Raw genomic sequence first — 53755 nt, 5'->3', positions numbered from 1 at the left:
GCAGGAAGGCGGCATGAGATATGCCCTCGCCCTCCTCCTGCCCTCCCTTCTCGCCGCACAGGGTCTGGCGCAAGATATCGACAGCTCCGACCCGACGCTGATCTCCTTCGGAGAACAGGTCTATGCGGATGCCTGCAGGACCTGTCACGGCGCGGAGGCCCTGGGCGGCAATGGCCCCGACATTCAGGGCGCCCTCCCCGGTGATGTCAAAACGGCCATCAGAGGCACCGATCAGATGCCGCCGGTCGAGCTGTCCGCCGGCGCACCGGAAGCGGTCGCGGCCTATCTCATGTCCCTCAACCCGAAGGTGGCCGACATCAGGCTGCGGCTGGAAGCGGCCAAGCGGAATTAAGCAAACGGACTTAGAACAGCCCGCGCCGGACCAGATTGGCCCCCGCCACCAACAGCACGAAAAGCGTGGCGCGTTTGAACTTCTGTTGATCGAGCCGGTCCTGCACCCAATGGCCGAGCGTCATGCCAAGCAGAGCCGGGATCAACAGCGAGGCGGAGAGCGGCAGGGTCCTGGCATTCAGAACCCCAGAATGCAGATGCGCGAAAAAGAGCATCAGCGCGCCGGAGCCGAAAATCACCCCGGTGATCTTGATCTGCAGCTTTTTCGGCGTGTCCACCGCGGTCAGATAGGCCACGGTCAAAGGCCCCCAGATCCCCGCAATGCCGCCGATCACCCCGGAGAGCGCGCCGAGACCGAGATCGTAGAAGCTGCGATGATGATCGGGGATATGCAGCGCCCGACCAAACAGCAGGTAGCTCGCCAGAAAGATGACGATCACGCCCAGCGACAGGAAGACCACCGATTGCGGCAGGATCACCACCAGCTGCGCCGAGAGCAGGATGAGCACCAGAAGCGCACCGATATAGAGCCGATAGGTCCTGGCCGCCTCGACCGCCTCGGAGATCCCGCCCCGCGTCGCCTGCCAGACATTCGAGACCACGGTCGAGAGGATCAGCCCGGCCAGCGCCAGCTCCGGCGACAGAAACGACCCGAGCCCGGAGAGCATGATCATCGGCATGGCGAAACCGGTGGCGCCTTTGACGAAGCCCGCCAGGAGCGCGATCAACAGCGCTGCCAGCATCTGTGGCAGGCTCAGAAGCGAAAAGAAGGTGATATCGGTCATGGTGTCCCTGATAGGCCGCGAGGCGGCAGAGGTATAGCGGAAAGCCGCGCCAAGATGGCGCCAGCGCGCAGCTTTGAGAAGTCCAGCCTGGGGCAGAGCCCCTGTGCCCCGGTGCACAGTCCGCGCGTCAAATTGGTCATTGCGACATTTTCGATCAGACAGAAACTATCAGACAAAATATTATTGCGCTGCGACTGCGAAGGGATTAGACAGGTCCAGAACCTGAGGAGGAGAGATTCCCATGGCCCTAGATCAACAGGAGATGACCATGTCGAACCCCATTTTGCCCGATCTTCTGGCCCTGACCGGTGCCGCCGTGGCCCCCGCCGAGGCGCTGCTCGACCGTGCACGTGCGGCATTGAAAGCCGAATTCCTCGATGGCGATCGCATTTCCGGCAAGAAGCTCGAAGCCAATCAGACCGCAGCCCACGGGCTGGCCTGGCTCGCCACCTATGTCGAGAGCCTGCGGCAGATGCAGAAATGGGCCGAGGCGCTCTCGACCGAGGGCAAATTCGGCGAAATGGAACAACTGATCCTCCAGATTGCTTTCGGCGAATATCTGAACCAGATCTACGGCGGCATCCCGATGAATCAGGGCGAAATCTGTCGCCTGTCCGACCTCGGTCTCGGCATCGTCCAGCCGAGCCACAAGGAGGTGGTCAAGCTGATGCTCGAGGCCAATTCGGTCTCCGCCCGCTCGCGCCTCGTCACCCTGATGCGTGACAACCACGGCCATGCCACATTCGGCGCCTCCGGTCTCGATGACGAGCTCGAGATGGTGCGCGAGCAGTTCCGCCGCTTTGCCGATGAAAAGGTCGCGCCGTTCTGCCACGACTGGCACCTGAAGGACGAGTTCATCCCGATGGAAATCATCGAGGAGCTGGCCGAACTGGGCGTGTTCGGCCTCACGATCCCCGAGGAATACGGTGGCTTCGGCTTCCCGAAAGCCGCCATGGTCGTCGTGTCCGAAGAGCTGTCGCGCGGCTATATCGGTGTCGGCTCGCTGGGCACCCGCTCCGAGATCGCGGCCGAGCTCATTTTGGGTGGCGGCACCGAGGAACAAAAGGAACAGTGGCTGCCGAAACTCTCCTCGGCCGAGATCCTGCCCACCGCCGTCTTCACCGAACCCAATACCGGCTCCGACCTCGGCAGCCTGCGCACCCGCGCGGTGAAAGAGGGCGAGACCTATACGGTGACCGGCAACAAGACCTGGATCACCCACGCCGCGCGCACCCATGTGATGACGCTTCTGGCCCGCACCGATCCGGACACCACGGATTACAAGGGCCTGTCGATGTTCCTGGCCGAAAAGACGCCGGGCGATGACGCCAACCCCTTCCCCACCCCGGGCATGACCGGTGGCGAGATCGAGGTGTTGGGGTATCGCGGCATGAAGGAATACGAATTGGGTTTCGACGGGTTCAAGGTCGACGCCAAGAACCTTCTCGGCGGGGTCGAAGGTCAGGGCTTCAAGCAGCTGATGCAGACTTTCGAGAGCGCCCGCATCCAGACCGCCGCCCGCGCCATCGGCGTGGCACAGAATGCGCTGGAAGTCGGCATGCAATATGCCGAGGAACGCAAGCAATTCGGCAAGTCGCTGATCGAATTCCCGCGCGTCTCCGGCAAGCTGGCGATGATGGCGGTGGAGATCATGGTGGCGCGTCAGCTCACCTATTACTCTGCCTGGGAAAAGGACCACGGCCAGCGCTGTGACCTTGAGGCCGGCATGGCGAAGCTTCTGGGCGCCCGTGTCGCTTGGGCCGCCGCCGACAATGCGCTGCAGATCCATGGCGGCAATGGTTTTGCCCTTGAGTATCAGATCTCCCGCATCCTCTGCGATGCCCGCATTCTGAACATTTTCGAAGGCGCCGGCGAGATTCAGGCGCAGGTGATCGCGCGCCGCCTGCTCGGCTGATCCAGCCCCCGCAGCAACGCGTTAGAAAGGCGGTGCCTCCTGCGCCGCCTTTTTTGCCAGCCGGTCGAGGAACCGGTTGCGCGCCGCCGGCAAAGGCCGGTCAGACAGTTCCGCGATAATCTTGGCAAGAAAATGCCCGGTGGTCGTCAGCCCCTGACCGATCTCGGTGAAATCCAGCGAGGATTGCCCCAGGAGACATTGCGGCAGCGGCAACAGCCGGTCCGCCCAGTCCCCGGCGCCCTGACGCGACACGGCGCGGCCGGTCTTGGGCGACACATAGATCAGATCGTCGGGTGAGCCGGTGACGGCGCAGCTTGAGAGATCGAGACCAAAGCCCAGTTCCTCCAGAAGCGAGACCTCCCAATGCAGATAGGCCAGAGGCCACATCGGGTCCGTCCCGACACGGTCGAACAGCGCGAGGCTCTCGGCATAGAGATACGCGTGCGCCTCACGTTCCGGCAGCAGGAAGGCGAGCATCGCCGTCATCGCCGTCATGCCGGACAGCGCCAAAGGATCGCTCAGCACATGGGCGCGGCTTTTCAGCGGTTCGAAGGTGAAACTGCCGAGGTGATCCTCGAGTCGGGCTTTCCAGGTCACCGCCACCTGCCCGCCGGGCTGGAGATGCGGCGACATTTTCCGCGAGATGCCGCCGCGCACCACGCCGGCATGACGCCCATGGTCTTCGGTGAAGACCTCGACAATCACCGAGGTCTCGCCATGTTTGCGGAGCGACAGCACCACCCCTTCATCGCGCCACTCGATCATGCGCCTGCTTCTTTTGCTTCAAATCCTTGAGTGAGACTGGCCCGGCCAAGGCGCAAGGTCAATCGCGCGTCACGCGCGGATCATTCGTTGAGCCCCGGCTCATCGAGAAGCGTGCGGCCCAGACGGTCCTCGACCTCGATGATCCAGAGATCCGGGTCAAAGCTGCGCTGTTTCGCCAAAGAGGCATCGACGTCGCGCTCCTCCCCCTCGGCCAGAACCGCCCAGTCCCGGCGATCTTCCATCAGGTTGAATTCACGCTGAAACACCTTGGCCTGCCCGTCGAGCGTGTTGAGCTTCACCAGCACAGCGCCCGCCGTGGCATCGCCCTTCTTGACGACAAAGGCCGGGATATCGTTGAGCCTGAGCCGCGTCAGATAAGCAGAAGTCCATATTTCAGCCGTCAGCCGCATTTTCACACCCTCACCCGAGGCAACCCGGGCAAAATCGTTGCTTTATCGGCCCGTAGCCCTTCTTCTGAAGCCATAAACCGCACAGGAAACCGATTTCAAGAACTGCAGCCCAAGGAGCGCACCATGGCCGAACAGAAATATAAACCGAACCCGCTTTTTCTCGTGCTCATGCTTGTCGGAGCCGCATTGGTCGTCGCCCCGACGCTCATTGGAATGCCGGCCCGGCCCGCAATGCTCCTGACCTTCCTCGGCTTCGCGCTTTTGCTCCTGAACTTCATCCTGAACATGGCGGCACTGGTCCGGTTCAAAAAAAGCGCAAAAGAGCGAATGAGCCCCGGTGGGGCTCAGTTGCCATCCTTGAAATCGAGCCCCATCTCGCCGTAGCGCTCGGCCTCTTCGAGCCAGTTCGGACGCACTTTCACCTGCAGGAACAGATGCACCTTGCGGCCGAGGAATTCGGAGAGCTCCTCGCGCGCGGCGCGCGAAATCCGTTTGATCGTCTCGCCCCGATGGCCCAGGAGGATGCCCTTGTGCCCGTCGCGGGCGACATAGACCACCTGATCGATCTTGGCGGAACCGTCCTTACGCTCTTCCCAGTTCTCGGTCTCGACGGTGAGCTGGTAAGGCAATTCCTGATGCAGGTTCAGGGTGAGTTTCTCACGCGTGATCTCGGCGGCGATCATCCGCATCGGCAGATCGGCAATCTGGTCTTCCGGGTAGAGCCACGGGCCTTCCGGCAGTTCCTTGGCCAGCCATTTGCGCAGATCGTTCACGCCCTTGCCCTTTTCGGCCGAGATCATGAAGGTCTCGACGAAGTCACGGCGTTCGTTCATGTCCTTGGTGATCGCGAGAAGTTTCTCCACATCCACCATGTCGATCTTGTTGATCGCCAGCGCGACTTTCTGATTGGGGTTCGAATGCTCATCGAGCGCGGCCAAAATGGCCTCGACCCCTTCGGTCACGCCGCGGTGTGCCTCGATCAGCAAGACGACGATATCGGCATCCGCAGCCCCGCCCCAGGCGGCGCTGACCATCGCGCGATCCAGCCGGCGTTTCGGTTTGAAAATGCCGGGCGTGTCGACAAAGACGATCTGGCTGTCGCCCTCGATCGCGACGCCGCGAATGCGGGCGCGGGTGGTCTGCACCTTATGGGTGACGATCGATACTTTCGCCCCGACCATGCGGTTCAACAGCGTCGATTTCCCGGCATTGGGTTCGCCGATCAGGGCGACAAAGCCGGCGCGTGTGGTTTCCGTCTCAGCCATTCTTTTTGGCCTCCAATTTCGCCTCGAGTCGCTTCAAGAGCGCCTTGGCAGCGGCCTGTTCGGCCTGTCGTTTCGAATTGGCCTCAGCCTGCTCCGCCTCACCGCTCTCGAGCGTCACTTCGATGGTGAAGACCGGCGCGTGATCCGGGCCCTTGCGGGACAGTTCCGCATATTTCGGGGGCTTTTGTCCACGGGCCTGCGCCCATTCCTGCAACGCGGTCTTGGGATCGCGGGCATCCTCTTCGACCTGATCGACGCGCTTGCCCCAGAGCTTGCGCACCACTTTTTTCGCCACATCGAACCCGGCATCGCGATAGATCGCGGCGATCACCGCTTCCATCGCATCGCCCAGAAGCGCCTCTTTGCGGCGCCCCCCCGACATCATCTCGGAACGGCCGAGTTTCAGCACCGCGCCCAGATCAATCTGACGCGCCACATCGGCGCAGGCTTCCTTGCGCACCAATGCGTTGAACCGCGGCGCGAGCTGGCCTTCGGAAGCGGTCTTGTCGGCCTCGAACAGAGCCTCGGCCATGGTCAGGCCCAAAACCCGGTCGCCCAGGAATTCGAGCCGCTGGTTGTCGGGCCGGGTGGGCGAGGAAATCGAGCTGTGGGTGAGCGCGCGCACCAGAAGTTCCGGCTGAGAAAACTCATGCCCGAGACGTTTCTGAAACGCCTGGAGATCGGCGGAAATCTTCACTGCAGCGCCTTGAAGAAACGGTCTTTGCGCCAGGTCCAGAAATAGACCAGGCGGGTGCCGGCGGCGGAGAAAATCACCCGGCTGACCTTGCCGACGAGATATTCCTCGGGCACGTAGCCGACACCGCCGGCTTCCTGCGGGATGCGGCTGTCGGCGGAGTTGTCGCGGTTGTCGCCCATGAAGAAGTAATTGCCCTCGGGCACGGTATAGACCGGGGTATTGTCCACCCCGGTGGTGCGGATGTTGAGGATCGAGTGCTGATGCCCACCCGGCAGGGTCTCGATATATTTCTCCTTCACGCAATCACCGCCCTCGCCCGGGGTGTTGGTACAGGAAGGATGCCGTCCCGCGGCGCCCTGTTTCTCGAAGGTTTCGATAAACGCCCCGTCGTCGGTCTGTTTCGCTTCTTCGCCATTGATAAAGACCACACCATTCTTGACCTGCACCCGATCCCCCGGCAGGCCGATCAGGCGCTTGACGAAAGTGCGGTGCTGGGTCGGGTGTTCGAAGACCACGATATCGCCGCGTTCCGGCTCGGAGCCAAGGATGCGCCCCGAGATCGGGCAGAGGAAATTGAGCACCTTCGGGCAGGACCATTGCGAATAGCCGTAGCTCATCTTGTTGACGAAGAGGAAATCACCGATCAACAGCGTATCCTTCATCGAGGAAGACGGGATGAAGAAGGGCTGGAAAAAGAAGGTGCGGAACACCCCGGCAATCAACAAGGCATAGACCACGGTTTTCACGGTCTCGGTCAGGCTGTCCTTGGTACTGCTCATCATCTGTTCCTTTGGGGAGTGGCAATTGCTCACGCGGGATATGAAAGCCGCGGCAATGGCTGTCAAGGCAAAGCCCCGTGAAGCCGGGGTTTTGCGGCTATTTCACACGTTTAACCGGCATATTCAGGCGGCAGGGGCCGTGCCTCGATCACCACGAAGGCCTGTGCCCAGGGATGATCGTCGGTCAGCGTCACATGGATGATCGCCTCATGACCCGCCGGTGTCATCTCGTCGAGCCGCTCCCTGGCCCAGCCCGTGACCTCCATCACCGGCTGCCCCGTGCGCATGTTCCTGACCGCCATGTCCTTCCAGGAGATGCCCATGGCAAGCCCGGTGCCCAGCGCCTTGGAACAGGCCTCCTTGGCGGCCCAGCGTTTGGCATAGGTGCCGGCAACATCGCGGCGACGCTCGGCCTTGGCCTGTTCCACCTCGGTGAAGACGCGATTCTTGAACCGCTCGCCAAAGCGCTCGATCGTGCCGGAAATCCGGTCGATATTGGCGAGATCCGTGCCGATGCCAAGGATCATGCGACCACCTTTGCCGTCAGAACCTTGAGCGCAGCATAGCCAAAGAGCGCGGCGAAAGCGGCTTCGAAAACCCGGTGTGCATTGAGATAGCCCCGCGCGATGATGCGGGTCGAAAAGGCCAGCGCCATCAGGCACATCACGGCAAAGGAGACTGCGAGGCAGGAGGCGCCGACCTGCAAGAGCGCGATCGGTTCGGAGCCGGGCGGGATGATCACCGCGTAGAGCGAACCCCAGAACAGAATGGCTTTCGGATTGGTCAGGTGAATGGTGAAGCCCCGGAGCCAGGAGAGACGCAAAGGCTCCTGCACGGCGCGCACCCGGGCCTCACCTTTCGAGAGCGCCACCCGCGCCGATTTCAGCGCCAGAAACAACAGGTAAGCAGCGCCGGCATAGCGCAGCGCGGTGATCAGCCAGACATGGGCGAGCATGGCGGCACTCAGCCCCAGCCCGGCCACCACGGCCCAGATCAGCGACCCAACCCAGACACCAATGGCGAGCGCCAACCCGTTGCCACGTCCGCCGCCCATCGCGGCGCCGACGATGGCCAGAACCGCCGGACCGGGTGAGCCGACGGCAATCGCCCAACCGACCAGAATCGGCCAGAGATCGTGAAACGGGATCACCGGGAGCCCCCGGCCTCGGCCCTGGCCTCGTCCATCAGGCGCCGCATTTCCTGAATGGCGGGCGCGATGCCGCGGAAGATCGCCTCGCCGATGAGGAAATGGCCGATGTTCAGCTCGACAATCTCCGGCAGGGCGGCGATCGGTTTCACCGTGTCATAGGTCAGCCCGTGGCCGGCGTGGACCTCGAGCCCGAGCCCCGCGGCAAAGCTGGCCATCTCGGTCAGACGTTTGAGCTCCTCGTCGCGCTCGGCGAATTTGCCCTCGGCATGCAGGTCGCAATAGGCGCCGGTGTGCAGCTCGACCACGGCGGCACCGATCCGGTGCGCCGCCTCGATCTGCGGCTGATCGGCGGCGATGAAGATCGACACGCGCGAGCCGGCCTCGCGCAAAGGCGCGATGAAATGCGCCAGACGGTTTTCCTCGCGCGCCACTTCAAGCCCACCCTCGGTGGTGCGTTCCTCGCGCTTTTCCGGCACCAGACAGATCGCATGCGGCTTGTGGCGCAGCGCGATTTTCTGCATCTCGTCGGTCGCGGCCATTTCCAGATTGAGCGGCACCGACAGGTTCGCCACCAGCGCCTCGATATCCGCGTCGGTGATATGACGACGATCTTCACGCAGATGCGCGGTGATGCCGTCGGCACCCGCCTCCTCGGCCAGTTTCGCCGCCCTGACCGGGTCCGGATAGGCCGAGCCACGGGCGTTTCGCACGGTGGCAACATGGTCGATATTCATGCCGAGGCGCAGCGGGGGCAAAATGCTCATGATCGGATTCCTGATGGTTCAATAGGCCAGGTCGTTGGACCGGACCATAGCGCTATGGGCGTGAAAGAAAACCGACAATCGCTGATGGGACCGATCAAGCCCTGTGCGACAGAGCGCGATAGCCGCGACCAGCGGGGTCCGCCGTCATTCGTGGGTCGGCGAGGGCTTCACGGCGGATTTTTTCTGCGCCGCCTTTTTGCGACGCAGCTCTTCGAGCTTGGCCTTGAGCTTGCCGCGACGGCGGTGCTGATAGGCGGCAACCATCGGCAGGATCAGATAATAGGCCGCAAGCCCGGCCATGATCCCCGGAATGATACCACCGACGGCATAGGGCAGGAAAACCTCGTGAAAGAACCGGATGAGCCCGTCCCAATTGGCGTCGCGGTCGGTGAACAGCGCAAAGAAATTCGACCAGAGATCGTCCGCCGCATCGAAGAATTTGCCGACAAAACTGCGGTCGTGATGATGATCGAACTCTGTGCCGAGGATGAAATGCCCACTGGTCATCGAGATCACCCCGATCGGCACATAGGTCAGCGGATTGCCGACAAAGGTTGCTAGAAGCGCCGCGATGACATTGCCGCGCATCAGCTTGGCCAGCAGAAAGGCGAGGAGGAAATGCAAGCCGAAGAGCGGCGTGAAGACGACGAACACCCCGGCAAAGACGCCCCGGGCGATCTTGTGTGGCGTGTCGGGAAGACGGTGCAACCGGTGCCGCAGGTAGCGCACGGCGCGCGACCAGCCGCCCCTGGGCCAGAACACCTGGGCCAGCCATTCCAGCGGCTTAAGTTTTTCCCGGCGTTTGAATACCACGTGACCCCTGTGCCCCTTCGGCCCGGCCGTTTAAGGCCGCATGTCCAGATTTCTGTATCGGCGTACCCGTGCCACTTCACTTTCCGCTTCCAGCGCCAGCATCACCGCATGGAGATGTTCGACATCCCTGAGATCGACATCTACGATCAAACGGTAAAAATCCGGCGTACGATCGATAAAATTCAGATCGGCGATATTGGCTTTCTGCTCACCGATCAGCGTGCAGATCCGGCCAAGCACCCCGGTGTCATTCGAAATCGTGATATCGAGCGACACGGTGTGATCGGCAGCATGAGGCCCGGCGTGCCATTGCAGATCGACCCAGCGGTTGCTCTCGCCCTCGACCTCTTCGAGCGCCGGACAATCGATGGCATGGATCACCACGCCCTTGCCGCGATAGGTGATGCCGACGATGCGCTCGCCCGGCACCGGCTGACAGCATTGCGCGCGATTATAGCTCTCGCCCTCGGAGAGGCCAAGCACCGCGCGATTGGCATCGATCGTATCGCTCTCGCGCACCAGTTCGGGATAGACGGTCCGCACCACATCGGAGGCGGTCAATTCGGCAGAGCCGAGCCGGGCCAGAAGCTCTTCTGTTCCCGCGAGAGACAGTTGTTTCGCCGCGGTGGCCAGCGCCTTTTCCGAGGCTTTCTTGCCGACATGTTCAAAGGCGACCCGCGCCAGTTCGCGGCCGAGTTTGACGAAGCGCTCGCGATCCTCTTCGCGCAGAGATTTGCGGATCGCCGCCTTGGCACGGCCGGTCACCACGATATCGAGCCAGGTCGCCTGCGGCCGCTGGCCCTCGGCGGTGAGAATCTCAACCGCCTGGCCGTTCTTCAGCCGGGTCCAGAGCGGCACACGGATACCGTCCACCTTGGCACCGACACAGCTGTCACCGATCCGCGTGTGGATCGCATAGGCATAGTCCAGCGGCGTCGCACCTTTCGGCAGGCTGACCACCTCGCCCTTGGGGGTGAAGGTAAAGACCTTGTCGGAATACATCTCGAGCTTCACATGCTCGAGGAATTCCGAATGATCCTCGGCGGTCTCGAACCGTTCACTGAGCTGCGCCAGCCATTTCGCCGGATCGACGGCAAAGGGGTTCTGCGCCCGCACGCCATCGCGATAGGACCAATGCGCCGCCACGCCGCTTTCGGCCACCTCGTGCATTTGCCGGGTGCGGATCTGTACCTCGACGCGCTTGCCGTCACGCCCCGACACGGTGGTGTGGATCGAACGGTAGCCGTTGGATTTCGGCTGCGAGATGTAATCCTTGAAGCGGGTCGGCACGGCGCGCCAACGCTGATGGATCACGCCCAAGACGCGGTAGCAATCCATCTCGGAGCGGGTGATCACCCGGAAACCGTAAATGTCGGAGAGACGGGAGAAGCTCTGTTGCTTCTCCTCCATCTTGCGCCAGATCGAATAGGGTTTCTTGGCCCGGCCGAAAACATCAGCGTCGATCCCCTCCTTGTCGAGCTCGGCACGAATGTCATTGGTGATCTTGTGGATCACATCGCCGGTCTCGCGCTGCAACAGGATAAACCGCCGGATGATCGAATTGCGTGCCTCCGGGTTGATCACCCGGAACGACAGATCTTCCAATTCCTCGCGCATCCATTGCATGCCCATGCGCCCCGCCAGAGGCGCAAAGATATCCATGGTCTCGCGGGCTTTCTGGAGCTGTTTTTCGGGCCGCATCGATTTGATCGTGCGCATATTGTGCAGACGGTCGGCGAGTTTCACCAGAATCACCCGCAGATCGCGCGACATCGCCATGAACAGTTTGCGGAAGTTCTCCGCCTGTTTGGTCTCGGTCGAGGAGAGCTGCAGATTGGTGAGCTTGGTCACCCCGTCCACCAGCTCGGCCACTTCTTCGCCGAACCGCCGCGAGACCTCGGAGTAGGAGGCGCGGGTGTCCTCGATCGTGTCGTGCAAAAGCGCGGTGATGATGGTGGCATCATCGAGCGCCTGCTCGGTCAGGATCGCGGCAACGGCAACGGGATGGGTGAAATAGGGTTCGCCGGAGCGGCGGAACTGCCCCTCATGCATCTCACGCCCATAGGCATAGGCGTCGCGGATGAGGTCGGCATTTGTCTTGGGGTTGTAGTTGCGGACCAGGGCGATCAGGTCTTCGACGTCGATCATTTTGGTCCGCGAACTCCATCTTGGCGGCGCATGCGCCTTACTGCTGACCTTGAGCTTCCATCAGGGCGCGCAGCAGTTTCTCTTCGGACATGTCGTCCTCGGCCGGCTTGTCGGCCTCCTGGCCCATCAGCAGGGCCATCTGATCGTCTTCCGGCTCATCGACCTCGATCTGGGTCTGATGGGACTCGATCATCCGCTCGCGCAGGCTATCGGCGGACTGGGTCTCTTCCGCGATCTCGCGCAGCGCCACGACCGGGTTCTTGTCATTGTCGCGATCGACGGTCAGCGCACCGCCGGAAGCGATCTCACGCGCACGATGTGCGGCGAGCATCACCAGCTCGAAGCGGTTCGGAACCTTGTCGACGCAATCTTCAACGGTCACGCGGGCCATGGGATCTCCAATCGTTGGAATGACGGGGGTCTGATACAAAGGCCCTATTTAGGACCTCAGAGGAAGCTTGACAAGCGCCCTTTCCCGCGAATTGCCGTCTAATCGAGCGGGATTTCGACGCCTTCGAGGGCTTTGACCTCGGTTTTCTCCGATTCCGGCCGCGCATCCAGCATCTCCTGCACGGTTTTGCCGAGCAGAGGGTGCCGCCAATCGGGGGCCAGATCGGCAAAGGGAATCAGCATAAAGCTGCGATCCTGAATGCGCGGATGCGGCAAAATGAGCTGATCCGGCGCCCGTACGCTTTGTTCGCAAATTGGTAAATCAATCCAGAGTTTTACGGATTTCGCATCCGGCAGGACCTGTTGATCCATCGCCAGGAGGTCGAGATCGATGGTGCGACCGGCCCAGCGGCGCTTGCGCACACGGCCAAGATCCTGTTCGACGCGATGCAAGGCCCGCAACAGGTCTTCCGGCGCGTAAGAACTGGATAACTCCATGACACAATTGATATAATCCGGCCCTGCACCGGCCGGGAAACACGGCGTTTCATAGATACGGCTGAGGCCGCAGAGCCTGATGCCCTCGGCCCGAAGCCCTTCCACGGCGGCCTTCAACGTCTCGATCGGCGCCCCGTTGTCGGACGGCAGGTTCGCCCCGAATGCAACCCATGCGCGTATTTTCGCCCAATCCACCGGTGTCTCTCGCGGCAAGATCTCAACCATCCTATATTTTTAGACAAGTTTTGCTTCGCCGCGTTTCATACTATCCAACATCTCAGAAAGCCAAGAAAAACAGGCAGGCTGCAGCGTGGCCCGCCCAAAAAAGACAAGAATGTAAAAGGACTGATTAAATGTTTTACAAAGATGAACGGCTTGCCTTGTTCATCGATGGTTCGAATCTTTATGCGGCCGCAAAATCGCTTGGATTCGATATCGATTACAAACTGCTCCGTCAGGAATTCATGCGTCGCGGCAAGTTGCTGCGCGCCTTCTACTACACCGCGCTGCTGGAAAACGACGACTATTCGCCGATCCGGCCGCTCGTGGACTGGCTGAACTACAACGGGTTCACCATGGTCACCAAACCGGCCAAGGAGTTCACCGACTCCATGGGCCGTCGCAAGATCAAGGGCAACATGGACATCGAGCTCGCGGTCGACGCGATGGAGCTTGCGCCGCATGTCGATCACATCGTGCTGTTCTCCGGCGATGGCGATTTCCGCCCGCTGGTCGAGAGCCTGCAACGTCAGGGCGTGCGCGTCTCCGTCGTGTCCTCGATCCGCACCCAGCCGCCGATGATCGCCGATGAGCTGCGCCGCCAGGCCGACACGTTCATCGAGCTGAGCGAGCTGAAAGACGTGATCGGACGCCCGCCGCGCGAGCCGCGCGACGACGAGGATTACGACAACTGAGCCGCAACGCGGGCGGACCGAAAGCCCCGCCCGCAGCGCTCTCCGGTCGCGATCGAAAGCCCCCTGCCCGGGGGCTTTTCTTTTGAGCGATTGAAATCGGGGCCGTTCACCGATACCTCTTTGAGGGATCAGGAGCGCGCTATGACCAAACCCCCTCTCATGCTGTACCTCGCCGCCCCCCGCGGCTTTTGCGCCGGTGTCGACCGGGCCATCAAGATCGTCGAAATGGCGATCGAGAAATGGGGGCCACCGGTCTATGTCCGCCACGAGATCGTGCATAACAAATTCGTGGTCGACGGGCTCAAGGCCAAGGGTGCGATTTTTGTCGAGGAGCTCGCGGATTGCCCCGATGACCGGCCGGTGATCTTCTCCGCACATGGGGTGCCGAAAGCCGTGCCCGCAGAGGCCGCCAAGCGCGAAATGGTCTATGTCGATGCCACCTGCCCGCTGGTGTCCAAGGTCCATATCGAGGCCGAGCGCCACCATGCCGAAGGCCTGCAGATGATCATGATCGGTCACGCCGGTCACCCGGAGACCATCGGCACCATGGGGCAATTGCCCGATGGCGAAGTGCTTCTGGTCGAGAAGCCCGAGGATGTCGCGGGGCTCGACGTGCGCGACCCGGAGCGTCTCGCCTTCATCACCCAGACCACGCTCTCTGTCGATGATACGGTCGATGTGATTGCCGCACTCCGCACGCGTTTCCCGGCGATCGTCGGCCCGCACAAGGAAGACATCTGTTACGCCACCACCAACCGTCAGGCGGCGGTGAAAGCCATCTCTTCCGAGATCGACGCGCTGCTGGTGATCGGCGCGCCCAACAGTTCGAACAGCAAACGTCTGGTGGAAGTGGGCAAGGCCAATGGCTGCGCCTATTCCCAGCTTGTGCAACGCGACACCGATATCGACTGGCGCGCACTCGAAGGCATTCGCGCCATCGGCATCACCGCCGGCGCCTCTGCCCCTGAGGTACTGGTCAACGAGGTGATCGACGCCTTCAAAGCCCGCTATGACGTCACCGTCGAGCTGGTGGAAACGGCGCAGGAGAATGTCGAATTCAAAGTGCCGCGCGTGCTGCGCGAACCGGCCTGAGCCCTGCCCCGCACCCGAGATATATTCCGAGGAGATTGAAAAATGAGTATCGAGTTCCTGCTGACCGCCTTTATCGTCTGCCTCGCCCCGGGCATCGGGGTGATCTACACACTCTCGACCACACTGGGGCGGGGATTGCGCGCCGGGCTCTGGGCGGTGCTGGGCTGTACGCTGGCCACCGTGGTGCATCTCGGCGTGGCGCTTGCCGGGCTCGCCGCCGTGTTGCAGACCTCGGCGCTTCTGTTCTCTGCCATCAAATACGCTGGTGTCGCCTATCTTCTCTACATGGCCTGGGGCACGCTCAAAGGCACAGGCGCATTGCAAGTTACCCCGGACCGGAGCCAGCAAAGCCCCGCGCGGCTCATCTGGCGCGGCATCCTCTTGAACCTCCTGAACCCGAAACTGCCGATGTTCTTCGTCGCCTTCCTGCCGCAGTTCATTCCGGTGGGCGCTCCCGATGCCACCGCACTTCTGATCGAACTGGGCTTTGGCTTCGTGACCATGACCTTTGCCGTCTTCCTGCTCTACGCCCTAGCCGCCGGTTTCCTGCGGGCCCGTGTGGTTGAAAATGAGTCCGCCATGCGCTGGATGCGCCGGATCTTTGCCGCCTCCTTTGCCGGGCTCGGCGCCAAGCTGGCGCTGGAACGGGCATGAGCGAAGCCCCGGACCAAAGCCCCGCGCCCTTCGGGGCCGAAGAGACCATCAGCATCTATGACGCCCGCGCCGATGCCGAGGCCTTTGCCGCCACGCTGCCCAAAGGCGCCAGAATTCTCGATCTCGGCTGTGGCCCCGGCCAATATGCCGCCTGGTTCGCCGATCAGGGTTTTGACGTCAGCGCCTGGGATGCTTCCGCGTCGATGATTGCCCTGGCCGGGCAACACCCCGGCGTCACCGCCCGTCAGGCGCGGTTCGATGAGTTGAACGCCGAGGCGGGCTACGACGGCATCTGGGCAAATTTCAGCCTGTTGCACCTGCCGAAAGAGGCGCTGCCCGATGTGCTGGCCCGCATCCATCGCGCGTTGAAACCCGCCGGGCACTTTCACATCGCGATGAAGCTCGGCCGTGGCGCCGGCCCCGACAAGATCGGCCGCTATTACAGCTATTATTCCGAAGAGGAGCTGCGCGACCTGCTCGCCGGCACCGGATTTACAATTTCCAACCTGCGGCACTTCTCCGGCAAGGGGCTTGACGGCACCGCAGGGGCCTATATCACCCTGCTTTGTCATGGCTAAATTCTACGCATATACCGACGGGGCTTGCTCCGGAAACCCGGGCCCCGGCGGATGGGGCGCGCTTCTTCAGGCAAAGGATGGCGAGACCGTCCTCAAGGAGCGCGAGCTCAAGGGCGGCGAGGCGGAGACCACCAACAACCGGATGGAGCTTCTGGCCGCGATCACCGCGCTCGAAACGCTCGAACGGGCGTCCGAAATCACCGTCATCACCGACAGCGCCTATGTCAAAAACGGCGTCACCGGCTGGATTCACGGCTGGAAGCGCAACGGCTGGAAGACCTCGAACAAGAAGCCGGTGAAAAACGTCGATCTCTGGCAGCGCATCGACGAGGCGCAAAAGCGCCACAATGTGACATGGGAATGGGTCAAGGGCCACGCAGGCCACCCGGAAAACGAGCGCGCCGACGAACTGGCCCGCGCCGGCATGGCGCCGTTCAAAAAGGCCGGCGTATGACACCCCTGGCCGCGCTCGACTTCGCGGCCGTGGTGGTCTTTGCCATTTCCGGCGCGCTGGCGGCCTCGCGCGCCCAGCTCGACATCGTCGGCTTTGCCTTTATCGCCTGCCTCACCGCCGTCGGCGGCGGCACGCTGCGCGATGTGCTGCTCAACCGCGATCAGGTGTTCTGGATCGCCGAACCCAGCTATATCCTCATCGCCTGTCTGGTGGCATTTCTGCTGTTCTTCACCGCGCATCTGTTCGAAAGCCGGCTGAAAGCGCTCGAATGGGCCGATGCGGTTGCGCTCTCCACCGCCGTGGCGGCCGGTGCCGGTGTCGCCATGCAACTCGGCCAACCGCCGGTGATCGTGGCGCTGATGGCGGTCGCGACCGGCTGTTTCGGCGGGCTGATGCGCGATGTGGTCTGTAACGAAGTGCCGCTCATCCTCAAACAGGGCGAGCTTTATGCTTCCGCCGCACTTGCCGGCGGGCTGGCTTTGCTGACCGCAAATTATTTTGACGCGCCCCGGATCGCGGAATTCTCGATCTGTGCCGCGGTCACCTTTGTGCTGCGCGCCGGCAGCATGCTCTGGGGCTGGTCCCTGCCGGTCTATAAATCGCGGCCACCGAAACCCTGAGGGCTGAACCGCCTCAGACCTTGATATACCAGGTGGCGGCCACCGCCAGGCAACAGGCAACGAGCCAGCCGCCCGGGCGGAACATCAGCCAAAGCGCCATGCTCAGCAGGATGCGGGCAAACATGCCGGGGATGGAGAGGAGGAACATCATTTCCGCCCCGTGATCGCCTTATAGGCCCAGATCAGGATGATCGCGCCCAACACGGCACCGACGAACCCCGCCGCCATGCCGGTGAGCAGCATGAGAAAGCGCAGCACCAGCCCGCCGATCAGCGCGCCGGCCATGCCGATGACAATCGTGGTGATCATATCGGTCTTGAGATCCATCACCCGTGTGGCGATGAACCCGGCTGCGGCACCGACGATGATCAGGAACAGCACGGGCATGGCAACCTCCTATCGCTTCTTGCGCCAATGGGTCGGCACAATGATCAGCGCGCCCAAAGAGGCGGCAATCGCATTGAGACCCGGCAATCGAAAACCGATGCCGAACATCAGCTTGACGAAATAGGCGAGAAACGCGCCGCCGACACAGATGATGATCGATTGCAGGTAACCGTTGCGGGTGAAGCCGGTCTTCTCGCAGGCATAGCCGACGATCCCCGCGATCACGACGGTTCCGATCAACATTGGAAACATGGCGGCTCCTCGGCTTCTGGCAGGATCATGGGATGGACCGCAAAAGGCGGATCAGTCGAACCGGCTGCCCTCCGGCAGCTCCAGCCCTTTCAGGATCTCTACCACCGGCATAGCACGTTTGCCCTCGCGCTGCGCAGTGAGAATTTCCACCGCGCCCTCCCCGCAGGCAATGGTGAAGGTTCCGATCACCTCGCCGGGAGCACCTTTGCCATCGGTCACACGCGACATGTGGAATTTGATCCGCTCGCCATTCAAAGTGGCCCAGGCGCCTGGGAAAGGCGAGAGGCCACGAATTTGCCGGTCGATCTCGGCGGCCGGGCGGGTCCAGTCGATCCTGGCCTCCGCCTTGTCGATTTTCTTGGCGTAGGTGACACCCTCATCCGGCTGCGCCTCCGGCGCGAGGCGATTCAACACGTCGAGCGTGGTGACAATGGCCTCGGCGCCCATCTCGGACAGACGGTCATGCAGGGTCGCGGTGGTGTCTTCCGCGGTGATTTCGGTCTCCTGACGCAACAGCACCGGGCCGGTGTCGAGCCCCGCCTCCATCTGCATGATGCAGACGCCGGACATCACGTCGCCCTCAAGGATCGCGCGATGGATCGGCGCCGCCCCGCGCCAACGCGGCAAGAGCGAGGCGTGAATGTTGAGACAGCCGTGTTTCGGCGCATCGAGAATGCTTTGCGGCAGCAAGAGCCCATAGGCGACGACCACAGCGATATCGGCTTCGAGCGCCTCGAACTCCACGACATCGGCGGGGTCCTTGAAATTCTTCGGATGGCGGACAGGAAGACCAAGCTCTTCGGCGCGGGCCTGCACCGGGGTCGGGCGGTCTTTCTTGCCACGCCCCGCCGGGCGCGGCGGCTGGCAATAGACACAGGCGATCTCGTGGCCGGCCTCAACCAGCGCGTCGAGCACGGGCACGGAAAACTCGGGCGAGCCCATGAAAATCACGCGCATTTTCCCGGTCATTTCATCGCTCCGATCTTCTTGGCCTTTTTCAGGAACATCTGCCGCTTCACCGGTTTCAGATGGTCGAAATACATCTTGCCGTTCAGGTGATCGATCTGATGCTGCACCGACGTGGCCCAGAGCCCGACGAAATCGCGCTCCTCGATCTCTCCGTTCACGTTCAAAAACCGCACGGTCACGGCACGCGGACGCGAGATCGCGGCGGACATGCCGGGCAGGTTCGGCGAGGCTTCTTCATGCTCGCGCAGCTGCGCCGAGGCATGCAGCACTTCCGGATTGGCCAGAAGCACCGCCTTGCCGCGCTCGTCGGAACAATCGACCACGGCGAGTTGCTGCATCACCCCGATCTGCGGCCCGGCAAGACCGTAGCCCGGCATGGCATCCATGGTCTCGACCATATCGGCCCAGATATTGCGGATCTCATCGGTGATCTCCGCGACCGGCGGCACGGCGGTTTTCAGGCGCTTGTCGGGATAGGGCAGGAAAGGCCGCTCAGTGGGGATATGCGTCATCCGTAGATCTCCTCAAGCCGGGCACGGGTCTTCGTGTCCACCCGGTCGAAATGCACCAGGCCGTCGAGATGGTCGAACTCATGCTGGGCGATGCGGGCCTCGGCGCCCGTCATTTCGCGCTCATGAGTGACGCCGTCAAGATCGGACCAACGCAGGGTGATCCTCTCGGGTCGGGTCACGGCGACGGTGATGCCCGGGATCGACAGGCAGCCCTCGTCCATCTCGCAGGTCTCATCGGACAGAAAAACGATCTCGGGATTGATCACCACCTGCGGCGTCTTCTCGCCTTCTTTCCAAGTGGCATCCATCACAAAAAGCCGCAGCATCGCACCGACCTGCGGCCCGGCCAGCCCCCGGCCCGGGGCGGCATACATGGTCTCGAACATATCGGCGACCAGTGTGCGGATCTCATCCGTGATCTCCGCCACCGGGGCGCAGAGCGTGCTCAGACGCGCATCTGGCCAGAGCAGGATCTCGCGCAGCGCCATCAGGCGCGGGCCTTTTCGCGTTTCAGCTTCTGCATCTTGCGGGTGATCATCTGACGCTTGAGCGGTTTCAGATAATCGATGAAGAGAACGCCATCGAGATGGTCGATCTCATGCTGCACGCAGGTCGCCCAAAGCGCGTCGAACTCCTGCTCATGCGGCTTGCCCTCGACATCCTGCCAGCTGACGCGGACCATCTTGGGGCGTTCCACCTCGGCATATTGGCCGGGGATCGAGAGACAGCCCTCTTCGTAGACATTGCGCTCTTCGCTTTTCCAGGTCACTTCCGGGTTGATCAGCACCATCGGCTCCGGCGTGCCTTCGGCTTCCTTAGCGCAATCCATCACCAGCATACGCTTGATCAGTCCGACCTGTGGCGCGGCCAGGCCGATGCCCGGCGCCTCATACATGGTCTCGAGCATATCATCGGCGAACCGTGCGAGATCTTTGTCGAACTCGGTCACGGGGTCGCAATGCTTCTTCAAGCGCGGGTCGGGATGGATCAGGATCGGTTTCAGCGTCATGCCTTGCATTTAGGCGATGCGCTCGTCCCGCGCAACTGGGAGGCGCGCGAAAACGCCCAGCCCCTCCTGCGGGATTTTCAGTTTTCCTCCGCCGACATGCCGGATTAGGCTCTGCCTCGATATCAGACGCCACGCGCACCGCCGCAACTCCGAAGGAAGCTTCATGACCAATCCGCTGTTCGACCCGATCATCCCGCGTTTCGGAACCCATTGTGCCAAATGGGACAAGATGGAGGATCTCTACGGTGTCCCCGCCGAAGACGGGATCGCCATGTGGGTCGCGGATATGGATTTCCGCCCGCCGGCCTCGGTGCAGGCGGCGCTGGAAAAAATGACCGCCCATGGCATCTACGGCTATTTCGGCGATGACAGCGCGTACAAGGCGGCGATCATCTGGTGGATGAAGACCCGCCACGGCTGGTCCGTCGGCGAGGAAGAGATCTTTACCACCCACGGGCTGGTCAACGGCACGGCGCTCTGCGTCGATGCCTTTACCCAGCCGGGCGATGGCGTGGTGCTGATGACGCCGGTCTATCACGCCTTTCACCGGGTGATCAAAGCCGCCGGGCGCGACGTGGTCGAATGCCCGCTGGCGCTGGTGGACGGCAAGTACCAAATGGATTTCGACGCCTGGGACGCGCAGATGAGCGGCAAGGAGACCATGCTGGTGCTCTGTTCGCCGCATAACCCGGGCGGGCGCGTCTGGACCCGCGCCGAACTCGAAGGCGTCGCGGATTTCTGCAAACGTCACGACCTGATCCTTGTCTCTGACGAGATCCACCACGATCTGGTGATGCCGGGCCACACACACACGCCGATGGCGCTGATCGAGGGCATTTCCGATCGGTTGATCATGATGTCGGCCACCACCAAGACTTTCAACATCGCCGGCACCCATTCTGGCAATGTGATCATCGCCGATCCGAAGCTCCGCGCCACTTTCGCGAGCCGCATGGCCGCGCTGGGGATTTCCGCCAATTCCTTTGGTCTGGAGATGGCCACCGCCGCCTATTCGCCCGAAGGCGCGGCCTGGGTCGATGAGCTGACCGCCTATCTCGACGGCAACCGTCAGCTCTTTGACGCCGCCATTGCCGAGATCCCGGGCCTCACCTCGATGCCCCTCGAGGCCACCTATCTGGCCTGGGTCGATTTCTCCGGCACCGGCATGTCGCGCGAAGAATTCACCGCCCGGGTGGAGAAACAGGCGCATATCGCCCCCAATCACGGGCCGACCTTTGGGCTGGGCGGCGAGAACTTCCTGCGGTTCAACCTCGCCACGCCGCGCAGCATCGTCGAAACCGCCTGTCATCGCCTGAAAGAGGCGTTCAGCGATCTTCAGTGATCTGGGGCGCAGAGAACATAAAAAAAGCCGGTGCACATCTCGCACCGGCTTTTTGCATTCTATCTCTTCGCCCCGATTTCAATCGCGGCCCAGAAGCGCCACCGGCGCATCCTCGGCCCGGAGGTAATCCAGCGGCGGCTTGTCGCTCGCGGGCGTGGCACGTTTGAATTCGAAACTCATCTCATGGCCATCGTCCGTCGAGGCCACGATCAGCGCCTGATAGAGGTGGCGGGTGCCGTCATAGACATCGACCAACCCACGCAGATGATCGGCATTGTCGCGGTCGAGTGCAAAACCGTCTTCCCAGCTGCGCAGAATCGGATAGGTCTCGTCCCCCACCCGCACACGCAGCCGCGAGCGGCGCTTGAGATCGCGTTTGCGAGCCAGTTCGAGCCCCTCGCGCACCTCTTTGGGCAAAAAATCAGACATGAGTCCCTCCACAAGCCGTCCCTTCGCAAGTCGTCGCGGGGCCGCTCTTTCGGGAGAGGCCCCTTCGCGTTCAAGGATGACGCGAACATCGTTTCCGTCAAGTTAACCCAAAGGATCAGTTGTGCCGCAGGTGCAAAGAGTCACATGTTTGCTGCAGCTACGTTTTTGCCACAGCCATGTTGCGGCAAAACAGGGTGCGCGGCGAGAAGCGGCTCAGGCCTCTTGCGGCTCAGCCTCGATCTCTTCTTCGAGCTCGGCCTCTTCGACCTCTTCCTTCTTGCCCTTGATCGCGCCCCAGATCGCAATCGCGATCGCCGCGCCGATGGCCGCCCCCGCCAACCAGTGATTGTGGCCGGCAATCTCGCCGATATGGCCCGGATGGGCCAGAGCCGGCATCGCGATCATGGTGAAGAGAGCTGTCAGAATACGGGTCATGTCATGTCCTTCGTCTTGAGGCCTCAATGGCGATCAGCGCCACGGGGTCGTCCGAAATGCCCTTTGAGCGTCAGGATGGGTTTCTTATAGGCAAGCCAGGCCCCGTTCGCAATTTCTTTGCCACGCAGGGCCTGCGGCAAATGTGCGTTTGCGCACCGATTGTGCGCCCTGACTCCTGTTTGCGCATCGTCGCATTGCCATTAGGTGTGTTTCGAACACGGAACACATGAGAAACCCGCGAGGACGCAGATCATGGGATTTTTGCAAGACGGCATCTGGCACGACACATGGTATGACACCTCCGCCTCCGGCGGACGGTTTCGACGCAGCACCGCGGGCTATCGCAACTGGGTGACCCCGGATGGCGCGGCCGGCCCCTCGGGCGAGGGCGGTTTTACCGCCGAAAGCGGGCGCTATCATCTCTATGTCTCCTATGCCTGCCCCTGGGCACACCGCACCCTGATCTTTCGCAAGCTCAAAGGGCTCGAGGATCACATCACCACCTCGGTGGTGCATCCCGACATGCTCACGGATGGCTGGACATTTGCCGATGATTTCGCGGGCGCCAGCGGCGACACGCTGATGGGCAAGCCTTTCCTGCGCGACGTCTATACCGAGGCCGATCCCAAGGCCTCCGGTCGGGTCACCGTGCCTGTCCTCTGGGACAAGAAAACACACACAATCGTGTCGAATGAATCCTCGGAAATCATCAGAATGTTCAATTCCGCCTTCGACGGATTGACCGGAAACCGGCTCGACTTCTGGCCCGAAGAGCTGCGCGACAAGATCGAAGAGATGAACCAGCGCGTCTATCACGCGGTGAACAACGGCGTCTACAAATCCGGCTTCGCCACCACGCAGGAGGCCTATGACGAGGCCGTCACCGAGCTGTTCGACACCCTCGACTGGCTGGACGAACACCTGGGGAAAAAACGCTACCTCCTTGGCGAGACGATCACCGAGGCCGACTGGCGTCTGTTCACCACGCTCATCCGCTTCGACAAGGTCTATCACACGCATTTCAAATGCAACCGACGCATGATCAAGGACTACCCGAACCTCTGGGGCCATACCCGCGAGCTCTATCAATGGCCGGGGGTGCGTGAGACGGTGCAGTTCGACCATATCCTGCGGCATTATTATTTCAGCCACGACATGATCAACCCGACTCGGATCGTCCCGGTCTCACCACAGATCGATTTCGAGGAACCACACGGGCGGGGCTAAAGGCGGGTCAGACATTCGGCCGGGACGACCGGTCGGACACCGGCCCCCGATCCCGGCTCAGGACGCCTCTTTGCCGTAATAGGCCACCATGGCGCTCAGGTCGTCGGGATCGACCTGTTTCGGCAGAAAGGCACAGGCATTGGCCACGTGCTGAAAGATCGAACCGTCCGAGAAGAAGCTCGCATTGGTGGTAAAGATCACCCGGGTGTCCGGATAGCGGTAATTGGCATAATCGGCGATGGCGAAGGCGGAGCCCTCCTCGAGAATCAGATCCATCACAATCAGATCCGGCGCCGAGTCGTGCAAATAGGTGATCGCATCCTCCTGACCACCGACCAGCACCACCGTCATTCCCTGGCGTTCAAGATGGCGCTGCCATATCTTGCCAAGCTCCGGACTGCTTTCGACGATCAATACCTGCATATCACCCCATGCACGGCCAAGCCGCGCACATCACGCTATCATTTACCTTGAGAGAGGATTCGACAGTTCACCCTGTCGTTCCTTTTATACCGGAGTAATCTAGGGCCCAAGTCACGAGATGGAAAGAAAAGTTAAGATTTTAACTTGCGTTCACATTTCGCCGGGGCAAAACAAGATGCATATACAGATAACTGCCGCGTATCGCGTCAAAATCGGACAGATGATCAGCGGGGGCGGAGACCACAGATGAGCAGACATCGCGATCATGGCGGCGGGCTGGATGCGGCGGTCGCCCGATTCGGCGGCGAGAAATCCGATTGGATCGATCTCTCCACCGGCATCAATCCGACCCCCTATCCGATTGGCAACATCCCGGAGGCGGCCTGGACCGCCCTGCCCGATGCCGCCGCACAGGACGCGCTCATTCAAGCCGCCCGGACATTCTGGAAGGTCCCGCATGGCGCTGCCATTCTGGCCGCCCCGGGAGCGTCGAGCCTGATCGCTCGGCTGCCGGCGCTCTGGCCCAAAGGCGCGGTCGAGATCCGCAGACCCACCTATAATGAACATGCCGGGGCATTCGAAGCGCATGGCTGGCGCGTCACCGCGGCCGAACCATCGGTGCAAGTCGCGGTGCATCCCAACAATCCCGACGGGCGGCTTTGGCGCAGCGAAAATTTCACCGCGCCCTTCACCATCATCGACGAAAGCTTCTGCGATGTGATGCCCGACGAAAGCCATATCGAGCGGGTGCGCGACGGGCGCACACTGGTGCTCAAGAGCTTCGGCAAATTCTGGGGACTCGCGGGGCTGCGGCTCGGCTTCGCCATTGGCGCGCCGGAGCTGATCGATCGGCTGGCCACCCTTACAGGCCCCTGGGCGGTCTCCGGCCCGGCGCTTGCCATCGGCACGGTCGCACTCAATGATCCGGATTGGGCCATGCGCACAAGGATCAAATTACAACATGATATTTCGAGGCTTGACGCGATATTTGACAAAAAAGGCGCAAAACTTATCGGTGGCACGACGCTCTTCCGGCTTTACGAGACCGACAATGCCCGGGCCTTTCAGGAACGTTTGGCCAAAGGGCGCATCTGGTCGCGCATCTTCCCCTATTCGGAGCGCTGGGTCCGGCTCGGCCTGCCACCCGAACATGGCTGGGCGCAACTGGAGGCGGCCCTGTGAGCCATGCCGCTGCGCTCACCTTGGCGCTCCTTCTCGATGCGATATTCGGCGAACCAAAATGGCTCTGGGACCGTCTGCCGCATCCGGCCGTCCTTATGGGGCGGTTGATCGGCTGGGCCGATCGGAGTTTCAACTGCGGCGCCGGGCGCAAGGCCAAGGGGGTTGCCCTGATACTGGTGCTGGTCCTTGGGGCGTGGTGGGCCGGACAGGTCTTGCGGCAGCTGCCCGGGATTGAGATTCTGCTCGGCGCCGTGCTTCTGGCCCAGAAATCGCTGATCGACCATGTCAAAGCGGTCGCCACCGGCCTCACCAAGTCGCTTGCCGAGGGGCGTCATGCAGTCGCGATGATCGTCGGGCGTGACACCACCGAGATGGATGAACCCGCCACCGCCCGCGCCGCCATTGAATCTGCGGCGGAGAATTTCTCCGACGGGGTGATCGCCCCGGCGTTTTGGTTCCTGCTGTTCGGCCTGCCCGGCATTCTGGTCTACAAGATCACCAACACCGCCGACAGCATGATCGGCTACCGCACCGAGCGGCATCGCGATTTCGGCTGGGCCGCCGCCCGGCTCGACGATGCGCTCAACCTGGTTCCCGCGCGCCTCACCGCGCTCCTGCTGTTTCCATGGGGCAAGCCGCTGTCGCTCTGGCACGAGGTGATCCATGAGGCCCGCCGCCACCGCTCGCCCAATGCCGGCTGGCCCGAGGCCGCCCTGTCGCGCTCGCTCGACGTCGCGCTCTCGGGTCCGCGTGCCTATCACGGCGAGATGCGCGACTACCCATGGGTCAATCCGGAAGGGCACGACGCCACGCGGCAGGATATTGACCGGGCGTGCCGTCGCCTCTGGCAAGCCTGGGCTTTCGCGCTTTTCTGCCTGATCGCCCGCGTCGCCATTCTGTCATTTGCCTGAGGAGCGGCGCCTCGCTATCGTGGCGCGCAATAGAAATCAGAAGGTTACCTCATGCGTTCTCACGGCTTGCTTCTCGCCCTTTCCCTCGCCACAGCCACCCCGGCCCTTGCCGAAGTGCCCTGTGGCGAAAGCTTTTCCAGCTTCGTCAGCAAGATGAAACAGGCCGCCGTGCAACAGGGCCATGCCCCGGCCAGTGTCGATCGGTTCTTTTCTTCGGTGCGACAGGACCCGGCCGTGATCAAGGCCGATCGTGCCCAGGGCGTCTTCCAGAAGAATTTTCTCGACTTTTCCCGGGCGCTCATCAGCCAGAACCGCATGCAAAACGGCGCCGCCTATGCGGCGAAGTACAAAAGCACCTTTGACCGGATCGAACGCGAGTTCGGCGTGTCGCGTGGCGTGCTTCTGGCCTTCTGGGCGCTGGAGACCGATTTCGGCCAGGTGCAGGGCAATTTCAACACGTTGAACGCCTTGATGACGCTGAGCCATGATTGTCGTCGTCCGGAGCTGTTCCAGCCACAGGTCTTGGCGGCGCTCACTCTTTTCGAGCATGGCGATTTCGACCCGGCGACCACCAAGGGCGCCTGGGCCGGCGAGATCGGCATGGTGCAAATGCTGCCGAAAGATATTCTGACCAATGGCGTCGATGGCGACGGCGACGGCCATGTCCGGCTCAAGACCTCGGCGCCCGACGCGCTGATGTCCGGGGCGAAAATGCTGCGCCATCTTGGGTGGCGGGCAAATGAACCGTGGCTTCAGGAGATCGTGGTGCCCTCGAACCTCGATTGGTCGAAAACCGGGCTCAATCACAAGATGACGGTCAGCCAATGGGCCAAATTGGGCGTCAAACCGCGCTCCGGATCGCTCGGCCCCTCGAACCTTCAGGCCTCGGTCCTCCTGCCGATGGGGCGCAATGGTCCGGCCTTCCTCGCCTATCCGAATTTCGAGGTCTATTTCGAGTGGAACAAGAGCTTCGTCTACGTGACGACGGCGGCCTATTTCGCCACCCGTCTCGAAGGCGCGCCGGTCTATAGTGCCGGCAATCCCCAGCCCGGTCTCTCCGGGGCGCAGATGAAACAGTTGCAGCAGAAACTCGTGCGCATGGGATATGACGTCGGCGGCGTCGATGGCATCCTCGGCGAAAAGACCCGCGAAGCCGTACAACATGTGCAACAGAAGCTTGGCCTGCCCGCCGACGCCTGGCCCACGCCCGCGCTCCTGTCACGCCTCTGAGACCCCGCAGTTCAATCCCCACTGTCAGATCGGGATGTCACAGCGTCGGTTTTTCACCGCACAGGGGCTGTGACATCCGGGCACTTGCCTTTTCCTGAGTAAAATACTTTGTTTTGCGCAACAGGTATCGATGCCGATACACACGCCCGAGACAAAGGACACTCTGATGGAAGCCCCGACGATCCGCCGCATGCGGCACGAATTGAAATTCCGCGAGCTGACAGTGGCCCGCACAGAGCGGCTGACCCCGCATATGATCCGCCTGACGCTGACCGGTGAGGATCTCGCCGATTTTGCCAGCGGTTCTTTCGACGATCACATGAAGGTCTTCGTGCCCGGCACGGACGATCCGGCCAAACGCGATTACACCCCGCGCCGTTTCGACACTGAGGCGCGCGAGTTGATCGTCGATTTCGCCGATCATGGCGACGGCCCCGCGGCCAGCTGGGCGCGCGGCGCCACAGCCGGCAGCACGGTGCAGATCGGCGGCCCGCGCGGCTCGCGGGTGATCGAGGGCGAGATTGGCCATTGGGTCCTGATCGGCGACGAAACCGCACTCCCGGCCATGGGCCGCAAACTCGAAGAACTGCCCGCCGGCGTAAAGGTCACGATGATCGCCGCGGTGCCGGGACCCGAGGACGAACAACAGATCGACAGCGCCGCCGATGTGACGACCCGCTGGCTGCACCGGCCTCTCGATCAGGCCACAGATGCCCGGTTCTTCCTCGACGCTTTGCCGCAGATCGACCTGACCCCCGACACCTTCGTCTGGATCGCCACCGAGGCCGGGATTGCCAAACAGCTGCGCGCCGCCGTGTTGGAAATGGGACATCCGCTGCCATGGCTCAAGGCCGCAGGCTACTGGATCGATGGCGAGGCGGAAGCCTCGATCAAGGATCTCGATGCACCGGCGGGCCACGGCCATGGCCGAGGCGCCAAGTCCGGACATGGAACCCGGCCCGCAGCCACCTAAGGCACCGACATGCCCCCCTTGCGACGATGGGTCGTCTCCCGCAGGCGACCCGTTTCTCGTAGAGTAATGCTGCGCGGACGTGGCTTAGGGGAAAGCAATGAACAGCGTAACACTACTCGCAACCAGCGTCTTTCTGGCACTCGCAGCCAGCGCCGCCACCGCGGATGCCACGGGATGTCTGCAACGGCAAAATCTCGGCAAACGGGTCGGCACAACAGAGTACCGGATCACCAATACCTGCAATTACGATGTCACCGCCTTCTGGTGCTCCGGTGGGAACCCCAGCGATCATTGGGCCTGCGGTCGGGGACCGTTTCGCAACGGGCTGAAATTCTTTGTCGGCACCACGATCCTGCGGCCGGGGGAATCGCAGACCATCGCCACCTCCGGAACATCCATCGCGGCGGGGGCTTGCGGCTTCCCCTTCTATGCGACCAATGCCGAACAGCATGCCGATGTGCGCAACGGCAAACTGGTGTGCAGCCGATAGTTGCCGGGCAAAGGCAGATCAGGCGACCAGCGCCTCGGCCTTTTTCAGGTCGACGGAGACAAGCTGTGACACGCCCTGTTCCTGCATGGTCACACCGAACAACCGGTCCATGCGGGCCATGGTGACGGCGTGGTGAGTGATGCAGAGGAACCGCGTGTCGGTACGCTGGGTCATCTCGTCGAGCATGTCGCAGAACCGCGTCACGTTGGCATCATCCAAGGGCGCGTCCACCTCGTCCAGCACACAGATCGGCGCCGGGTTGGCCATGAACACGGCAAAGATCAGCGCCAGCGCGGTGAGCGTCTGTTCGCCGCCCGAGAGAAGCGACAGGGTCGAAAGCTTCTTGCCCGGCGGCTGACACATGATCTCGAGCCCGGCCTCCAGAGGATCGTCGCTTTCGACCATCATCAGCCGCGCCTCGCCACCGCCGAAGAGATGGGTGAAAAGCATGGAGAAATTGCTGTTCACCTGCTCGAACGCGGTCAAAAGCCGCTCGCGCCCCTCGCGGTTCAAGGAGGCAATCCCGGAGCGCAGCGTCTTGATCGCCTCTTCGAGATCTTCTTTCTCTTTCACCAGCGTATCGTGCTCTTCGCGGACCTCTTTTGCGTCTTCCTCGGCGCGCAGGTTCACCGCACCGAGGCTGTCGCGCAGACGTTTGAGGCGATTCACATCGACCTCGATCTCGCTATGCGCCGGGATCGTCTCCGGATCGACATCCAGCTCCTTGAGCAGTTTTTCGGGCGTGGTTTCCAGCTCCTCGCGAATGCGCTCGATCGCGGCTTCCACGGTCTCGCGCGCGCCATCGCGCCGCGCCTCGGCGGCAGCCCGGGTCTCGCGCGCCTCGGAGGCCAGACGCTCGCATTCGCGCTCCGCATGGACCGCTTCGCGCAGCGCCTCTTCGGCCTGGGCCAGCCCATCCGCCGCGTGTTTGCGGCGATGCTCCGCTTCTTCGATCTGCGCCATCAGCGCATCGCGTTTCTCGGCGATTTCCTCGGGCTGGGCCGCAGCCTCGTAAAGCTCTTCCTCGGAGGCTTCCTTGCGGTCCTGCAACTCGGCAATGCGCTTGCCTGCGGTCTCCAACCGGTGCCGCCAGCCGGACAGCTCCTTGGTCACCTCCTGGCTGCGCCGGGTCCGGGCCTCGCCCTCACGCCGGATCTCGTCATGCGAGGAACGTTTGGTCATCATGGTGATCCGCGCCGCCTCGACGGCAAGCTTCACCTGTTCGATATCGGAACGTGCCGCCTCGAGATCCGGCAGGTCCTTCACCGCCTTCTCCGCCTCGCGCAGCCGCTGCTCGGCCCCACGCGCCTCTTCCTCATGGCGCGACACGGCGAGGCCGAGGTTTTCCACCTTGCCCTCGGCCAGAGTCTTTTCATTCTCGACCTTGGACAAGAGACGCGCCGCCTCGGACAGTGCCCGATCGGCGTCGCGACGGGCATCGCGGGCCAGCCGGTCGGCTTCGGTCAACCGGGTCAATTCCGATTTCAGATGTTCATGCGCCTGAAGCGCGCCGCCCGCCTTGGCCTCGGCCGCGACGAGTTCCTGTTTCAGATCTTCGAGCCGATTCAACTGTTGCAGCCGCAAGGCGGCGGCCGAGGGCGCATCCTCGGCCCCGGCGCGATAGCCGTCCCAACGCCACATGTCGCCCTCGACCGAGACCAGCCGTTGACCGGGCTCAAGATCGGCCTGAAGCCGCGGCCCGTCTTCGGCCCGGACCAAACCGATCTGCGACAGGCGGCGTGCCAGAACCGGTGGCGCGGTGACAAAGTCTTCGAGCGGCTCGACCCCGTTCGGCAGGTCCTGATCGTCCGGATATTCCGGCAATGTGACCCAACCGGAGGCCTGATAGGATTCAATCGAAGGCTGTCTCAAATCATCAGAAAGCGCCGCTCCCAGCGCTTTTTCATATCCTGATTTGACCTTGAGAAGATCGAGAAGCTGCGAACCGCCGATCTGGTCACGGTCGAGCATCTTGGCGAGTGCGGCCACTTCGGCCTTCAGCGCGCCCACCTCGCCCTCGGCTTCGGAGCGCGCCGCCCGGGCCACCGCCTCGCGCGATTGCGCCTCGGTCCGGGCCTCATCCGCCTCGATCAGCATGGCTTCGGATTCCTCGGCGCGGGCCACCGCCTCTTCCTGTGCCGCCTCGGCCTCTTCCATCGCCTCGGCGGAATGGAACAGGTTCTGCCGCGCCTCTTCCACGGCGCTGCGCGCCCGGTCGGCCTCGCCACGGGCGCGATCCAATGTCTTGCGATTGTCCTCGACCAGACGCTGTGCCGATTGGTGCCGGGCCGCGAGACGGGCGACATCCTCGGTCATCTGGCTCAGATCGGTCTCCCGATCGGCGAGAATCTGGCTGGCTTCCGAGGCCTCCGCCGCCGCGTCCAGAAGCTTCGGCTCATGCCCGTCCGCCGCCTTGATCAGCTCTTTCTGTTCCCACTCGAGCCGCGAGATGGTTTCGCCCGCATCCTTGTTGAGCTGTTCTTCGCGCGCCATATCGGCGACCAGCTGGTCGATCCGGCGCGACAGGGTCTCGATCATCTCGCGGGCGCGGCGCTCCTCGTCGGAGAGCTGATCGCGCGACACGGTGAGCCGTTGCAACACGGCGCTCGCGATCGCTTCCTCTTCGCGCAGCGCCGGCAGGCCGTCTTCCTGAGCTTCGCGGGCTTTTGCCGCCTCGCGCGCCAGACGTTCGGCCTCGGAGGCCTGTGTCAGCCGTGTACGCAGCACGTTCTCGGCTTCCGCCCGGGCGATGTCGGCATCACGCCAACGGCGGTAATGCAGCAGGCCTTCGGCATGGCGCAGCTCTGTGCCGATCTCGCGATAGCGTGCCGCCTGACGCGCCTGACGCGCCAGAGAGGCGAGCTGACCGGCCAGCTGTTCGATCACGTCATCGACGCGCGCAAGATTGCTCTCGGCGCCCTTGAGCTTCAGCTCCGCCTCGTGACGGCGCTGATAGAGACCGGAAATCCCGGCCGCCTCTTCGAGGATGCGTCGACGCGCTTTCGGCTTGGCGTTGATCAGTTCCGAAATCTGCCCCTGCCGCACAAGCGCCGGCGAATGCGCGCCCGTCGAGGCATCGGCAAAAAGCATCGAGACATCGCGGGCCCGCACGTCCTTGGTGTTCACCTTATAGGCGGAACCGGCGTCGCGGGTGATCCGGCGGATGATCTCGACCGAGTCGCTGTCGTTGAAGCCAGCGGGCGCCAAGCGCTCCGAATTGTCGATCATCAGGGTGACTTCGGCGAAGTTGCGCGCCGGACGCGTGGAGGCGCCCGCGAAAATCACGTCTTCCATCCCGGCGCCGCGCATCGCCTTGGGCCGGTTCTCACCCATCACCCAGCGCAGCGCCTCCAGCAGATTCGACTTGCCACAGCCATTCGGCCCCACAACACCGGTCAGCCCATCCGCGATCACGAGATCGGTGGGGTCCACAAAGCTTTTGAAGCCATTGAGACGAAGGCGGGTGAAACGCAAGAGCGGCCTCTGGTTGATTCCTTATGGATGAAAACTCTTTGGGAGGCAGGCGCGTGAGTCAATCTCGGAACCCGAGATATGGGGAATTTTGCCAAGTTATCCACAAAATATCGCCAGGTTCAGCAAAAACACCCCAGATCTCGTGGGTGCCCCCAACGCGCGGGCGATGCCGTTACTCGGGCTTTTTCTTGCCTGCTTCCATCTGCGCCGCAGCTTTCATCCGGGCCAGAAGCTCCACCTTGGGGGCCTGTTTCCCGCCAGGTTTCTGGGCCTTGTATTCACCATGTTTCGGCGCGCCCGAAGGTTTCTTCGGTCCGCCCATTCTTGAGTAATCCATCGGATGACCTCCTGCGATTTGCCCCGTGATGCCTTGAAATCCCGGAACGGGCAAGACCGATCCGATCTCAAAGAAAGGCCGGACGGCGTACATGCTCCTGTCAGAAGGGCGACGCGCTCAAATCGCGTCACGTCAAAGGCACCAAAAGAGCTCGCGCCATCGGACTTCCGTTCAGAACGACCGGGGCGTGCTGCGTTTCGGGCTCAACAGATTCGAGGGCCCGGTCTCGAGCACTTCGACCTCATCTCCCAGAACGATGGCACCTTGCTCCTCGACGATCAGGTTCTGGCCAAAGATGATCTTGCCGGTGATGGCCCGATGAATGCGCCCCAGAGTTGCGAGAGGTTCGCGCGGATGGGGACGCTCGCCCGTGTTCGGGTCCTGCGTCACCATCACACAGCGTTCGCAAGGCTTGACCACCCGAAACACCGAGGTGCCGATGCGAATGCGCCGCCATGTGTCCTCGATCCAGGGGTCGATATCGCCGGAGACCACGATGTTCGGCCGGAATCGGCGCATCTCGACCGGGTGTTCCAATTCGGCGTTCAGCTCCGCGAGAGACGCCTGCGTCGTCAGGAGCAATGGAAACCCATCGGCCAAAGCGGTGAAATGGCCCTCCCCGGCATAGGCCGGATCGACCGGGCGCTGCGCCTCAATCGGAAAATAGACCAGCCGTACCTCGGTCTCGAGCGCCGACGAGAGAAAATGCGAGGCGTAATTCCCGGCATCCTCAACCCCGTCGATCACGGTGGAGAACACTTTGACCGAGACCGGAGCCCCGGTCGGGAAGGGGACTTCCAACCGGCTGCCCTCAAAGGAAATCGACACGCCGTAAGGTGCGGCCACCGCACTCAAAAGCGCCATCTGCGGCAAGTCCCGCCGGGTCGCCACCGTGCCGTTGGGATAGACCACGGCCCAGCGCCGATCGCCGTCGAGGCCAAAGCCATGCACTTTGGCGGCGGCCAGGTCCGCACCGGTCAGACTTTTGATCGGATAGGTGGTTATGCGCGCGAGTCTCATTGTCCCCCCGAACAGTTTGTGCGTGTCAGGCCTTTCTAAACGATTCCGTATGGAATGAGCACCTATCTGAAAAGACAGGCTTTTCTTTACGTCGGGTCAGAGTTTTCGGAGAGGTGCACGCCGCGTTTCTTCGGGCGCATTACAAACATACCCCTCAACCATGCATTTGACCTGTATCAAAGATATAGGTTTTGCCGCAATTATATTCGATGAAACGAATATGATTAGGAGACCTCTCATGAAACCGAGCCATGCCGCGGACCACTATGTCCCGACATATTTTCTTGCGTCGCTGGGCGCCGGTGGCCTCTCTGTCACCTTCTTCATGTATCTGATGTTCTGGGTGCCACACCCGGGACGCTCCGTGCCGGTGTTCGAAGACATCCTGGCCGCCTGGAGCACGGGCGCGCTGCCGATGAGGATCGGAATTGCCACTGCCGTGCTCGGCATTGCCGTCTTCGTCTTTCTCAACCTGAAATCGCTGATCTGGAACCTCAACGCCTACAGCGCCTTCAAGAAAACCCCGCGCTTTGAAAGCCTGCGCAATTCCAATGCCGAATCCACCATGCTCGCCATGCCGCTGGCGCTGGCGATGGCGGTGAACGGGTTGTTCATCGCCGGGCTGGTCTTTGTGCCCGGGCTTTGGACCGTGGTCGAATACCTCTTTCCGCTGGCGATCATCGCCTTTGCCGCGATCGGCTGGATCGCGCTGTCGATCATCGGTGACTTCCTCGGCCGGGTCCTGGCCAAGGGCGGCGTGTTCGACGTGACCGCGCATAACTCCTTTGCCCAGATGCTGCCGGCCTTTGCGCTCGCGATGATCGGCGTCGGGCTTGCCGCCCCGGCCGCCATGTCCACGCAGCCCTGGGTTGTCGGCACCTCCCTTGTGCTTTCGACCTTCTTTGCCGTCGCTTCACTCACCTATGCCCTGCTGGCGCTGGTGACCGCGTTCAACTCCATGCTGCACTACGGCACCCATGAAGAAGCCGGACCGACGCTTTTGATCGTCATCCCGATCGTCACCATCCTGTCGATCCTGTTCATGCGTCAGGACCACGGGCTGCATGTGTTCGAAGGTCACACCGACGCCGCCGGCACGATGATGTTCCTTGCCCGCATGGTATCGCTGCAAGTCATCTTTCTCGGGCTGGGCCTCGTGGTGCTCAAACGTCAGGGCTATTTCAAGGATTTCGTCTTCGGCTCGAAAACCTCGCCCGGCTCCTATGCCCTGGTCTGCCCCGGGGTCGCGCTCTCCGTGCTGTTGCAGTTCTTCGTGAACAAGGGGCTGGTGAGCGCCGGCATCATCGCCAAATTCGGCGTGACCTACTGGGCCGTGACGGCGCTGGCACTGGGGTTCCAGATCGCCATGATCGTGTTGGTCTTCCGCCTCAACAGCCAGCATTTCGCGAGGACGGACGGGGCGGACGCCGTTCCGGCGGAATAGACCGCGGAAGAAACCAAGGTTCCGAAATCTCAGGCAAAGGCGCGGCGTGCAGGTCGCGCCTTTGTCGTACCGGACCGCAAAACCTCACGATATCCGCAAGACCCATTGTTCCGTTCCGCATTCCCTTCTGCGCTTGCAGCCCCTCCGGCACCTTGTCACACTATGCCCGGTCACACGATGCACGCCCGACGCGTCAAAGCGTGGCGCGATCGCTTGCACAAAGCTTGCACAAAGGTAGGGACATGATTTTTCATTTGGGCCTGTTTCTGGGCTTCCAGCTTCTGGGCGAAGTGATCGCCCGCATTTTCACCCTGCGCCTGCCGGGGCCAGTGATCGGCATGATGCTTCTGGCGGCGCTGCTGCTGGCCCGTCCCGCGGTCGGCGAAAAGATCAAGGGCACGGCCTCCCATGTCCTGTCCTACCTGTCGCTCCTGTACGTACCGGCGGGTGTCGGCATCGTGCAATATCTCGATCAGGTCTCTGAAATCGGCCCCGCGCTCGCCGTTGCGCTCATTGGCTCGACCGTGCTGTCGATCGGCGCCGGGGCGCTCACGTTCAAATATGTCAACCGCCTGCGCGGTGAAGCCGATGAGACGCCGCTATGAGCGATATTCTCGACATCTGGTCCTATCTCGCCGAAGGGCAGCTCTTGTGGCTCTCCGCCACGATCATCGCCTATCTGATCGGCGACGGGTTGTTTCGCCTCTCCGGGGCGAAACCCTATGTGAACCCGGTGCTGATCTCGATGTTCCTGCTCTCGGTGCTGTTGACCGCGACCGGCACCTCGTATCGCACCTATTTCGAAGGTGCACAGTTCATCCATTTCATGCTCGGACCGGCGACGGTCGCGCTTGCCGTACCGCTCTGGCAGAACTGGACCAAGGTGAAATCCGCCGCCATCCCGCTTTTGGCCGCGCTCTTTGTCGGCTCTGTGGTCGCCATGGGATCGGCCACCGCCATCGGCGCCGCGATGGGGCTCCGGGGCGATGTGCTCCTGTCGCTGGTGCCAAAATCCGCCACTTCGCCGGTCGCCATCGGCGTCTCCGAGGCCATCGGCGGGTTGCCCACGCTCACCGTGGCGCTGGTGCTGATCACCGGGGTGATCGGTGCTGTGGTCACCACGCCGCTTCTCAATGCCCTGGGCATTCGCGACTTTCGTGGCCGGGGCTTTGCCACCGGCGTCGCGGCGCATGGAATCGGTACGGCGCGGGCATTCCATTGCCACGGCACCGCCGGGGCTTTCGCCGGGATCGGCATGGTGCTCAATGCCATTCTGACCGCGCTCGTCGCGCCCCTCTTCGTGCAACTCTTCTTCTGACACTGACCGCAAAAGGCCATTCATGACCGATCAAACCGACGCTGAACGTCACACCGAGAAAATGGTGAAACTGAAAAAAGCCCGTGACAGGATGATGGAGAAAAAGACCCGCGAAAAGGGTCTGATCATCGTCCATACCGGCAATGGCAAGGGCAAATCCTCCTCGGCCTTCGGCATGATCTTTCGCAGCATCGGCCACGGAATGCGCTGCGCCGTGGTGCAATTCATCAAGGGCTCGATGGAGTCGGGAGAACGCACACTGCTGCGTGACCGGTTCTCGGACATTTGCGAATTTCACGTGATGGGCGAGGGCTTCACCTGGGAGACCCAAGACAAGATCCGCGACACCGAAAAGGCGCAAGCGGCCTGGGAAAAGGCCAAGGAGCTGATCCGCGACCCGGAAAACAAGATGGTGCTCCTGGACGAGATCAACATCGCGCTGCGCTATGATTACCTCGACATCGCGGATGTGGTGACCTTCCTGAAAGAGGAAAAGCCGGAGATGACCCATGTGGTCCTGACCGGCCGCCATGCCAAGGAGCCGCTGTTGGACATCGCCGATTTGGTGACCGAGATGAGCTTGGTGAAACACCCGTTCCGCGACGGGGTGAAGGCGCAATTGGGCGTCGAAATGTAAGGAGCGCACGATGACCCTCAAACTTCTCGGCATCTCCGGCGCCCTGCGGGCCGCGTCCACCAACACCAAACTCATACATGAGGCCGCGCGCCTCTTCGGGCCTTGCGACTTCACCCAGGCCGATCTGCGCCTGCCGCTCTATGACAATGATCTCGAGGACGAGGGCATGCCGCCCGAGGTGACGCGTATGGCCGAACAGATCCGCGATGCCGATGCGGTGGTGATCTCCACCCCGGAATATAACAAGATGATCCCGGGACTGCTCAAAAACGCGCTCGATTGGATCAGCCGCACCGGCCTGTCCCCCTGGACCGGCAAGCCTGTCGCGATCATGTCGGCGACCGGCGGTCAAACGGGCGGCGCGCGCAGCCAATATAGCCTCAGATGGGCGATGACGCCGTTCAACGCCCGGCTGCTGCAAGCGCCCGAAGTGCTCGTCCCCGACAGTTCCAACGCTTTCGATACAGACGGTCGCCTGATCAACCAGCGCTCTGTCGCGGGATTGCAGAAGCTGATGACCGAACTGCGCGAGGCCGCGTCACAGCCGGTTTGAGAGCTCGATCAGATTGCCATCCGGATCGCGCAGATAGATCGACAGCAGCGGTCCGGTCGCGCCGGTGCGGCTGACCGGACCCTCTTCGATCGCATGGCCCTTGTCCTGCAAATGCCGCAGCCAATCGGCCACCGGCATCTCGGTCAGAAAACAGAGATCGCCCGAGCCGGGCTGCACATGCGCCGCTTTCGGCTCGAACTCCTGCCCAGAGGCATGCAGATTGATTTTCTGCGCACCGAATTTGAGTGCGAACCGCGTGGTACCATCGGCCGGGTGGAACTCTTCCACCGCCATGCCCAGCGCCTCGGTGTAAAACGCCACGGTGGTCGGGATATCGGCCACGGTGAGCACGAGATGATCGAGCGACGTCACTTTCACAGGCTTGCCTCCACGCGGAACGCGTCGGGCAGAGCGTCGCGCCCCTCGAGAATGAGGTCAATCAAAACCTGTGCGGCCAATGGCGCCATGCCATAGCCGATCTTGAACCCGCCATTGGCGACATAGTGCCCGGGTCGGTCGGGCCAGGGCCCGAGCATCGGCGCGCGGGATCTGGCCCGCGGCCGCACCCCGGCCCAGCGACGGATCTCAGGCGCGTCCCGCAGCGCCGGCACCGCCTCACGCGCCCGCTCCAGCAGCGCGTCGGCCTGTTCATCGGTCCCGTCGGGGCTGTCGAAATCGCGTTCCGAGGTCGAGCCGATCGCCGTGGTGCCATCCGCATGCGGAATGACATGCAGGCTCTCGCCATAAAGCTGCGGCGCCTCGGGCAAGGCAAGATCCAACAGAATCGCCTGACCTTTCACGCCGTTGCCAACCTCTTTGCCGAAGGCTTCGTTCAGGGCCGTGAGCCCCCACCAGCCGGAGGCATGAATCACCGCGCCGTCTTCAGGCCCGTCGGTGACAACCTCACCACCCAGTGCTTTGATCGCTGCGGCAAGTGATTGGCACGCCCGCCAGGGGTTGAGCCGCGCCGAAAGCGTGTCATGCACCAGATAGCCGGTCGGGCTGATCGGCGCCCAATAGCCGGTCTCGCCCTGTGTCACCACGCGCCACTCGGCCTGGCCCTGCCAAAGTTCGGCGGCCTGTGCCTCGCGCTCACGTGCCAATTGCAACTGGCGCTCATCCTTGATCGCCTGCACCCGACCGAGATTGCCATAGCCCGAGGAAACGCCCCCCAGCGCCTCGACCTCCGGCCAATGGCTCCGCGCCATGATCAGGCTTTGGAATTGGAATTCCTTCTTGGGGTTCCAACGCTCCGGCGTGTGCGGTGCAAGCGCGCCCACGACACCGCCGGACGAACCATGCCCGACACCGTGGGGATCGATCACGCGCACATGCGCACCGCGTTTTGCCGCCGCGTAGCCGCAGGAGAGGCCAAAGGCCCCGGCGCCATAGATCGTGATTTCCGCTCTGCTCATTTGCGCTTTTACCCATTGCATGTGACCGCGCGCCCCCGCATGGTCTCGCCCATTCGCCAGCATTTGCCCCGGCAATTCCCCCGTGTGATAGGCCAATTCATGCAGAACGACCAGACAGCCCGGATCGAATGGCGCGACGGGGTTATCCCTGTCTCGAGCGAATTCGACGATCCCTATTTCTCGCTCGGCAACGGGCTCGAGGAAACGCGACATGTTTTCCTCGCCGGCAATGATCTGCCGACGCGCTTGCACGACGGGTTTCAGGTTGCGGAGCTGGGCTTTGGCACCGGGCTGAACATGCTGGCGCTGGCGCTCGTCTGGGACGGGCCGGGCGTGGTGCGGTTCACCTCGTTTGAGGCCTTTCCGATGCAGGCAGGCGACATCGCCACAGCGCTCGACGCCTTTCCCGAGGCCCGCACCATCGCCGAGCCGTTTCTCGCCGCCTGGACCGAGGGCAAACGGCAGTTTCGGCTGGGCCAGATCGAGGTGGACGTGCGGATCGGCGATGCGCGCGAAACACTTGCCGATTGGCAAGGACAGGCCGATGCCTGGTTCCTCGACGGCTTTTCCCCGGCGAAAAACCCGGAACTTTGGGGCGAGGAGCTGATGCGTGAGGTCGGATGCCACACGGCACCACATGGCACATTCGCCACCTACACGGCGGCGGGTCATGTGCGCCAGAAACTCACCGATGCGGGCTTCGCGGTCGAACGCGTCCCCGGCTTTGGCCGCAAGCGCCATATGAGCCGTGGCGTAAAAATGGTGGACCCGCAATGAACGTCAAGACAGGCCTGCCTGCACGACAGGACAACGCGGCACTCGGCACCCTGCTGATGATCTGCGCGACCTTCATCTTCGCCATGCAGGACGGCATCTCCCGTCATCTCGGCGGCACCTATAATGTCTTCATGATCGTGATGATCCGCTATTGGGTCTTTGCCGCTGTGGTCATCGCGCTGTCGCTGCGTGGCGACACGTTGCGGCGGGCGCTTGGCTCCGAGCGGCGCGGGTTGCAGTTCTTTCGCGGCGCGCTTCTGGCGCTCGAGATCTTTGTCATGGTCACCGCCTTCGTGCGCATGGGGCTGGTCGATGGCCCGGCGATCTTTTCCGCCTATCCCTTGCTCATCACCGCACTTTCCGGCCCGATCCTCGGCGAACGGATCGGCTGGCGTCGCTGGGCGCTGGTCTTTGTCGGTTTCATCGGCGTGATCATCATCATCAACCCCGGTTCCGGCGTGATCTCGTTCAACGCGATCTTTCCCTTCGCCTCGGCCCTGGGATTTGCACTTTATGGCATTCTCAACCGTTATGTCGCGCGGTTCGATGCCGCCGATGTGACGTTTTTCTACACCGGCGTGGCGGGGGCCGTAGTCACCACCCTGGTTGGGATCTGGTTCTGGGAGCCGATGCTGCCGGTGGACTGGCTCTGGATGGCGCTTCTCTGCATGACCTCGATCTCCTCGCATTTCCTGCTGATCAAGGCCTATGAGGCCTCCGAAGCCTCCGCGATTCAGCCCTTTGCCTATCTGCAATTGCCGTTCTCCGCGGTGCTCGGTGTCTTCGTCTTCGGCGATGTGATCCGCGCCAACGTGATGATCGGGGCGACCATTGTCGTCGGCGCCGGCCTGTTCACCTTCCTGCGCGCGCGCCAGCTGGCACGGCGGACCTGATCGCGACAGACCTCAGCGCGCCGCCAGATCCTTCGACAGGGTCACGGGACCGGTCTCGCCATGCAACCGCGCGCGGTAGACCGGAATGCTCTCGGCCACCCGCATCACGTAATTGCGGGTCTCGCGAAACGGCAGATGTTCGATCCAGTCGACCGGATCGACTTGGCCAGAGCGCGGATCGCCGTAGCGGGTGATCCAGTCGCGCGCCCGGCTCGGCCCGGCATTGTAGCCCACCGACACCAGCGGAATATTGTGACCGAATTCCTCGATCAGCTGCGCCAGATAGGCCGACCCCAGACGGGCGTTCAGAACCGGGTCCTCGAGCTGGCCCTCTTCGAAGCCCGCAACACCGAGCTTCTCGGCCATCGCGGTGCCGGTGCGCGGCATCAGCTGCATCAGCCCGCGGGCCCCGACATGCGAGCGCGCCTTGGCGTAGAACTCGCTTTCACGCCGGGAAATCGCCAGCGCCAATTCCGGCTCGACCGCCAGATCGGATTGGGCCAGAGGATGCAGCGGGTAATAGGCCCGGTTCAGGACGATGCCCTTGTCGGCGGCAAATTTCGCCACCAGCACGGCCAGATAGGGATCGAGATCCAGCGCCAGATCGCCAAGCTGACCCAGCTCCTGCGGGGAAAGGCTTTCGCCGAGATGACGCAGGAACCGCGCCGCCAAAGGTTCCTCGCCGGCCTCCTCGAGCAAAAGCGCAGCTTTCAGAACCGACGAGCCCATGAAGGCAGCCTGTTTGTAATCGTCGAACCGCGCCTCGCCGGTCAGCGCCGGGTCGAGCGGACGGCCGATCTTCTCGGCCGAAAGCAATCCGTAGAAGGAGGTCTGGAATTGCGCCCCGAAGGCGTAGGCCGCGGCGGCATCGTTGCTTGCGCCCATGGCTTCCAAGGCCCGGCCTTCCCAATAGCCGGCCCGCCCGAGAGAAATCGGCGTACCGACGGCCATGCGGAAACGGTTGAAATGATCGAGCGCCAGCCCTGCATCATCGAGATAGCGCAGCGCGATATAGCCCGACAACCATTCGAGATCGGCGAAACCATCCTCGCCCGCAGCCAGCCCGTGGCGCGAGGCCACCGCATAGGCGATCTGGGCCTTGCCATCACGCATCATCTGTCGCGCCAATGTCCGGCGCCGGTCGCCCCAGGCGTCCGGCTTGCCCAGGCCCTCGGGGGTGGATTGTTGCAGGATCAGCGTCACCGCATCCTCGTTCCGGCCGCGTCGCACCCGCCATTCGAACCGGGCATGGGCCAGAACCGGATGATCGGCGAGTGTCGCCGGCACCGCCGCGATGGCATCGTCGACCCCGGCCTCGTCGCGCACCAGCCTGCGCGTCGCATCGATCAGCGCGCCCCAGCCGGTCGGCAGCCCAGGCAACAGCCGCGCCGCATCGTCGAACCGGTCCTGCCACAGGAGCATTTCGGCCCGGGCCACGTTGTAACGCGACAGGATCGCGCCATAGCGCCCTTGCAGGATCTGCTCCTCATCGGCGGCCATCGGCAGGCTGTTCCAGACCAGCACCGCTTCGGCCTGGGCATCCGAGCGCATCCCCAGCGCCTCATAGGCGGAAATCAGACGCAGCGCGCCCAAACCGGTGCCGGGCGGATAGGCGGTCAGATAATCCACGACGGCTTTCGGATCGGCATCCGCCGGAATCGAGGCTTCGCCCTTTTGCGCCAGAAGCGGCAGACCCGGCCAATCGGCATTGCGTTTGAGAAAATCGCGATACCCCGCGAAATCGCCACGACCGGCCCGCAGATAATGCCAGTCGATAATGTCCCGCCCGACCCCGTGGGCCTCTTCGCGAGCGAGTGCCCAATCGCCCTGGCGTTGCGCCTCATAGGCACGTTCCAAGGCGTCCGACTCCGGAGAAGCCGTCAGGGGAAATGCGGAAAATACCGCAAAGACAAAGGTATAAACCGTATTCACGGCTGATTTTGGAAACATGTTTGGGTCGCGACTTCCGGGCTGCTCTCAAGGGATGATCGGGGGTTTTCCCCACGTTTTGTCCCATGATGACCGGGGATGCAGATCGCAGCAACACAGATTCTTGTGAACAGCCGCGAAGGCGGCTAGTTTCCGCCGGACCAAACCCCGGGGCGACTCACCGCCCATTTGATCCAAAGACGAAAAGGAGCGTACGATGTTCAAAGGATCCATTCCTGCACTGGTGACGCCGTTTAAAGACGGCAAGCTGGATGTCGATACGCTCAAACGCTTGATCGAATGGCATATCGATGAGGGTTCGAGCGGTCTGGTGCCGGTCGGCACCACCGGCGAAAGCCCGACGCTGAGCCATGACGAGCACAAGCGCGTGGTCGAAATCGTGGTCGAAACCGTCGCCGGCCGTATCCCGGTGATCGCCGGTGCCGGCTCGAACAACACGGTCGAGGGCATCGGCTTCATGGAGCACGCCGCCAAGGTCGGTGCCGATGCCGCCCTCGTGGTAACGCCCTATTACAACAAGCCGACGCAAAAAGGCCTGATCGCGCATTTCACCGCGATGCATGACGCCGCCGATCTGCCGATCGTGATCTACAACATCCCGGGCCGTTCCGTGATCGACATGTCGGTCGCCACCATGGCGGAGCTGGCGAGGTTGCCGCGCATCGTCGGGGTCAAGGACGCCACCGGCGATCTGTCGCGTGTTGCGAAAACCCGCCTCGCCTGCGGGACCGAGTTCGTGCAGCTCTCCGGCGAGGATGCCACGGCTCTGGGCTTCAACGCCCATGGCGGGGTCGGCTGTATTTCCGTGACCGCCAACGTCGCCCCGAAGCTCTGCGCCGAGATGCAGGCGGCCACCGCAGCCGGTGACTACGCGAAGGCGCTGGAGATCACCGACAAGCTGATGCCGCTGCACCTTGCGATCTTCCTCGAGCCGGGCGTCTGCGGCGCGAAATACGCGATGTCGCTTCTCGGGCTTTGCTCTGATGAGGTGCGCCTGCCGCTCACCCCGCTCGCGGACGAGACCAAGGCGGCGATCAAATCCGCAATGGAACACGCCGGCCTGCTCTAAGCCTCACACGACATAGAGATGAGAAAGGGGCCTCGCGGGGCCCCTTTTTTATGCCATTTTGACGTCCAACCGTTCAACGGCGATGCAGGCTTTCCAACTGGTTGCGCCGGACATGGCGCAGCACTTCCATCAAAAGCGCCGTCATCATGCCGATGTTCAACAGCCCGTTGGTTGCCGCAAACCCGCCCAGGAGCCGCCACTGCTCCGGCAGCAACAGATCGCCAAAGCCCAGAGTGGTGAAGGCCACGAGCGAGAAATACAGCGCCTCTTCGAAATGCGCGAACAGCCCGAACAGCCGAAAGGCCAGAGCCCAGATCCAGACGCCCGCCGTGATCATCCACAGGACCGCGATCACCGCCCCCATCAGCACGATGGCCAGTTTCGGCCCATGCGGTTCGCGAATGAGCCAGTTGTGCGCCCGCTGCAACGCCCATTCGAGCACCAGAAACCCCAGAGCCGCCACGAAAACGGAGAGGAGGATCAGGGTGGTTCCGATGACGATCTGTATGAACATGGGCAAGTCCGAGCTAAGTTTGATCGCTTTTGCCAGAAAACCACAGCTCGGGCCAGTGGACAGATGGCCGCCGATCTCCTATCTGCATCTGATCATGGCCAAGAAGAAACAGACACCCGAAGAAAAGAATTACAAGGTCATCGCCGAAAACCGGCGGGCCCGCTACGACTATGCCATCGAGGATGACATAGAATGCGGGATTGTGCTCAGCGGCTCCGAGGTCAAATCCCTGCGCACCGGCCAGTCGAATATCGCCGAGAGCTATGCCTCGGTGGACGATGGCGAGCTTTGGCTGACCAACTCCTATATCGCGCCTTATGAGCAGGCGATGTTCCCGCATGAGGAACGCCGCAAACGCAAACTTCTGGTGTCGAAACGCCAGCTCTCGAAGCTCTGGCAGGCGACGGGTCGTGAGGGCATGACGCTGGTGCCGCTGGTGATGTATTTCAACCACAAGGGCCGGGTGAAGATCAAACTCGGCATCGCCAAGGGCAAGAAGACCGTCGACAAACGCCAGACCGAGGCCAAGCGCGACTGGGGCCGTCAGAAACAACGGCTGTTGCGGCACGGCGGCTGACGCCACGTCTCGGCGGGAATTCGCGCCACATTCTCCCCCTGCACCTTCATCTCACCTTCTGCCAGACACTGTGCAGAAGACTGACCGGCGGTGGGCCGGTCCTGAGTAAGGTATGGTAAAGTGGAGCAAGTCATTACGTCCCTCATCGCCGGAGCCATCGGCGGGAACGCCGGTGGGGCGGTTTTCAAGAACATCAGCCTTGGCACCCTCGGCAACTCCCTCGCCGGGATCATCGGCGGCGGGCTTGGAGGCCAGCTGTTGAGCGCCGTGGGAGCGGGCGACATCGGCGAGACATTGGCCGGCGCCACAGGCCTCGATATCGGCAGCCTCGTCCAACAGGCCGCCGGCGGCGGTGTCGGAGGCGTGATCGTGATGGCGGTTGTTGGTCTGATCAGATCGAAGATGTCCTAATTCGAACCTTTTGCGACTTAGGAACGACATGTGTTGTAGCGAGTCCGGGGTGCTCTTTGAGCACCCCTTTTTTATGATTTCCCCTCGTTTTCCTTCAAGCTCGGGCACATTGCTTGCATGGTGCAAAAGGGCGCTGTATGGCAAGGAACATCACCGCAGAGAGAGCTGACCATGCCCTATAGCGATCCGAAAACCCTTGTCTCCACAGACTGGCTCGCCGAGCATCTCAAAGCGCCGGAGCTGCGCCTCATCGACGCCAGCTGGTACATGCCGGCAGACGAGCGCGATTGCCTCGCCGAATATGAGCAGGAACATATCCCCGGCGCCCGTTTCGTTGATATCGACGAGGTCGCCGATCTGCGCTCCGATCTGCCGCATATGCTGCCGCCGGTCGAAAAATTCATGTCGCGGATGCGCGCGCTCGGCATCGGTGATGGCCATCAGGTGGTGGTCTATGACACCTCCGGCATTTTCTCTGCGCCGCGCGTCTGGTGGATGTTCAAATATTTCGGTCAGGACAATGTCGCCGTTCTGGATGGCGGGATGAAGAAATGGAAGGCCGAGGGCCGCCCGCTAACCTCGCAGCCGCCGACCATCCGGGATCGCCACATGATCACCGAGATTCGCGATGAGCTGGTCAAGGATGTCACCCAGGTGGCCGCCGCCGCCAAGCTTGGCGACTATGTGATCATCGATGCGCGCTCGAGCGGTCGGTTCAGAGGCGAAGAACCGGAACCGCGTCCCGGCCTCGCCTCCGGCCATATCCCGAATTCCCGTAACGTGCCTTTCACCGAGTTGCTCAACGAAGATGGCACGATGAAATCCAATGACGAGGCCCGCCGCCTGTTCGAGGCGGCCGGTGTCGATCTCACGAAACCGGCGATCACCACCTGCGGGTCCGGTGCCTCCGCCGCAATTCTTGGCCTCGCACTCACAAGGCTCGGCGTAGCGTTCTCGCTCTATGACGGGTCCTGGGCGGAATGGGGCATGTATGGTGATCTCAAGGTCGCAACTGGAGAAGCGTAATGCTCAGCACACTGAAGCCGCAACCGGCGGATAAAATTCTCGAACTGATGGCTCTTTACCGCGACGATCCGCGTGAGACCAAGGTCGATCTCGGCGTCGGCATCTACAAGAATGCCGAGGGAGAGACCCCGGTCATGCGGGCGATCAAGGCCGCCGAAAAGCAGCTCTGGCAGGAAGAGACCACCAAGAAATACACCGCGCTCTCGGGCGATCCGGCCTTTGGCGCGGCGATGAAATCGCTCGTGCTCTCCGACAGCGTCGATCATACCCGCGTCGGCGCCATCGCCACCCCGGGCGGCACCGGTGCGATCCGTCAGGCCTTTGAGCTGGCGAAACTGGCCAACCCGGATGTCACCATCTGGACCTCGAACCCGACCTGGCCGAACCATGTCTCGATCATCAAGTTCATGGGGCTGAAAAACGCCGAATACGCCTATTTCGACGAAGCCTCCTGCACCGTCGATTTCGACGCGATGATGGAGAGCCTGAAAGGCGTGAAAGCGGGTGATGTCGTGCTGCTGCATGGCTGCTGCCACAACCCGACCGGCGCCAACCTGACGCTCGAGCAATTCGACGTGGTGGCCGATCTGATCATCGAGAAAGGCGCCATGGCGTTGGTCGACATCGCCTATCAGGGCTTTGGCGACGGTCTCGAGGAAGACGCCGCCGCAACCCGCCTTCTGGCCTCGAAACTGCCGGAAATGCTGGTGGCCGCCTCGTGCTCGAAAAACTTCGGCATCTACCGCGAGCGCACCGGCTGCCTGATGGCGATCTCCGAGAACGCCGAACAGACCCCGGTCACCCAGGGCACTCTGAACTTCCTCAATCGTCAGAACTATTCCTTCCCGCCGGATCACGGCGCGCGTCTGGTGACGATGATCCTGAATGACGAGAAACTTAAAGCCGACTGGATGGCAGAGCTCGAAGAGGTACGTCTCGGCATGTTGGGCCTGCGCACGCAGCTGGCCGATGAATTGCGGCGCCTGACCAATTCGGATCGCTTCGACTTCATCGCCAAGCACCGCGGCATGTTCTCGCGCATCGGCGCCACCCCGGAAGAGGTGCTGAAAATCCGCGAGGAATTCGGCATCTACATGGTCGGCGACTCGCGTATGAACATCGCGGGGCTGAACGCCCAGACCGTGCCGCTTCTGGCCGAGGCCGTGGCCAAGACCTGCAAGTAAAGACCGCACACAGCGAGCTGTTGAAAACGCGCCCTCCGTGGCGCGTTTTTATTTTACCGCGTCGGAAGGTCGCCTGCCAGGTTTCGTGTCTGCGGCTCCGTGTCTGCGGCAACGTGTCATGACAGCGCCCCTGTCATATGCTTGAGTTAGACCTATCTTCTGATCCAGTGACTCGAACACGAAGGAAACGCAGCCATGAAAACGGAAACCGTAGACGGTTTGAATTTTGAAACCTGGACCGTGGATGAGGTCCAAACGGCCTTTGACGCCAATGACATCGTGCTGATCGATGTGCGCACACCGCAGGAATATGCGTTTGAGCATATCTCCGGCGCCCTGCTTCTTCCTCTGTCCTTTTTCTCGGCGGAAAAGCTGCCGTCGCAGGAAGGCAAACGCATCGTGTTCCACTGCGGCTCCGGCGTGCGCTCCGGCAAGGTGGCCATGGCCTGCGCCAAGGCGGGGATCAGCCCGATCGCCCATATGGAGGGCGGCTTTGGCGCGTGGAAAGCGGCCGGCAAGGCCTATACCGGCACCGACATGGCCTCTGGCGCGCCGATGAGCGTCGCTGCGAAATAAGCCCGCGCTTTCAGGACAGACCTGTCAGGAAAAGCATGTGAGGAGGCGTCCTGTTCGGGGCGCCTTTTCAGCTCGGGAAGACTGTCGCCAGAGCGCGGTCAAACTCCGCCCAGCTCATCGTCGCCTTGTTGCCGGCATAGCCGTGATAATGCGACTTGCCCGTGGAGGTTGGCAAACCGGCCCAGATCTTCGCCAGATTGTTCATGAACTGATGCCGGGTCATCTCGCCGGCGCGCAGCTCGAAAATCCCGGCATCGGCCAGGAGGATATCGGCCAGGCGGTCCTGAACGGCGGGGGTAAAGATCATCTCCGGCCCGAGATCCAGCTCGGTCACCAGACGCGCGAGCGTCGAGGGGATGAATTGATAATAGCCGATCGCATGCGGCTGTCCCGGCGTGTCCTCGATCCATTTGAAAATCTCGCCAAGGCTCATCTGCGATGCTTTCTTGCCCGGGCGTATCCTGGCGCCATGTTGCACCGCGTCATAGCCACCGGCGGCGAGGCTTTCGGCCTTGCCGATCACGGCCCGGATCATTGCGATATCGTCGGGCGTCACCGCCAGAGCGCGAATCTTCGCCCGCGCTTCGGGACGCGCGGCCAATGGTTCGAAGAAACTGCCCTCGGCCCGCCCGGCAAAGAGGCTCGGGCCGAATCCGGCACTGCCGGAGCTTGCGGCAAAGGGTTCCGTGATCAGGGGCTGGGGCAGATTGACGATCAGAGGCTGACGCTGCAGGTCCCATCCCTGACCACTCGGGCGCAAAAGCGACACCGGCTCGGCGGCGGATGCCACGGGCCAGAGAGCAATCAGGATCGGCAGGACGCAATTCTTGCGCAGCATCGGCACACCTCGACACCAATATCGTTCTCATCAGCTGTATCAGAGCGAGGGTTGAGAAAGTGTTGCATCCAACGAAAAACCCGGGCGCCTGAGACGCCCGGGTCGTATTCTTGACTGAGGAAGGGATCAGCCTTTGTAGAATTCCGGATAGGCTTCCATGCCGAGCTCGGCTTTGTCGAGGCCCATCATCTCTTCTTCTTCGGAGACGCGGATGCCCATGATCGCTTTCAGGATGAACCAGACGACCGCGGAGACCACGAAGGTGAAGACACCGACCACAACGATACCGTAGAGCTGCGCGCCGATGGTGGCGTCGGAGTTGGTGAAGACAACCGCGATGGTGCCCCAGATGCCGCAGATCAGGTGGACCGGGATGGCACCGACGACGTCATCGATTTTCAGCTTGTCGAGCATCGGAACCGCGAAGACCACGATCACGCCGCCGACCATGCCGATCAGGGTCGCTGCACCGAGAGTCGGGGTGAGCGGCTCGGCGGTGATGGACACGAGGCCGGCCAGAGCGCCGTTGAGCACCATGGTCAGATCGACCTTGCCATAGACCAGCTGGGTCACGATCAGAGCGGCGATTGCACCACCGGCAGCAGCGGTGTTGGTGTTGGCGAAGATGCGGGACACGTCGGCCACGTCACCCACGGAGCCCATAGCGAGCTGGGAACCGCCGTTGAAGCCGAACCAGCCGAGCCACAGGATGAACGTACCCAGAGTGGCGAGCGTCAGGTTGGAACCCGGGAAAGCGGTGACTTTGCCGTCTTTGTATTTGCCCATACGCGGACCGAGGATCAGAGCGCCTGCGAGAGCTGCCCAGCCACCGACGGAGTGCACAACGGTGGAACCGGCGAAGTCGAGGAAGCCAGCTTCGTCGAGGAAACCGCCGCCCCATTTCCAGGACGCGGAAATCGGGTAGATGATCGAGGTCAGGATGATCGTGAAGATCAGGAACGGCCACAGTTTGATGCGCTCGGCGAGGGTACCGGACACGATGGAGGCGGTCGCACCACAGAACATCAGCTGGAAGAAGAAGTCGGAACCGGTGGAGGCATAGGAATAGTCATCCACAGCATCGGCGGTCACACCAACGGCTTCGAGCACGCCCGGGCCAAACACGCCGGAGAGCACACCCTCGACCGACCAGGTGCCGAGCGGGTACATCAGGTTGTAGCCGATCAGGTAGTAGAAGATCGAGGCGAGACCAAACAGGGCCACGTTTTTCGTCAGCTGCATGGCCACGTTCTTGGAGCGCACGAGGCCCGCTTCGAGCATGGCAAAACCGGCAGCCATGAAGAACACGAGGAAGCCGCCCACGAGGAACAGCACGGTGTTCATGATGAACACGACGTCAGTCGGCACGACAGCCGGAACTTCGGCCTCCTGCGCAAAGGCCATCAGCGGGATCAGCGTCGCCGCGGCAGTGGCCGGAATGAGTTTGGTGAGTTTCATTAGTCTCAGTCCCTTTCGTTTCGGGTAAGCGCGACTTAGATCGCGTCGTCGTTGGTCTCGCCGGTACGGACGCGCGTCGCGCCTTCCACGTCGAGGACAAAAATCTTGCCATCACCGATCTTGTCGGTCTTGGCGGTGGTGGCGATGGTTTCGACGACCTGGTCAGCCATGGCATCGGCCACGACGATTTCCAGTTTCACCTTCGGCACGAAATTCACGGCATATTCGGCACCGCGATAGATTTCGGTGTGGCCGGACTGAGAGCCAAAGCCCTTGATCTCCGTCACCATCATGCCCCGAACGCCGATCCCGGTCAGCGCTTCGCGGACTTCTTCAAGCTTGAACGGCTTGATTGCAGCAATAATGAGTTTCACGTTTTTCCCCTTCCGTTTGAGCGGGCGGCCTCCTTTGCTGTGGCGGCCACGGGGTCAGCAAAACGATGTTAAGACCCTGTTCACAAGAAATCTCGGCGCGAGACATGAGTCATTTTCGAGCAGATCTGCCCAAAAATTATACATTTTGTGCGTTTGGATTAAAAAATAATCGCAAAATAAAGCGGCAACCGCGACTCGTTTCCCCTCAACATTCCTGAACCAAGCCTCTAGACTTCCGCCCCATAAGAGCTGACAAAAATCGAGCATACTCATGACAGGACCGAACGGGAAAAAGCGCAAACTCGTTGCCGACCGGCGTTATCCCTCAGGCACGAATCCGGCGCGCAAACCCGCGAAAACGCCCAAGAAAAAGGCGCCCAAGGCGAAAACAACGCGGGCCTCGACGCGGCGTAAGCCGGCGCGCAAACCCTCGTCCAACATCGTGGTCCGGCTCATCGGCGGCCTGTTCCGCTGGCTCGGGCGGCTGATCTGGCTGACCCTGTCGCGCGGGGCTCTGGCGCTTGCCGTGGTGGTCGGAATCGCCGTTTTTTACATCTACAGCACCCTGCCCCCCTATTCGGAGCTCTTGGACGGGCGCGCGCGCGGCTCGGTGACGCTTCTCGACCGCGATGGCTCGGTCTTTGCCTGGCGCGGTGAACAGTTCGGCGGGCAGATCACCGCCGACACCGTCTCGCCCTATCTCAAGGAAGCGATCGTCGCCACCGAGGACAAGCGCTTCTACCGCCATCTCGGGGTCTCGCCACGCGGCATTGCCTCGGCGATCCGGATCAACCTCTCTGAGGGCCGCGGGCCTCTGTCCGGCAACGGCGGCTCGACCTTGACGCAACAGACCGCGAAACTCCTGTGTCTCGGTGTGCCCTATGATCCGGCGGAATGGAAAAGCCAGACCGCCTATGAGGCCGATTGCCGCGAGACCACCATGGCGCGCAAGATCAAGGAAATGGTCTATGCCATGGCGATGGAGGCGCGGTATTCCAAGGACGAGATCCTGTCGATCTACATGAACCGCACCTATCTCGGTGCCGGCGCCAACGGCTTCGAGGCCGCCGCCCAGCGCTATTTCGGCAAATCCGCGGCGCAGGTGAACATCGCCGAAAGCGCCATGCTCGCGGGCCTGCTGAAAGCCCCGACCCGCTACGCGCCGACCAACAACCTGCAGCGTTCGCAGGAACGCGCCGGTATCGTGCTTCTGCTGATGAACCAGCAGGGCTATATCACGGATGCCGAACGCGCCGACGCCAAGGAACACCCCGCCGAGCTTTCCGAGACCGCCGAGAAACGCGCCGGCGGCTATTTCGCTGACTGGGTCATGGGCGCCGGGCCTGATTTCCTGACCCGCGACACCACCGAGGATGTGGTGATCGACACCACATTCGATCCACGCATCCAGACGGCGGCCGAAGAGGCCCTGACATGGATCTTTGACAACAAGGTCCGCGAGGGCTCCGAGGCACAGGCCGCCATCGTGGTGATGTCCGCCGATGGTGCCGTGCGCGCCATGGTCGGCGGGCGCAAGCTCAAGGTCTCCGGCGCGTTCAACCGCGCGACACAGGCCAAGCGCCAGCCCGGCTCGTCCTTCAAACCCTTTGTCTATGCCACGGCCTTGGACATGGGCTGGTCCTATGACGATGTGATCATGGATGACCCACTGACCCTCGACATCTCCGGCTCCGGCCCCTGGTCGCCGAAGAACTATGACCATAAATTCCATGGTCTGGTGACGCTGACCGATGCGCTCAAGCACAGCTACAACATCCCCGCCGTGAAACTGGCGATGGATGCCGGGCTGGAGAATGTGCGCACGGTGGCCTCGATGTTCGGAATCGAATCCGATCTGGCGCAAGGCCCGGCACTGGCGCTCGGCGCTTCGGAAACCACGCTTCTGGAGATGACAGGGGCCTATGCCGGCATTCTCAATGGCGGTTCCTCGGTGACGCCCTATGGGCTGAAGACCCTGCGGCTCAAGGGCGACAACACGCCTCTGATGGGGCAGGAAGGCGGCATGGGCGAACGAGTCATCACCCCGGACAGCGCCCGGCAGCTCATTTACATGATGTATAATGCGGTGCAGTCCGGCACCGGTGCACGGGCGCAGATCCCCGGCTATGAGGTGGCGGGCAAGACCGGCACCACCCAGGCCGCGCGCGACGCCTGGTTCATGGGTTTCACCGGCGACTATGTCGCGGGCGTCTGGATGGGGTATGACGACAACTCACCGCTTTCCGGCGTGACCGGCGGCGGGCTTCCGGCGGAGATCTGGCAACGGACCATGGCCAAGGTGCAAGAGGGTCTTGAACCGACCCCCTTGCCGATGATCCGCCCCAGCGCCCCGCCCACGGTGACCGGCACCGGACGCGCGCCCAACAGCGGCCAGCGCGGCGGCGACAAGGCCGACAATGTGCTGATCGACCTTCTGGGTGCGATTTTCGGAGGCGGCAACAACAACTGAGGCCGCAAGACAGGTTCAAAAGAAAACGCGCCCGGTGGGGCGCGTTTTGCGTTTCTCAGAGGTGGATGAGCCCTCAGCTCAGCGCGGCGGTCAGCTTGTCGATCGAACCACCGGCCTTGTCGAGCATCGCACCGATCTCGGCGCGTTCGGATTTCAGCAAGGAAATCCCCTCGATCTGCAAATCGATGAACTTGCCGGAGCGGTCATGCACGATAAAAGAAATGTCGAACGGCGGTTCGCCCGCGAGGATCGCCGTGCATTTCACGTCATAGATCGAATTGATCTTCTGCGAGCTGTTGACCTGAATCTTACCGCCGATGAATTCGCGGAACCGCGAGCCGTATTTGCGGGCGATATAGGTCTGGAACGCCTTGGTGAAGGCGTTGAGCTGGCCGCTCGAGGCGGACCGCGCCGGCGGCCCCAGGACCGAGCGCGCGATGCTCGGCGTATCGGCATAGCGCACCAGCACCTTTTCGAAATCGACATACATCGCGCGCTCGGATTTGCCCGAGTTGATGATGGCGTTGATGTCATCGACAGCCTTGTGGATCAGCGCCTCTGCCTGAGACGATGAAAAGGCCAGGGCCGCGATCGGTCGCAACATCATCGCGCAAACCCCTGCGCCCA

The 53755-nt window shown here is 62.2% G+C and carries 64 protein-coding genes (1 of these 64 only partly in view); 30 read left to right on the top strand and 34 right to left on the bottom strand.

What is annotated here, in order from left to right:
* Positions 1-13 precede the first annotated feature (13 nt).
* Positions 14-352, top strand: coding sequence for a c-type cytochrome (locus BM151_RS19570; RefSeq protein ID WP_090062840.1), 339 nt, complete (start codon positions 14-16; stop codon positions 350-352).
* A 10-nt stretch (positions 353-362) separates the two neighbouring features.
* On the opposite strand, the gene BM151_RS19565 is transcribed toward BM151_RS19570, so the two are convergent.
* The gene (locus BM151_RS19565; protein WP_090062838.1) at positions 363-1136 is read right to left on the bottom strand and encodes a sulfite exporter TauE/SafE family protein; all 774 of its coding nucleotides are present in this window, start codon (positions 1134-1136) and stop codon (positions 363-365) included.
* A 241-nt stretch (positions 1137-1377) separates the two neighbouring features.
* On the opposite strand from BM151_RS19565, the gene BM151_RS19560 reads away from it, so the two are divergent.
* A complete protein-coding gene (locus BM151_RS19560) occupies positions 1378-3051 on the top strand; it encodes an acyl-CoA dehydrogenase family protein (protein ID WP_090062836.1) in 1674 nt (557 codons plus the stop codon).
* A 21-nt stretch (positions 3052-3072) separates the two neighbouring features.
* On the opposite strand, the gene recO is transcribed toward BM151_RS19560, so the two are convergent.
* Complete coding sequence (recO, locus tag BM151_RS19555) at positions 3073-3816, bottom strand: DNA repair protein RecO (protein ID WP_090062834.1); 744 nt, start codon at positions 3814-3816, stop codon at positions 3073-3075.
* An 80-nt stretch (positions 3817-3896) separates the two neighbouring features.
* Positions 3897-4232 (bottom strand): DUF1491 family protein, encoded by a 336-nt coding sequence (locus BM151_RS19550; RefSeq protein WP_177213232.1) that lies wholly within the window; start codon positions 4230-4232, stop codon positions 3897-3899.
* A gap of 117 nt (positions 4233-4349) precedes the next feature.
* Here BM151_RS19550 and BM151_RS19545 point away from each other — a divergent pair, with 117 nt between their 5' ends.
* A complete protein-coding gene (locus BM151_RS19545; RefSeq protein ID WP_090062830.1) occupies positions 4350-4610 on the top strand; it encodes a hypothetical protein in 261 nt (86 codons plus the stop codon).
* Here BM151_RS19545 and era read toward each other — a convergent pair.
* The 10 genes from era to folK form a co-directional block, all read right to left on the bottom strand.
* Positions 4571-5491, bottom strand: a complete 921-nt coding sequence (gene era, locus BM151_RS19540) for a GTPase Era (protein WP_090062828.1) — start codon at positions 5489-5491, stop codon at positions 4571-4573. The genes BM151_RS19545 and era overlap by 40 nt on opposite strands.
* Entirely contained in the window at positions 5484-6188 is a 705-nt protein-coding gene (gene rnc / locus BM151_RS19535) for a ribonuclease III (RefSeq protein WP_090062825.1), read from the bottom strand. The genes era and rnc overlap by 8 nt, the downstream gene beginning before the upstream one ends.
* Positions 6185-6967, bottom strand: a complete 783-nt coding sequence (gene lepB / locus BM151_RS19530; protein WP_090062930.1) for a signal peptidase I — start codon at positions 6965-6967, stop codon at positions 6185-6187. Before lepB ends, rnc begins: the two co-directional genes overlap by 4 nt.
* A gap of 110 nt (positions 6968-7077) precedes the next feature.
* On the bottom strand, positions 7078-7494 hold the full coding sequence (gene acpS / locus BM151_RS19525; protein WP_090062823.1) for a holo-ACP synthase: 417 nt from the start codon (positions 7492-7494) through the stop codon (positions 7078-7080).
* Complete coding sequence (locus BM151_RS19520; RefSeq protein ID WP_245781271.1) at positions 7491-8117, bottom strand: LysE family translocator; 627 nt, start codon at positions 8115-8117, stop codon at positions 7491-7493. Before BM151_RS19520 ends, acpS begins: the two co-directional genes overlap by 4 nt.
* A complete protein-coding gene (locus BM151_RS19515) occupies positions 8114-8881 on the bottom strand; it encodes a pyridoxine 5'-phosphate synthase (RefSeq protein WP_090062821.1) in 768 nt (255 codons plus the stop codon). The genes BM151_RS19520 and BM151_RS19515 overlap by 4 nt, the downstream gene beginning before the upstream one ends.
* Before the next feature lie 144 nt (positions 8882-9025).
* Positions 9026-9694, bottom strand: a complete 669-nt coding sequence (locus tag BM151_RS19510; protein ID WP_090062819.1) for a DUF2062 domain-containing protein — start codon at positions 9692-9694, stop codon at positions 9026-9028.
* Positions 9695-9724: 30 nt separating this feature from the next.
* Positions 9725-11842, bottom strand: a complete 2118-nt coding sequence (locus BM151_RS19505; protein ID WP_090062817.1) for a RelA/SpoT family protein — start codon at positions 11840-11842, stop codon at positions 9725-9727.
* A gap of 37 nt (positions 11843-11879) precedes the next feature.
* A complete protein-coding gene (gene rpoZ / locus BM151_RS19500) occupies positions 11880-12233 on the bottom strand; it encodes a DNA-directed RNA polymerase subunit omega (protein WP_090062815.1) in 354 nt (117 codons plus the stop codon).
* Between the two features lie 98 nt (positions 12234-12331).
* Entirely contained in the window at positions 12332-12955 is a 624-nt protein-coding gene (folK, locus tag BM151_RS19495) for a 2-amino-4-hydroxy-6-hydroxymethyldihydropteridine diphosphokinase (RefSeq protein WP_090062813.1), read from the bottom strand.
* Positions 12956-13083: 128 nt separating this feature from the next.
* Between folK and BM151_RS19490 the strand changes: the two genes are divergently transcribed.
* The 6 genes from BM151_RS19490 to BM151_RS19465 all read left to right on the top strand — a co-directional run bounded on the left by BM151_RS19490 (position 13084) and on the right by BM151_RS19465 (position 17042).
* Entirely contained in the window at positions 13084-13644 is a 561-nt protein-coding gene (locus BM151_RS19490; protein ID WP_090062811.1) for a LabA-like NYN domain-containing protein, read from the top strand.
* Between the two features lie 141 nt (positions 13645-13785).
* Positions 13786-14736 (top strand): 4-hydroxy-3-methylbut-2-enyl diphosphate reductase, encoded by a 951-nt coding sequence (gene ispH / locus BM151_RS19485; RefSeq protein ID WP_090062809.1) that lies wholly within the window; start codon positions 13786-13788, stop codon positions 14734-14736.
* A 42-nt stretch (positions 14737-14778) separates the two neighbouring features.
* Entirely contained in the window at positions 14779-15390 is a 612-nt protein-coding gene (locus BM151_RS19480) for a LysE family translocator (RefSeq protein ID WP_090062807.1), read from the top strand.
* The gene (locus BM151_RS19475; RefSeq protein ID WP_090062805.1) at positions 15387-15968 is read left to right on the top strand and encodes a class I SAM-dependent methyltransferase; all 582 of its coding nucleotides are present in this window, start codon (positions 15387-15389) and stop codon (positions 15966-15968) included. The genes BM151_RS19480 and BM151_RS19475 overlap by 4 nt, the downstream gene beginning before the upstream one ends.
* Positions 15961-16422, top strand: a complete 462-nt coding sequence (gene rnhA / locus BM151_RS19470) for a ribonuclease HI (protein WP_090062803.1) — start codon at positions 15961-15963, stop codon at positions 16420-16422. Before BM151_RS19475 ends, rnhA begins: the two co-directional genes overlap by 8 nt.
* Positions 16419-17042: a trimeric intracellular cation channel family protein gene (locus tag BM151_RS19465; protein WP_090062801.1), complete on the top strand. Its 624-nt coding sequence runs from the start codon at positions 16419-16421 to the stop codon at positions 17040-17042. The genes rnhA and BM151_RS19465 overlap by 4 nt, the downstream gene beginning before the upstream one ends.
* A 13-nt stretch (positions 17043-17055) precedes the next feature.
* Here the strand turns inward: BM151_RS19465 and BM151_RS21980 are convergent, their stop codons facing one another.
* From BM151_RS21980 to def (BM151_RS19435), 7 genes are read right to left on the bottom strand one after another with little or no spacing between them, the layout of a single operon-like run.
* Positions 17056-17190 carry a hypothetical protein gene (locus tag BM151_RS21980; RefSeq protein ID WP_281245335.1) on the bottom strand — a complete coding sequence of 45 codons (135 nt, stop codon included), beginning with the start codon at positions 17188-17190 and terminating at the stop codon, positions 17056-17058.
* Entirely contained in the window at positions 17190-17429 is a 240-nt protein-coding gene (locus BM151_RS19460; RefSeq protein WP_090062799.1) for a GlsB/YeaQ/YmgE family stress response membrane protein, read from the bottom strand. Before BM151_RS19460 ends, BM151_RS21980 begins: the two co-directional genes overlap by 1 nt.
* A gap of 9 nt (positions 17430-17438) precedes the next feature.
* Entirely contained in the window at positions 17439-17681 is a 243-nt protein-coding gene (locus tag BM151_RS19455; protein WP_090062796.1) for a hypothetical protein, read from the bottom strand.
* A gap of 51 nt (positions 17682-17732) precedes the next feature.
* On the bottom strand, positions 17733-18638 hold the full coding sequence (fmt, locus tag BM151_RS19450) for a methionyl-tRNA formyltransferase (RefSeq protein WP_090062925.1): 906 nt from the start codon (positions 18636-18638) through the stop codon (positions 17733-17735).
* Positions 18639-18646: 8 nt separating this feature from the next.
* Complete coding sequence (def, locus tag BM151_RS19445; protein WP_090062793.1) at positions 18647-19162, bottom strand: peptide deformylase; 516 nt, start codon at positions 19160-19162, stop codon at positions 18647-18649.
* The gene (def, locus tag BM151_RS19440) at positions 19159-19650 is read right to left on the bottom strand and encodes a peptide deformylase (protein ID WP_090062790.1); all 492 of its coding nucleotides are present in this window, start codon (positions 19648-19650) and stop codon (positions 19159-19161) included. Before def (BM151_RS19440) ends, def (BM151_RS19445) begins: the two co-directional genes overlap by 4 nt.
* Positions 19650-20171, bottom strand: coding sequence for a peptide deformylase (gene def / locus BM151_RS19435; protein WP_090062922.1), 522 nt, complete (start codon positions 20169-20171; stop codon positions 19650-19652). The genes def (BM151_RS19440) and def (BM151_RS19435) overlap by 1 nt, the downstream gene beginning before the upstream one ends.
* 163 nt (positions 20172-20334) lie before the next feature.
* Here def (BM151_RS19435) and BM151_RS19430 point away from each other — a divergent pair, with 163 nt between their 5' ends.
* Positions 20335-21513, top strand: a complete 1179-nt coding sequence (locus BM151_RS19430; RefSeq protein WP_090062788.1) for a MalY/PatB family protein — start codon at positions 20335-20337, stop codon at positions 21511-21513.
* A gap of 78 nt (positions 21514-21591) precedes the next feature.
* Here the strand turns inward: BM151_RS19430 and BM151_RS19425 are convergent, their stop codons facing one another.
* Positions 21592-21942, bottom strand: coding sequence for a hypothetical protein (locus BM151_RS19425; RefSeq protein ID WP_090062785.1), 351 nt, complete (start codon positions 21940-21942; stop codon positions 21592-21594).
* A 213-nt stretch (positions 21943-22155) separates the two neighbouring features.
* On the bottom strand, positions 22156-22377 hold the full coding sequence (locus BM151_RS19420; RefSeq protein ID WP_090062783.1) for a DUF6732 family protein: 222 nt from the start codon (positions 22375-22377) through the stop codon (positions 22156-22158).
* Between the two features lie 252 nt (positions 22378-22629).
* Here BM151_RS19420 and BM151_RS19415 point away from each other — a divergent pair, with 252 nt between their 5' ends.
* Complete coding sequence (locus BM151_RS19415) at positions 22630-23604, top strand: glutathione S-transferase family protein (protein ID WP_090062781.1); 975 nt, start codon at positions 22630-22632, stop codon at positions 23602-23604.
* Between the two features lie 57 nt (positions 23605-23661).
* Here the strand turns inward: BM151_RS19415 and BM151_RS19410 are convergent, their stop codons facing one another.
* The gene (locus BM151_RS19410) at positions 23662-24027 is read right to left on the bottom strand and encodes a response regulator transcription factor (RefSeq protein WP_090062780.1); all 366 of its coding nucleotides are present in this window, start codon (positions 24025-24027) and stop codon (positions 23662-23664) included.
* A gap of 246 nt (positions 24028-24273) precedes the next feature.
* Here BM151_RS19410 and BM151_RS19405 point away from each other — a divergent pair, with 246 nt between their 5' ends.
* The 5 genes from BM151_RS19405 to BM151_RS19385 all read left to right on the top strand — a co-directional run bounded on the left by BM151_RS19405 (position 24274) and on the right by BM151_RS19385 (position 28813).
* On the top strand, positions 24274-25209 hold the full coding sequence (locus tag BM151_RS19405) for a threonine-phosphate decarboxylase (protein WP_090062778.1): 936 nt from the start codon (positions 24274-24276) through the stop codon (positions 25207-25209).
* Positions 25206-26120, top strand: a complete 915-nt coding sequence (gene cbiB, locus BM151_RS19400) for an adenosylcobinamide-phosphate synthase CbiB (RefSeq protein ID WP_090062776.1) — start codon at positions 25206-25208, stop codon at positions 26118-26120. Before BM151_RS19405 ends, cbiB begins: the two co-directional genes overlap by 4 nt.
* A 51-nt stretch (positions 26121-26171) precedes the next feature.
* Entirely contained in the window at positions 26172-27350 is a 1179-nt protein-coding gene (locus BM151_RS19395) for a lytic murein transglycosylase (RefSeq protein WP_090062774.1), read from the top strand.
* 166 nt (positions 27351-27516) lie between these two features.
* A complete protein-coding gene (locus tag BM151_RS19390; RefSeq protein ID WP_090062773.1) occupies positions 27517-28323 on the top strand; it encodes a siderophore-interacting protein in 807 nt (268 codons plus the stop codon).
* 97 nt (positions 28324-28420) lie between these two features.
* The gene (locus BM151_RS19385) at positions 28421-28813 is read left to right on the top strand and encodes a hypothetical protein (RefSeq protein ID WP_090062770.1); all 393 of its coding nucleotides are present in this window, start codon (positions 28421-28423) and stop codon (positions 28811-28813) included.
* A gap of 18 nt (positions 28814-28831) precedes the next feature.
* Here BM151_RS19385 and smc read toward each other — a convergent pair whose 3' ends face one another.
* The 3 genes from smc to BM151_RS19370 form a co-directional block, all read right to left on the bottom strand.
* On the bottom strand, positions 28832-32287 hold the full coding sequence (gene smc, locus BM151_RS19380) for a chromosome segregation protein SMC (protein WP_090062768.1): 3456 nt from the start codon (positions 32285-32287) through the stop codon (positions 28832-28834).
* A gap of 172 nt (positions 32288-32459) precedes the next feature.
* Positions 32460-32624, bottom strand: a complete 165-nt coding sequence (locus tag BM151_RS21720) for a hypothetical protein (RefSeq protein ID WP_177213231.1) — start codon at positions 32622-32624, stop codon at positions 32460-32462.
* Positions 32625-32795: 171 nt separating this feature from the next.
* Positions 32796-33644 carry an MOSC domain-containing protein gene (locus BM151_RS19370; protein ID WP_090062763.1) on the bottom strand — a complete coding sequence of 283 codons (849 nt, stop codon included), beginning with the start codon at positions 33642-33644 and terminating at the stop codon, positions 32796-32798.
* A 238-nt stretch (positions 33645-33882) separates the two neighbouring features.
* On the opposite strand from BM151_RS19370, the gene BM151_RS19365 reads away from it, so the two are divergent.
* The 5 genes from BM151_RS19365 (at position 33883) to BM151_RS19345 (ending at position 37596) form a co-directional block, all read left to right on the top strand.
* Positions 33883-35088, top strand: a complete 1206-nt coding sequence (locus BM151_RS19365) for a TsoY family (seleno)protein (RefSeq protein ID WP_090062761.1) — start codon at positions 33883-33885, stop codon at positions 35086-35088.
* 242 nt (positions 35089-35330) lie between these two features.
* Positions 35331-35693 carry a CidA/LrgA family protein gene (locus BM151_RS19360; protein WP_090062759.1) on the top strand — a complete coding sequence of 121 codons (363 nt, stop codon included), beginning with the start codon at positions 35331-35333 and terminating at the stop codon, positions 35691-35693.
* Positions 35690-36406, top strand: coding sequence for an LrgB family protein (locus BM151_RS19355; RefSeq protein ID WP_090062757.1), 717 nt, complete (start codon positions 35690-35692; stop codon positions 36404-36406). The genes BM151_RS19360 and BM151_RS19355 overlap by 4 nt, the downstream gene beginning before the upstream one ends.
* 22 nt (positions 36407-36428) lie before the next feature.
* A complete protein-coding gene (gene cobO / locus BM151_RS19350) occupies positions 36429-37043 on the top strand; it encodes a cob(I)yrinic acid a,c-diamide adenosyltransferase (protein ID WP_090062755.1) in 615 nt (204 codons plus the stop codon).
* Between the two features lie 10 nt (positions 37044-37053).
* The gene (locus tag BM151_RS19345; RefSeq protein ID WP_090062753.1) at positions 37054-37596 is read left to right on the top strand and encodes an NADPH-dependent FMN reductase; all 543 of its coding nucleotides are present in this window, start codon (positions 37054-37056) and stop codon (positions 37594-37596) included.
* On the opposite strand, the gene BM151_RS19340 is transcribed toward BM151_RS19345, so the two are convergent.
* Together BM151_RS19340 and BM151_RS19335 are read right to left on the bottom strand one after the other, a co-directional pair.
* A complete protein-coding gene (locus BM151_RS19340; protein WP_090062751.1) occupies positions 37582-37974 on the bottom strand; it encodes a VOC family protein in 393 nt (130 codons plus the stop codon). The two genes, BM151_RS19345 and BM151_RS19340, sit on opposite strands and share 15 nt — an antisense overlap.
* Positions 37971-39011, bottom strand: a complete 1041-nt coding sequence (locus tag BM151_RS19335; protein ID WP_090062920.1) for an NAD(P)/FAD-dependent oxidoreductase — start codon at positions 39009-39011, stop codon at positions 37971-37973. Before BM151_RS19335 ends, BM151_RS19340 begins: the two co-directional genes overlap by 4 nt.
* Before the next feature lie 99 nt (positions 39012-39110).
* On the opposite strand from BM151_RS19335, the gene mnmC2 reads away from it, so the two are divergent.
* The gene (mnmC2, locus tag BM151_RS19330) at positions 39111-39788 is read left to right on the top strand and encodes a tRNA (5-methylaminomethyl-2-thiouridine)(34)-methyltransferase MnmC2 (RefSeq protein ID WP_090062749.1); all 678 of its coding nucleotides are present in this window, start codon (positions 39111-39113) and stop codon (positions 39786-39788) included.
* Positions 39785-40681, top strand: a complete 897-nt coding sequence (locus BM151_RS19325; protein WP_090062746.1) for a DMT family transporter — start codon at positions 39785-39787, stop codon at positions 40679-40681. The genes mnmC2 and BM151_RS19325 overlap by 4 nt, the downstream gene beginning before the upstream one ends.
* 12 nt (positions 40682-40693) lie before the next feature.
* Here the strand turns inward: BM151_RS19325 and BM151_RS19320 are convergent, their stop codons facing one another.
* On the bottom strand, positions 40694-42538 hold the full coding sequence (locus BM151_RS19320; RefSeq protein WP_245781270.1) for a lytic transglycosylase domain-containing protein: 1845 nt from the start codon (positions 42536-42538) through the stop codon (positions 40694-40696).
* A gap of 289 nt (positions 42539-42827) precedes the next feature.
* Here BM151_RS19320 and dapA point away from each other — a divergent pair, with 289 nt between their 5' ends.
* On the top strand, positions 42828-43700 hold the full coding sequence (dapA, locus tag BM151_RS19315) for a 4-hydroxy-tetrahydrodipicolinate synthase (RefSeq protein ID WP_090062742.1): 873 nt from the start codon (positions 42828-42830) through the stop codon (positions 43698-43700).
* A gap of 73 nt (positions 43701-43773) precedes the next feature.
* Here dapA and BM151_RS19310 read toward each other — a convergent pair whose 3' ends face one another.
* Complete coding sequence (locus tag BM151_RS19310; protein ID WP_090062740.1) at positions 43774-44214, bottom strand: ion channel; 441 nt, start codon at positions 44212-44214, stop codon at positions 43774-43776.
* 94 nt (positions 44215-44308) lie between these two features.
* Between BM151_RS19310 and smpB the strand changes: the two genes are divergently transcribed.
* The 5 genes from smpB to BM151_RS19285 all read left to right on the top strand — a co-directional run bounded on the left by smpB (position 44309) and on the right by BM151_RS19285 (position 47988).
* Complete coding sequence (gene smpB, locus BM151_RS19305; RefSeq protein ID WP_090062917.1) at positions 44309-44791, top strand: SsrA-binding protein SmpB; 483 nt, start codon at positions 44309-44311, stop codon at positions 44789-44791.
* Positions 44792-44911: 120 nt separating this feature from the next.
* Positions 44912-45202, top strand: coding sequence for a hypothetical protein (locus tag BM151_RS19300; protein WP_090062738.1), 291 nt, complete (start codon positions 44912-44914; stop codon positions 45200-45202).
* Between the two features lie 171 nt (positions 45203-45373).
* Complete coding sequence (sseA, locus tag BM151_RS19295) at positions 45374-46228, top strand: 3-mercaptopyruvate sulfurtransferase (RefSeq protein ID WP_090062735.1); 855 nt, start codon at positions 45374-45376, stop codon at positions 46226-46228.
* The gene (locus BM151_RS19290; RefSeq protein WP_090062733.1) at positions 46228-47412 is read left to right on the top strand and encodes an amino acid aminotransferase; all 1185 of its coding nucleotides are present in this window, start codon (positions 46228-46230) and stop codon (positions 47410-47412) included. Before sseA ends, BM151_RS19290 begins: the two co-directional genes overlap by 1 nt.
* Before the next feature lie 195 nt (positions 47413-47607).
* A complete protein-coding gene (locus BM151_RS19285) occupies positions 47608-47988 on the top strand; it encodes a rhodanese-like domain-containing protein (protein WP_090062731.1) in 381 nt (126 codons plus the stop codon).
* 67 nt (positions 47989-48055) lie between these two features.
* Here the strand turns inward: BM151_RS19285 and BM151_RS19280 are convergent, their stop codons facing one another.
* From BM151_RS19280 to BM151_RS19270, 3 genes are all read right to left on the bottom strand, one after another.
* Positions 48056-48826 carry a lysozyme family protein gene (locus BM151_RS19280; protein ID WP_090062729.1) on the bottom strand — a complete coding sequence of 257 codons (771 nt, stop codon included), beginning with the start codon at positions 48824-48826 and terminating at the stop codon, positions 48056-48058.
* 126 nt (positions 48827-48952) lie between these two features.
* On the bottom strand, positions 48953-50284 hold the full coding sequence (locus BM151_RS19275) for an ammonium transporter (RefSeq protein WP_090062726.1): 1332 nt from the start codon (positions 50282-50284) through the stop codon (positions 48953-48955).
* A gap of 35 nt (positions 50285-50319) precedes the next feature.
* Positions 50320-50658: a P-II family nitrogen regulator gene (locus BM151_RS19270; RefSeq protein WP_066708050.1), complete on the bottom strand. Its 339-nt coding sequence runs from the start codon at positions 50656-50658 to the stop codon at positions 50320-50322.
* A 271-nt stretch (positions 50659-50929) separates the two neighbouring features.
* Here BM151_RS19270 and BM151_RS19265 point away from each other — a divergent pair, with 271 nt between their 5' ends.
* The gene (locus tag BM151_RS19265) at positions 50930-53128 is read left to right on the top strand and encodes a transglycosylase domain-containing protein (protein WP_090062723.1); all 2199 of its coding nucleotides are present in this window, start codon (positions 50930-50932) and stop codon (positions 53126-53128) included.
* Between the two features lie 73 nt (positions 53129-53201).
* Here BM151_RS19265 and BM151_RS19260 read toward each other — a convergent pair whose 3' ends face one another.
* Positions 53202-53755 carry the 3' portion of an MlaC/ttg2D family ABC transporter substrate-binding protein gene (locus BM151_RS19260; RefSeq protein ID WP_090062720.1) on the bottom strand. Its footprint extends 43 nt past the window's final position, so only the last 554 of its 597 coding nucleotides appear in the window; its start codon lies beyond the right edge, outside the window; it ends in the stop codon at positions 53202-53204.

Source organism: Celeribacter neptunius (genome assembly GCF_900113955.1).
Taxonomy (GTDB): Bacteria; Pseudomonadota; Alphaproteobacteria; order Rhodobacterales; family Rhodobacteraceae; genus Celeribacter; species Celeribacter neptunius.
Note: the sequence above shows the minus strand (reverse complement) of the source record. Positions and strands in the feature narration are given on the sequence as shown.

Excerpts from the sequence above, each read along its gene's own strand:
- BM151_RS19570 (WP_090062840.1), top strand. The coding sequence starts at position 14 with ATGAGATATGCCCTCGCCCTCCTCCTGCCCTCCCTTCTCGCCGCACAG.
- BM151_RS19565 (WP_090062838.1), bottom strand. The coding sequence starts at position 1,136 with ATGACCGATATCACCTTCTTTTCGCTTCTGAGCCTGCCACAGATGCTG.
- BM151_RS19560 (WP_090062836.1), top strand. The coding sequence starts at position 1,378 with ATGGCCCTAGATCAACAGGAGATGACCATGTCGAACCCCATTTTGCCC.
- recO (WP_090062834.1), bottom strand. The coding sequence starts at position 3,816 with ATGATCGAGTGGCGCGATGAAGGGGTGGTGCTGTCGCTCCGCAAACAT.
- BM151_RS19545 (WP_090062830.1), top strand. The coding sequence starts at position 4,350 with ATGGCCGAACAGAAATATAAACCGAACCCGCTTTTTCTCGTGCTCATG.
- era (WP_090062828.1), bottom strand. The coding sequence starts at position 5,491 with ATGGCTGAGACGGAAACCACACGCGCCGGCTTTGTCGCCCTGATCGGC.
- lepB (WP_090062930.1), bottom strand. The coding sequence starts at position 6,967 with ATGAGCAGTACCAAGGACAGCCTGACCGAGACCGTGAAAACCGTGGTC.
- acpS (WP_090062823.1), bottom strand. The coding sequence starts at position 7,494 with ATGATCCTTGGCATCGGCACGGATCTCGCCAATATCGACCGGATTTCC.
- BM151_RS19515 (WP_090062821.1), bottom strand. The coding sequence starts at position 8,881 with ATGAGCATTTTGCCCCCGCTGCGCCTCGGCATGAATATCGACCATGTT.
- BM151_RS19505 (WP_090062817.1), bottom strand. The coding sequence starts at position 11,842 with ATGATCGACGTCGAAGACCTGATCGCCCTGGTCCGCAACTACAACCCC.
- rpoZ (WP_090062815.1), bottom strand. The coding sequence starts at position 12,233 with ATGGCCCGCGTGACCGTTGAAGATTGCGTCGACAAGGTTCCGAACCGC.
- folK (WP_090062813.1), bottom strand. The coding sequence starts at position 12,955 with ATGGTTGAGATCTTGCCGCGAGAGACACCGGTGGATTGGGCGAAAATA.
- BM151_RS19490 (WP_090062811.1), top strand. The coding sequence starts at position 13,084 with ATGTTTTACAAAGATGAACGGCTTGCCTTGTTCATCGATGGTTCGAAT.
- ispH (WP_090062809.1), top strand. The coding sequence starts at position 13,786 with ATGACCAAACCCCCTCTCATGCTGTACCTCGCCGCCCCCCGCGGCTTT.
- BM151_RS19480 (WP_090062807.1), top strand. The coding sequence starts at position 14,779 with ATGAGTATCGAGTTCCTGCTGACCGCCTTTATCGTCTGCCTCGCCCCG.
- BM151_RS19475 (WP_090062805.1), top strand. The coding sequence starts at position 15,387 with ATGAGCGAAGCCCCGGACCAAAGCCCCGCGCCCTTCGGGGCCGAAGAG.
- rnhA (WP_090062803.1), top strand. The coding sequence starts at position 15,961 with ATGGCTAAATTCTACGCATATACCGACGGGGCTTGCTCCGGAAACCCG.
- BM151_RS19465 (WP_090062801.1), top strand. The coding sequence starts at position 16,419 with ATGACACCCCTGGCCGCGCTCGACTTCGCGGCCGTGGTGGTCTTTGCC.
- BM151_RS21980 (WP_281245335.1), bottom strand. The coding sequence starts at position 17,190 with ATGTTCCTCCTCTCCATCCCCGGCATGTTTGCCCGCATCCTGCTGAGC.
- BM151_RS19460 (WP_090062799.1), bottom strand. The coding sequence starts at position 17,429 with ATGCCCGTGCTGTTCCTGATCATCGTCGGTGCCGCAGCCGGGTTCATC.
- BM151_RS19455 (WP_090062796.1), bottom strand. The coding sequence starts at position 17,681 with ATGTTTCCAATGTTGATCGGAACCGTCGTGATCGCGGGGATCGTCGGC.
- fmt (WP_090062925.1), bottom strand. The coding sequence starts at position 18,638 with ATGCGCGTGATTTTCATGGGCTCGCCCGAGTTTTCCGTGCCCGTGCTC.
- def (WP_090062793.1), bottom strand. The coding sequence starts at position 19,162 with ATGACGCATATCCCCACTGAGCGGCCTTTCCTGCCCTATCCCGACAAG.
- def (WP_090062790.1), bottom strand. The coding sequence starts at position 19,650 with ATGGCGCTGCGCGAGATCCTGCTCTGGCCAGATGCGCGTCTGAGCACG.
- def (WP_090062922.1), bottom strand. The coding sequence starts at position 20,171 with ATGACGCTGAAACCGATCCTGATCCATCCCGACCCGCGCTTGAAGAAG.
- BM151_RS19430 (WP_090062788.1), top strand. The coding sequence starts at position 20,335 with ATGACCAATCCGCTGTTCGACCCGATCATCCCGCGTTTCGGAACCCAT.
- BM151_RS19425 (WP_090062785.1), bottom strand. The coding sequence starts at position 21,942 with ATGTCTGATTTTTTGCCCAAAGAGGTGCGCGAGGGGCTCGAACTGGCT.
- BM151_RS19420 (WP_090062783.1), bottom strand. The coding sequence starts at position 22,377 with ATGACCCGTATTCTGACAGCTCTCTTCACCATGATCGCGATGCCGGCT.
- BM151_RS19415 (WP_090062781.1), top strand. The coding sequence starts at position 22,630 with ATGGGATTTTTGCAAGACGGCATCTGGCACGACACATGGTATGACACC.
- BM151_RS19410 (WP_090062780.1), bottom strand. The coding sequence starts at position 24,027 with ATGCAGGTATTGATCGTCGAAAGCAGTCCGGAGCTTGGCAAGATATGG.
- BM151_RS19405 (WP_090062778.1), top strand. The coding sequence starts at position 24,274 with ATGAGCAGACATCGCGATCATGGCGGCGGGCTGGATGCGGCGGTCGCC.
- BM151_RS19395 (WP_090062774.1), top strand. The coding sequence starts at position 26,172 with ATGCGTTCTCACGGCTTGCTTCTCGCCCTTTCCCTCGCCACAGCCACC.
- BM151_RS19390 (WP_090062773.1), top strand. The coding sequence starts at position 27,517 with ATGGAAGCCCCGACGATCCGCCGCATGCGGCACGAATTGAAATTCCGC.
- BM151_RS19385 (WP_090062770.1), top strand. The coding sequence starts at position 28,421 with ATGAACAGCGTAACACTACTCGCAACCAGCGTCTTTCTGGCACTCGCA.
- BM151_RS21720 (WP_177213231.1), bottom strand. The coding sequence starts at position 32,624 with ATGGATTACTCAAGAATGGGCGGACCGAAGAAACCTTCGGGCGCGCCG.
- BM151_RS19370 (WP_090062763.1), bottom strand. The coding sequence starts at position 33,644 with ATGAGACTCGCGCGCATAACCACCTATCCGATCAAAAGTCTGACCGGT.
- BM151_RS19365 (WP_090062761.1), top strand. The coding sequence starts at position 33,883 with ATGAAACCGAGCCATGCCGCGGACCACTATGTCCCGACATATTTTCTT.
- BM151_RS19360 (WP_090062759.1), top strand. The coding sequence starts at position 35,331 with ATGATTTTTCATTTGGGCCTGTTTCTGGGCTTCCAGCTTCTGGGCGAA.
- BM151_RS19355 (WP_090062757.1), top strand. The coding sequence starts at position 35,690 with ATGAGCGATATTCTCGACATCTGGTCCTATCTCGCCGAAGGGCAGCTC.
- cobO (WP_090062755.1), top strand. The coding sequence starts at position 36,429 with ATGACCGATCAAACCGACGCTGAACGTCACACCGAGAAAATGGTGAAA.
- BM151_RS19345 (WP_090062753.1), top strand. The coding sequence starts at position 37,054 with ATGACCCTCAAACTTCTCGGCATCTCCGGCGCCCTGCGGGCCGCGTCC.
- BM151_RS19335 (WP_090062920.1), bottom strand. The coding sequence starts at position 39,011 with ATGAGCAGAGCGGAAATCACGATCTATGGCGCCGGGGCCTTTGGCCTC.
- mnmC2 (WP_090062749.1), top strand. The coding sequence starts at position 39,111 with ATGCAGAACGACCAGACAGCCCGGATCGAATGGCGCGACGGGGTTATC.
- BM151_RS19325 (WP_090062746.1), top strand. The coding sequence starts at position 39,785 with ATGAACGTCAAGACAGGCCTGCCTGCACGACAGGACAACGCGGCACTC.
- dapA (WP_090062742.1), top strand. The coding sequence starts at position 42,828 with ATGTTCAAAGGATCCATTCCTGCACTGGTGACGCCGTTTAAAGACGGC.
- BM151_RS19310 (WP_090062740.1), bottom strand. The coding sequence starts at position 44,214 with ATGTTCATACAGATCGTCATCGGAACCACCCTGATCCTCCTCTCCGTT.
- smpB (WP_090062917.1), top strand. The coding sequence starts at position 44,309 with ATGGCCAAGAAGAAACAGACACCCGAAGAAAAGAATTACAAGGTCATC.
- sseA (WP_090062735.1), top strand. The coding sequence starts at position 45,374 with ATGCCCTATAGCGATCCGAAAACCCTTGTCTCCACAGACTGGCTCGCC.
- BM151_RS19290 (WP_090062733.1), top strand. The coding sequence starts at position 46,228 with ATGCTCAGCACACTGAAGCCGCAACCGGCGGATAAAATTCTCGAACTG.
- BM151_RS19285 (WP_090062731.1), top strand. The coding sequence starts at position 47,608 with ATGAAAACGGAAACCGTAGACGGTTTGAATTTTGAAACCTGGACCGTG.
- BM151_RS19280 (WP_090062729.1), bottom strand. The coding sequence starts at position 48,826 with ATGCTGCGCAAGAATTGCGTCCTGCCGATCCTGATTGCTCTCTGGCCC.
- BM151_RS19275 (WP_090062726.1), bottom strand. The coding sequence starts at position 50,284 with ATGAAACTCACCAAACTCATTCCGGCCACTGCCGCGGCGACGCTGATC.
- BM151_RS19265 (WP_090062723.1), top strand. The coding sequence starts at position 50,930 with ATGACAGGACCGAACGGGAAAAAGCGCAAACTCGTTGCCGACCGGCGT.